Raw genomic sequence first — 52468 nt, forward strand, 5'->3', positions numbered from 1 at the left:
GGAGAACGGTTCAATCCAAGTGAACTCGAAGGTCAACCTGTGGTCATCAACCTGTGGGCGACGTGGTGCCCGCCCTGCCGCCGTGAAATGCCGATGATGGCGGACGTTGCCGCAAATACGGACGCTGCCGAACTTGTCTTCGTCAACCAAGGTGAAGGCCAGGAGATCATTCAGCGCTACCTCACAGCCGAGAATCTTGAGCTTGAGCATGTGGTGCTCGACGGACTCGGTGAGTTCGGTCGTCATTACGAGGTACCGGGCCTGCCGGCTACGTTGTTCCTCAAGAGCGACGGGACGCTGCAATCGGTACACATGGGCGAGATCTCAAGAGAAGCCCTCGTGAGCGGCATTCAAGGTCTCGAATAGCCGCCGCAGGTCCGGCACGGCTGGCTTTTGCTGACGACCGTGACGAAGCTGCGACCATCCTCATGATGTTTTGTCATGCAATCCTCATTGAGCCTGCCATTCTCGGACGCTATTGGGCAAGGCAACAGGTCTTAGGGCCTTTGATCGAGACGAGCCTTAATTGTCTCCATCTGCTCGATCTCGCTGCGCTGGGCTGCGATGATTTCTTCGCAAAGCGTCAGCAATTCAGCATCGCGCAGGTCTGCTTCCCGGCACATGAGGATCGCGCCCGAGTGGTGCGGGATCATCGAATCGATGAACTGCCCGTCACCGATCAGGGTTTGGCTTCGTGTGGCTGCGAATGAGGCGATCGTCAAGACGAGGAAGACGGCGTAGAGGGTGATATTGAGCCCTTTTCGCGGAAACATGCCGGGCATCGTTGCCAGCATGAAGATGCCCATCGGCGCCCACATGGTCACGGCCATGTAGAACATGTTGAGATTGTTTCGGAAATCTTGAAATCCGTCGATCATCGAGAACATGACGACGTACATGACGATCAGGCCGAGCGCCATGTTGATCCAGAACATCAGGTAGGGACGTCCTTCGCCGTGATCGGCGTGTTCGTGCTTGCCATTATGGGACGATTGGGTCATCTCGTGGCTCCTTGGTTTTCGCTTAATGTCCGAGACCGATGCCCATGGGCTTGAGTAGCATCCAGATCGCCATTCCGACCATCATCAGGTTCTCCGTCAGCGAGACGAAGCCGAGCGGAACGTTGCTGTCACCGCCAACGCAGGCGCATTTGAGTTCGCGCTTGTCGATATAGACCGCCTTGAAGACCGATACGGCTCCGACAGTGCCGATGAAGAGGGCAACGGGGATCGACAGCCACATCAGCGCGCCGGCCATCATCAGGATGCCCGCCAGCGCTTCGGCGAACGGATAGACGTAGGAGTAGCGCACCCAGCGCTGGGCGAACAGATCGTAGTTGAGGAACATGGTAGCGAAGCTTTCCACGTCCTTGAGCTTCTGCAGGGCGAGCAGACACATGGCGATGGCAATGAACCATTCTGCCGCCGCAACGGTCGCAAGGGTACCGAACGCGGCCCAACTCGTCGCTAGCGCCATCAACGCAGCCATCGCGAACAACGCGATCACCGGCGTATAGGTGGTGGCGTCCTTGTCCTTTACCTCCTTGCCGAAGAAGGCGAGAAGATCGTCGTAGCCGCCGATGCGATTGCCGCCGATAAAGGTCTGCGGTGTGGTGTCGACGCCGTGCGTTTTCTTGAAAGCATCGATCTCGGCGCGCGACGTCAGCTCATGATCGTTGACCTCGTAGCCCTGCCGTTTCAGGAGGTCGAGCGATTTGAGACCGTAGGGACAGGTATGTTCGTGGGTCACCATCCTGTGCAGGTCGGCGCGTTTTGCGGTGGAAGTGGCCATGTCGTCAGTCCTTCGATTTCAGAGTTTTGCTTTTGCGAACACCTCGACCAACTCGCTGAATTTGCGGCGTTGCGCGTCCGCATCACCTGCCGCTATCGCTTCCTCGACACAGCAAGCGGCGTGGGTCTTGAGGATTTCGGTCTCGACCTTGGCCAGCGCCGCCTTGATGGCGTGGATCTGATGCAGGATATCGATGCAGTAACGGTCATCGGCCACCATCTGGCTGACCCCTCGCACCTGTCCTTCGATTCGCTTGAGCCTCGCGCGGAGGGCTTTGTTGTCCTTCTGGCACATGGCCGTAAAATACCCCGTATGGGTATATTTAAGGTTCGAGAGCCATCTTGGTTCCCTCCGATCAAAAAATCTCGCCGGCGCTTTCTGTCTGCTTTGCACCATTGTCGCGATCATCAGTGGGGTTGACCTTCCAATGGTTGGAACCCTCATCTTGGAGGGCCAAACGAAGGAGATGGACATGAAGATCAGAGCCGAGAATCTGATCGCCGCAGTTGGAGAGCTTCGGGTCGGGTTGCTTGCGGTCAGGGATCTGGCCGATACGCTGTTATCCCTGGTCGAGGCCCGCGGACGCATCACCATTTTCGAAACAGGGTTCCAGACGTGGTTCAGCGTCCACGCGAGCCGTTTGCCTTGACCGAAGGCGCACCGATGGGGCGCTTGTCGCCTTCGCGGTGGCAACCGTCCTCGTGCTGATGACCGGCAAAGGAAAAGGGCGGAATTGATCCGCCCTTCACCGTCTCATTGGCTGCGCTTGGCCAGCCATTCCTGCATCTGCGCGATTTCCGCCTCCTGGGCGGAGATGACCTCCTCAGCAAGTGCTCGCACCTCGGGGTCTGATCCGTGTTCGAGAACGACACGAGCCATGTCGATGGCGCCCTGGTGATGGGGGATCATGCCGCGCATGAAATCCTCATCCGCATCGCCCGTAAACTCGATCGCCATATCGGCATGCATCTTGTCGTTGACTTGCTGGTAGGCGCGAATGACAGGGTTATCCGAAGGCGCGGTGGCGCCGTGTCCGGCATGTTCGCCGTGATTCATGGTCGCTCCTTGGCCTTGCTCGTCCATCTGAGACTGTGCGTAGGCGAGTCCGCCAGCAATGACGAACGCGCCGGCAATGAAGATCGGGGTGAGCTTGTTCATGACACAGCTCCTGGTCAGTTTACAGTTGCAGGATAGCCGGCTTCTTCGAGAACCTGCTGAATAGCCCCCGCACTAGCAGTCGTCTCAACCTTGACCGCCCGCGCCTCCGGATTCGTCTCCACCCTGGCGGTGGGGTCGACTGACTGGATCGCCTTGGTGACGGATTTTGCGCAGCCACCGCAGGTCATGTTCTCGATTCTGAGTTCCATGAGAATTCTCCTTGTTTGGTCTCACGTTGCCAAATGTGGGGCTTCCAACCATGGGAAGGTCAATGGCGATTTTTCTCTGTTTGTCCTCTTGACCTTCCCATGGTTGGAAATCCCATCTTCTGTCCGAACTGGAATTTCGGGACAAAAAAGGAGGCGGCTATGAATGCCCCCGTTCGAGCAACAGACCTGTCTGGAACGATATCACTCCCCATTGAGGGGATGACCTGTGCATCCTGCGTAGGTCGTGTCGAAAGAGCCCTCAAGGCCGTGCCTGGCGTCGCCGATGCGGTCGTCAATCTGGCGACCGAAAAGGCGAGCATCACCACGAACGCTGCGGTCGATCCTGCCACTCTCGTCAAGGCCGTGGAGGATGTAGGCTATGAGGTTGCGGCAAGCTTCTCCGCGCCGACGGCAGCCTCGCTTGAAGTGGCGATCGAGGGCATGACCTGCGCATCCTGCGTGGGACGCGTCGAAAAGGCGCTCAAGGCCGTACCCGGCGTCACTAATGCCGTCGTCAACCTCGCGACCGAGAAGGCCACGATCCAGGGCAGCGCCGATGCGGCGGCTTTGGTGGCTGCCATCGAGGGCGCGGGATACGACGCCAGGGTGATCGCCACGGCGGCAGGAACCAGCCAGGGCGAGACGGATGATCGTACCGAAAAGAAGGAAGCGGAACGTCGTGAACTGACCCGCGATTTCACCATCGCGGCGGTGCTGACGGTGCCTGTCTTCATCCTGGAGATGGGCTCACACGTCATTCCGGGCATGCATGACCTGATCGCTTCAACCATCGGCATGCAGACGAACTGGTATATCCAGTTCGTGTTGACGACCATCGTCCTGTTCGTTCCGGGTATCCGCTTTTACGACAAGGGGCTGCCCGCCCTGTGGCGGCTCGCCCCCGACATGAACTCGCTGGTCGCGGTCGGCACGCTCGCCGCCTATGGCTATTCGCAGGTCGCGACCTTCGCGCCCGGTTTCCTGCCTGCCGGAACGGTGAACGTCTATTTCGAGGCTGCCGCCGTCATCGTGACGCTGATCCTGCTCGGCCGTTTGCTGGAGGCTCGTGCCAAGGGACGCACCTCCGAGGCGATCAAGCGTCTCGTCGGCCTTCAGGCCAAGATGGCGCGCGTGCGCAGGGACGGCAAGACGATCGAACTGCCGATCGACGCCGTGCTGTCGGGAGACATCGTCGAGGTTCGTCCCGGCGATCGCATCCCGGTGGATGGCGAGGTCATCGAAGGCCAGAGCTATGTCGACGAATCGATGATCACGGGCGAACCGATCCCGGTGTCCAAAACGAATGGCAGCGAGGTCGTGGCCGGAACGGTGAACCAGAAGGGCGCCTTTGCCATCCGTGCGACGGCGGTCGGCGGCAACACGGTGCTGTCGCAGATCATCCGCATGGTCGAGGAAGCGCAAGGCTCAAAGCTACCGATCCAGGCGCTGGTCGACAAGGTCACGATGTATTTTGTGCCGGCGGTGTTTGCGGTAGCGATCCTCACCTTCGCCGCATGGATGTGGTTCGGCCCGTCGCCCGCGCTGACCTTCGCTCTGGTCAATGCCGTCGCCGTCCTGATCATCGCCTGCCCCTGCGCCATGGGTCTGGCGACGCCGACCTCGATCATGGTGGGCACGGGCCGCGGTGCGGAACTGGGCGTGCTCTTCCGCAAGGGCGAAGCGTTGCAGCTGCTCAAGGACGCCAGGGTCGTCGCCGTCGACAAGACGGGCACACTGACCGAAGGCAAGCCTGCGCTCACCGATCTGGAACTGGCCATCGGATTCAACCGGGCAAATGTCCTCGGTTTGGTTGCGGCCGTCGAAGCGAAGTCGGAGCATCCGATCGCCCGTGCGATCGTGGATGCGGCCGCCGGGGAGGACATCCCGCTGCCGGCCGTGTCGGACTTCGAGTCGGTGACGGGTTTCGGCGTCAAGGCCATGGTCGGCGGCAGCCAAGTCGAGATTGGCGCTGACCGCTACATGGCAGACCTCGGCCACGACGTAGCTGCCTTCGCCAAGATTGCCGAACGTCTCGGCAATGAGGGCAAGTCACCGCTCTATGCCGCCATCGACGGCAAGCTCGCGGCGATTATCGCCGTGGCCGATCCGATCAAGGAGACGACGCCCGCAGCGATCAAGGCGCTGCACGATCTCGGCCTCAAGGTCGCGATGATCACCGGCGACAATGCCCGCACGGCAAAAGCCATCGCGGCTCGGCTGGGGATCGACGAGGTGGTGGCGGAAGTGCTGCCGGACGGCAAGGTCGACGCTGTACGCCGCCTCAAAGCCCAGCATGGCAAGGTCGCTTTCGTCGGCGATGGCATCAACGACGCTCCGGCGCTGGCCGAAGCGGATGTGGGCCTTGCCATCGGCACGGGTACGGACATTGCCATCGAGGCAGCCGACGTGGTGCTGATGTCGGGCAGCCTGCAAGGCGTGCCGAACGCGATCGCACTGTCCAAGGCGACGATCGGCAACATCCGGCAGAACCTGTTCTGGGCCTTTGCCTACAACACGGCTCTGATCCCCGTTGCCGCCGGTCTGCTCTATCCGGCCTACGGCATCCTGCTGTCGCCGGTCTTTGCCGCCGGCGCGATGGCCCTGTCGAGCGTCTTCGTCCTCGGCAACGCGCTGAGGCTCAAGACCTTCCGCGCGCCCGCGCAGGCGGAAAGCGGCGCAGTCCGGCCCCGTCAGCCTGAACTTGCGCCTGCGGAATGAGAAACAGGCGAGCCTGCTTCGGCAGGCTCGCCACATGTAAAGGAATGAAGCGATGACCAATACGGGAACTCCGTCAGTGGTGCTGTATACCACGCCAACCTGCCCCGATTGCCATGCCGTCAAGCGATGGCTTGCTGACCAGGGTGTCCCATTCGAAGAGCGTGACCTGTCAGATCCGCAGATCGCCGAAGAGGCGAAAGCGCGGACCGGCGTGCGCGTTGCCCCGATCACGATTGTCAACGAACAGGTCTTCTATGGCACCTTTGCTGACCAGAAACCTCGTCTGGCGGAAGCCCTGTCATCGGGCGCCGCCTGAGGGAGATTGTCATGGGAAGACAAATCGAAATTCGGCAGGCGGGGCGCATCATCGACGTGCCGGATGGCCGAACCATTCTGGAGAGAGCGCTAGAAGAAGGGATCGCATATCCTCATGGATGCCGTTCGGGCCGCTGCGGCTCGTGCAAGTCCCGACTGGTCAGCGGCGAGGTCGATCTTCTGCCGCACACGCGCTTTGCCCTGACGGACGATGAGCGGTCTCAGGGACTGATCCTTGCATGCCGCGCGCAGCCGCTCACGGATTGCACGGTCGCATGGCTCGATGAGGAGGAAGAACAGCTTGATCTTCCCGTCCGCACCTATCGCACGCGGGTTGTCGCGATCGATGACGCAACCCACGACATCCGGCAAATCAGGCTGGAGGTCGAAACGGGAGAGGCCGTCGCGTTCAAGGCGGGCCAGTATGCGCAGGTGACGTTCGATGGCGTTCCGGCGCGCGACTATTCGATGGCGAACCAGCCGGGTCGAGACCATCTCGAATTCCACATCAGGCATGTGCCCGGTGGAGCGACGAGCGAACACGTCGCCAGGTCACTCAAGGTCGGCGACGAGGTTTCGGTTCGCGGGCCGCTCGGCAGTTCGTTTCTGCGCGAACAGCATACGGGTCCAATTCTGGCGGTCGCCGGCGGATCGGGACTGGCGCCGATCAAGTCGATTGTCGAAACGGCGCTGGCAAGCGGCCTGCGGCAGCCGATCCATCTCTATTTCGGGGCACGGACGGAACGTGATCTCTATCTCGTCGATCATTTCAGTCTTCTGGCGAGCACCTACGACAACCTCACCTTCATGCCCGTGCTTTCGGAGGTGAGCCGATCCGATCACTTCCGAACCGGCCTGGTAACGGATGCGATCGTGAGTGACGTGCAGGACCTCAATGGCTGGAAGGCATATATGGCCGGACCGCCTGCCATGATCGATGCTTCCGGCATCATGCTTCGCGAACTGGGCTTGCGCGGCGAGGACATACATGCGGACGTGTTTTTTACGCCCGAAGAAGCGCCTACATAAGTCGAAGAAAGGAACCAGCGATGAACATCGGTAAAGCAGCGGCGGCATCAGGCGTCTCGGCGAAGATGATCCGCTACTACGAATCGATCGGATTGATCGCGGAAGCGTCGCGGACGGATAGCGGATACCGGGATTACTCCGATAAGGACGTGCATACGTTGCGTTTTATCAGGCGTGCGCGCGATCTCGGTTTCTCGGTCGAGAAAATGACGGAACTGCTTGCGCTCTGGCGAGACCGAGACCGGGCGAGCGCGGACGTCAAGCGCGTGGCGCTCGAGCATGTCGAAGAACTTGAACGGAAGGCGCGTGAACTCAGGGAGATGAGCATGACGCTCAAGCACCTTGCCGAGAACTGCCGGGGCAATGCCCGGCCGGACTGCCCGATCATCGATGAGTTGGCGACGACTGATGACCCTGAGACCAGCCCCACACACACCCGCGATCGTTCCGGCGCGACAGGGAACAGGTTCGAGCACACGAGGCCCGTCGTGTCGGCGAAGGCGGAAAGAAGCGGTCACGGTGCCAGGGAGCAATAGCCATGACGCTTGCCGGCGAAATCCTGCACCTGTTCAAACGGGCATGTTCGGACGGCGACATGGAAGTTGCCGAGAAGCTATTGCAGGCTCTTGAACTGATTGATGCGCGAGGGCTCGGCGTCGCAGCTTCGCACAAGCCGTTGTCTCAAGCTTATCTGGCTATCGGAGAACTTCCTGTGCCTCCGAAAAAATGTCAGCGGCATCACTAGGACATCATCCGTTCAATGAGGCCCAAGGATGGATGAGCCGGAAACGGGACGGGTCAATGCCGACTTCGCAGGTCAACAACTGCCCGCGTAGGCGGGACTCCGAAACTCAGCGGCGGCGGGAGACCTCCTCCTGATATCCGCGCTCTCGTTCCGGCCAAGTACTCTTAATAAAAGCGAGGACAGCCCGGATCTCGCCGTCGCTCAGGGCATCGGCAAAACCAGGCATGTCGCTCTCATAGCTCCCTCCGACGATGGCCGCTGTACCCTCCTTGACGATGCGGAACAGCATCTCATCGGCATGGTGCCAGGTGTGGCCGCTCTCGTCGTGCGGCGGTGCGGGCAGCCGACCGGAGGGAGGCGGCGAGCGCCAGTCCGGCTGCCCTTCGAGATTCGCACCGTGGCAAGACGCGCATTGATCCGCATAGACTTGTCGGCCCTGCTCGACGACCTCCGCTGATGCCGCAGCGATGGATTCGGAACGGGCGTAATGCCACCCAGCCAATGTCGCCACGATCGCACCTGCGAGGAGCGACCCTGCCCAGAATGTATTTAGGAGCTTCTTTCGCATGGCACGCATGTTCAGTAACGAGGAATTGCAACGCACGAGATGGCAAGGAGGATTTGCCAGTGGTGCGACACCATTTGCAATAGACATTCCGGTGAGTAGTACCTATCGTTCCAGTATGTTTGCGCGCGTTGTCTCCATGCTTGCCATAATCGGCGTCGCCGTCATGACGATGGCATTCTCCGCGCACGCGGCACGAATGAGCATACCGCCGGAACAGGCTGTGCATGTGGGCGAGATTACAAACTCTGCAGCCGGCATTGAGCCTGCATGCACCAGCAAACACTGCGGATCGGCAGACATGGATGCGGGAACCTGTGAACTGGTTTGTGCAGGTTTTTCAATCTTTCTCGTATCACCGAGCGGTGGTTCTGGAAACCAATACACGTCAACCGCCTATGTTCTGCCGCCTGATGCCAGCATTCCCGGTCGGGCGCTCGGACTGAACGAACGCCCTCCGAAGATCCGTCTCCTCTGATCGCGCCCGGGCATTCGGCCCGCGGCCTTCCGACAGCTTTGAGGAACGGGACTGCGGTCCCGAGGAGACGACCATGAATACCCTTTCACGACGCGGCTTTCTCGCCGCTGGCGCGGCCATGCTGGCCTACGCTCAGGTGCCCCGGATGGCGGCAGCGCAGGACGCCACGCCGCTATCGCTTCGCGCCGCCAGCCGCACGCTCGACATCGACGGACGCGCCGCCACTGTCTGGGGCCTTGCCGGGCCATCCGGACAGGGCCTGACACTCGATCCCGGCATGCCGTTCCGGGTGGATCTAACGAACGAACTCGACACCGCCACACTGATCCACTGGCACGGCCAGATCCCGCCCAATGCGCAGGATGGCGTGCCCGACATGCCCTTGCCGATGCTCGCCCCCGGCGAGACTCGCGCCTATGACTTCGCACCGCTGCCCGGCACCTATTGGATGCACGCGCATGTTCCGCTGCACGAGATGCGCCTTCTGGCCGCGCCCCTGATCGTGCGCAGCGCCGAGGATGTCGCCGCTGACCGGCAGGAGGTGGTACTGTTTCTGCATGATTTCTCATTCAAGGCACCCGAAGAGGTGATGGCGGAGATCAAGTCCGGCCATGGTGCCACGGGCAATCACGGAAGCGGCACAGGCACAGGCACGGGCGGAATGTCAGGTATGAACCACGGCGCGATGGGAAACATGCCGATGACTGGCATGGATCACGGCGCCAAGGGCGGCATGATGGGAATGGGGACCATGGACGGCATGACGATGGACCTCAACGACTACGACTGGGACGCCTATCTTGCCAATGATCGTACGCTCTCGGACCCGGAAGTGGTGCAGGTCGAGCGCGGCGGGCGTATCCGCCTGCGGGTCATCAACGCCGCTGCGGCGACGGTGTTCTGGCTCGACACCGGCGAAGCGCAGGCCCGGCTCGTCGCGGTTGATGGCCATGCCGTTCAGCCGCTCTCCGGCACGAGGTTCGGTCTGGCCATGGGCCAACGGCTCGACCTTGAGATCGACCTGCCTTCGGAGGGCGGTGCCTGGCCGATCCTCGCGCTGCGAGAAGGCGCGCGGGAGCGCACCGGTCTGATCCTTGCCACTCCGGGCGCCGAGATACGGCACATTGATGCTTTGGCAGAGACCGAAGCACCGGCCTTTGACACCGACCTTGCGCAGGAGACGCGCCTGATCGCTTCCGAATCCTTGCCGGAGCGGCCGGTGGACCGCAGCCACATGGTGATGCTGGGCGGCTCGATGCAGCCCTATGTGTGGACGATCAACGGTGCCGTCTGGGGCCAGCATCGCGCGGTTACCGCGAGGCGCGGCGAACGGATCGTGCTGTCCTTCCACAATATGTCGATGATGGGTCACCCGATGCATCTCCACGGCCATGTGTTCCAGGTCGTCGGGCTGAATGGACGTGCGGTCACGGGCGCGCAGCGGGACACGGTGTATGTGCCGCCGATGTCGATGGTCGACGTGGCACTCGATGCCGGAGAAGCCGCGCGCTGGATGCTGCATTGCCATCACATGCCGCATCTTGAAACAGGCATGATGACCGAATTCGCGGTCAGCGCATAGGCAGCGTGCTGGCAGGAGGACGCCGGCACCGGCGTCCTCCTGTGCAACAAGGAGGTGAACCCTATGTCAATGTCTCACGGCGGTCATGCCGGCCACATGCCGGCGAGTGGTGATCGCAAAGCGCTCGTCATTTCGGGCTGGCTTACCGGCCTTTACTTCATCGTGGAACTCGGGATCGGCATCTGGACGGGCTCAGTCGCCGTCATGTCGGATGCCTTCCACACCTTCTCGGCCGTGGGCGGCGTGCTCATTGCGCTGGTCGCCATGCGTCTGGGTGAGCGAAAATCCAGCCCCTCGCGCACCTTCGGCTACATTCGGGCGGAGATCCTGGGGGCCCTCTTCAACGGCCTCTTCCTCGTCGCCATGGCTCTCTACGTGCTGTGGATGGGCGCGATGCGCCTCATGGAGCCCATCGAACTGGCCACGACGCCGATGTTGATCGCCGCAGCGGGCGGCATCGCCACCGAGCTTGTCGCGCTCTGGCTCATGTACGAGCGCCAGAAGGACAACCTGAATATGCGGGGTGCGTATTGGCACATCCTGCAGACCTTCGTCGGCAGCTTCCTCATCATCGTCTCGGCGCTGGTGATCCGATTCACGGGCTTTGTGGCCATCGATCCGCTGCTTGGCATGGCCTTCGGACTGCTGCTGCTCTGGGCTTCCTGGGGTATTATGCGCGAGGCATTGCACATCCTGCTGCAAGGCACGCCCGAAGACCTCGACTTGGAGGCCGCCATCGAGGCCATACGGCAGCTAGAGGGGGTTACCGACGTGCACCACGTCCATGCCTGGAGTCTGACATCCGGGCGCAATGTATTCTCAAGCCACGTCTGCGTTGGGGACTTTCAGGAAGGCGAACGGGTGCTGCGACAAGCAAGCAATCTCCTGCGCGAGCGTTTCAACATCTACTTCTCGACGTTGCAGATCGAGGAATACTGCCTCGACGGCGAGGACTCTGCGGCCGAGATTGACATCATGCAGTCTCAGACGGGGCAAGAACGGACCAGCATCGGAAAGATCCACGACAATCACTGATTGGCAGGAACCCCGGATTCCGATCACCTCTTGACCTTCCAACGGTTGGAAGGCGCAGAATAGGCGAAGAGCAAGCTTAGGATAAGACGCCGAGGAGGCGTGAAAATGGCCAGCAAGACCGAACACGATCACCAGAATCAGAGTCACGCTCATTCCGCCCAAGGTCATGCGCATGATCACGGGGCCGTCGCGCAGGACGACACGCACAAGGTCAAGGACCCGGTCTGCGGCATGATTGTCGATCCCCACACGGCCCAGCACAAGGCCGAGCATGCGGGCCGGCCCTATTATTTCTGCTCGGCCGGGTGCCGCGCGAAGTTCCTGGCCGAGCCCGAAAGCTATCTCGATCCGGCGGCGGCGGAGGTAGTACCGATTCTCGAGGGGACGGTCTATACCTGCCCGATGCATCCTGAGATCCGGCAGGACGGCCCCGGATCATGCCCGATCTGCGGCATGGCGCTGGAGCCGGTACTGGTCAGCCTTGAGGCCGAGCCCAATGTCGAACTGATCGACATGACACGCCGCTTCTGGATCGGCCTCGTTCTGGCGATCCCGGTGTTCATTCTCGAGATGGGCGGGCATCTGTTCGGGCTGACTCATGCCATCGGGCAGCAGGTCTCGAACTGGCTGCAACTGATCCTCGCAACGCCGGTCGTTCTCTGGGCGGGCTGGCCGTTCTTCCAGCGTGGCTGGCAGTCGCTCGTCAACCGCAGCCTCAACATGTTTACACTGATCGCCATGGGCACGGGAACGGCGTGGATATACAGCGTCGTCGCCACGCTGGCGCCGGGCATCTTCCCAGATGCATTCCGCCAGCATGACGGCTCGGTCGCGGTCTATTTCGAGGCGGCCGCGGTCATCACTGTGCTCGTGCTGCTCGGGCAGGTGTTGGAATTGCGGGCGCGCGAGAGCACCAGCGGCGCGATCCGGGCGCTGCTCGACCTCGCCCCCAAGACCGCCCGGATCATTCGTGACGACGGCACCGAGGAGGAGGTTCAACTCGACACCGTTCGGGTCGGCGACCGCCTGCGGGTGCGTCCCGGCGAGAAGGTGCCGGTCGATGGCGAAGTTCTGGAAGGACGCAGCGCCGTCGATGAATCGATGGTGACTGGCGAGTCGATGCCGGTCACCAAGGAGGTCGGCGCCACCGCCATCGGCGGCACCATGAACCAGTCCGGCGCGCTGGTGATCGAGGCGAAGAAGGTCGGCCGCGACACCATGCTGTCGCAGATCGTCCAGCTCGTCGCCGAGGCGCAGCGTAGTCGCGCGCCGATCCAGCGCCTCGCCGATCAGGTGTCGGGCTGGTTCGTGCCGGCGGTGATCGTGGTCGCAATCCTTGCCTTCATAACCTGGTCGATCTGGGGTCCGGAGCCGCGCTTCTCCTTCGGTCTGATCGCGGCGGTTTCCGTGCTGATCATCGCCTGTCCCTGTGCGCTCGGGCTGGCAACGCCGATGTCGATCATGGTCGGCGTCGGGCGTGGCGCACAGGCGGGCGTGCTGATCAAGAACGCCGAGGCGCTGGAGCATATGGAGAAGGTCGATACCATCATAGTCGACAAGACCGGTACGCTGACCGAGGGACGACCCGCCGTCACCGCAATCGTGCCGGCGCCGGGGTTCACCGAGGACGAGGCTTTGCGGCTTGCCGCCAGCGTGGAGCGGGCCAGCGAGCATCCGCTGGCGCTGGCCATCGTTCGCGCTGCCGAGGAGCGGGGGATCGTGACCGCACCGGTCGCGGATTTCGACTCGCCGACCGGCAAAGGCGCCTACGGCACGGTCGAAGGCAAGCGCATTCCCCTTGGAAATGCCAAGTTCCTAGCCGAGCAAGGCGTTGATGTCGCCCCACTGGCGGATGAGGCCGACCGGCTGCGCGAGGACGGGGCAACCGCGATCTTCATGGGAGTGGACAACCGCATCGCTGCCATCTTCGCCATCGCCGATCCGGTCAAGCCCTCGACGCCCGAGGCGCTTGCCGCGCTGAAGGCGCAGGGAATCCGCGTTGTCATGCTTACGGGTGATAACTGGACCACGGCCAAGGCGGTCGCGCGCCGGCTCGGCATCGACGAGGTCGAGGCCGAGGTCCTGCCCGACCAGAAAAGCGCGGTCGTGCAGCGTCACAAGGCGGCAGGCGAGGTGGTGGCGATGGCAGGCGACGGCGTGAACGACGCACCGGCGCTGGCGGCGGCCGATGTGGGCATCGCCATGGGCACCGGTACCGATGTGGCAATGGAAAGCGCAGGCGTCACATTGCTCAAGGGCGATCTCACGGGCATCGTCCGCGCGCGCCGGCTCTCGGAGGCTGTCATGCGCAACATCCGCCAGAACCTATTCTTCGCCTTCATTTACAACGCGCTCGGCGTGCCGGTGGCGGCCGGGGTGCTCTACCCGTTCTTCGACATCCTGCTGTCGCCGATCATCGCGGCCGCCGCCATGGCGCTGTCGTCGGTGAGCGTCATCGCGAACGCCTCCCGGCTGCGGGTCACGAGATTGTAGGAGGCTGACGTGGGCGAAGGTCCTCCATCTGGAAAAATTGGTGACGATGGTGGCGCCAACAGCCCGGATACCGTCCCATCCTTGCGCTAAGTCAAAGTCTGCGGCGAAGGGGGCCGCTATGAGTATCTTTGCGACGGAAGGGCAGAACAGGCCATGATGCAATGTCATGATGTCGGGCGGGATGATGTGGGGCATCGTTCTTCTGGTGCTCGTGCTCCTTACCGCCGCCGCTTTGATCAAATACGTATTTTTCCGGTGATCCAGCTTTGACGAAGTTGCGGCCCAGATGGAGGAACTGAGATGCAAACCATCCATATGATCAGCAGGCGCTCCTTCCTCGCCAGCGCCACCGCGTTCCCCCTCCTGCTCTCAACGGCGGGAACGGTTCGCTCGGCAGGACTGCCTCTGGTGACCGTCACCAAGGATACGAATTGCGGGTGCTGCGGCGCATGGGTCGAGCATATCGAGGCGGCCGGCTTCCCGGTGAGCGTCGTGGAATCGAGCGAGGTCGAAAGCCTCAAGCAGCGGCTCGGCGTCCCGGCGGCGTTGTACTCCTGCCATACGGCCGAAGTGGACGGCTATGTCATCGAAGGACATGTGCCGGCCGCCGCGCTTCGCCGCCTCCTGGCCGCGCGCCCGCTCGCGACAGGGCTTGCGGTTCCCGGAATGCCCGCCGGCTCCCCCGGCATGGACTTTCCCGGCGTGGTCCCCGAGCCATACGAGGTGTTCCTGTTCGGCCCTTCCGTCCAGAAAACCTTCGGGCGTTTCCGCGGCGCGCGGGAGATCTGAGTGGAACGGTGCTCATGATCCATCCGGTCGCCATCAGTCCGATCCAGAACCGGGCCTGCGGGGCAGACCCTGCCTTTGTCAGGAGCTCTGGTTGCCTGGGCTCGGATACTGACGGCCGCAAGGATGTCATCTGGTGCGTGGCAACTCTCCATCCCGACCTCGACAAAGAAGCCAAGCCATGAGCAGGAGCTCGACTGCGGCTTTCGGATCGAAAGGCGACTGGCTCCGCCAGTTCCTGACAGGCCTGCTGCTGCTTGCGTTCAGCGCTTTTGTTTTCCTGGCAGCGGCGCATGCCAGCCCGGGCACACACGGCTCGTATCAGGATCAGACCGTTGCGGGTGCACAGCATGAGGCCCATTCGAATTACTCCGACGACCGAAGCAAGGCTGCGGACGAACGATGCTGTCACACTGAAACGGCGCCGGACCGCGATTGCGGCCAGCTCTGCACCATTGTTGCCCTGCTACCCGAGGCGCCGCCTGTGATGCCATCCTCGGACGGCGAGCCATTGCTCGGTTTCCAGGCCAGCGATCTGGGCCGAAATCCTTCAGTCCTCCTGACACCACCGCGTCTGACCGCCCCTGCGTAGTGAACGCATCGGCCGGGAGGTGTTCTTCTCGGCACTCAAGCAGCAAACAGTCAGACGAAGCCACGGTAGGCGCGCGTCCAGAAATTAGACGCGGCTCTCCGGTGCCAAAGGATGAACCATGACGTACCGAACAATAGTTGCCCTTTCTGCCAGTCTCTTGATGGGAGTCTCCGGCGCTGCTCTGGCGCAGCAGGCAGAGCATGACGCCCATCACCCTCAGACGCCGCAGGCCCAGGAGGAACGGGCCCCTGCCTCCATGTCCCCTTCAGGACAGATGCCTTCGATGCAGGACATGCCGAAGGAATGCCGGGCCATGATGGAGACCATGCCCCAAGCGTGCATGGACGCCATGCAGCAGATGATGCAGGGCGGCATGATGCACGGTGGGATGGCCGCTCCCCAAGGCGGAGAGTCGGCTCCAGCCGACGCCGATGTCGCCGACTTCACCAAGGCCTATGTCGATGCGATGGAGGAGATGCACGGTCCGATGATGGAGGGCGTCATGGCCGAGGACCCGGACGTCGCTTTCATCCGGGGCATGATCCCGCACCATCAGGGTGCGGTCGACATGGCGAAGATCGTGCAGCGATACGGAGATGACCCGCAGACAAGAGAGTGGGCGTCTCAGATCATTGAAGCACAGGAACGTGAGATCGCCGAAATGCAGGCGTGGCTGGACAGGAATGCCGGCCAGCAGCCTGCCGGCTTGGTCGAGACAGGCGGAACCGTGTACTCCGCCAACGAGGGCGACAATTCGATCAGCGCCATCGAACTCGGCACGGGTTCGGTCGAGACGGTGCAGATCGGAGTCTCACCGCACAATGTCGATCGGACACCGGACGGGAGGCTGTTGCTCGCCGTCGGGAGCGCTGCCTCCGATCACGCTCACGGATCGGATGACCAGGGACATGCCGATGCCGGCAACGGGCTTCTGGTGGTGCTCGATCCGCAGCAGCTGTCACAACCCGTCGGCACTGTAGAAGTCGGTGCGCATCCGGCGCATGTCGTCGCCGATCGTAGCGGCCGCGCCTATGTTTCGCTGTCCGGCGGGAACGAGATTGCGGTCGTTGATCTCGCAGCGGCTTCGGTGATCGAGCACATCACGACCGGAGCCTATCCGCACGGGCTGCGCCTCAACCCGGATGAGAGCGAGCTCTATGTGGCCAATGTCGAGGACGGCTCGGTCTCCGTCATCGACACGCAGGAGCTGACCGAGGTTGCGCGCATTCCGGTGGGCGCAGCGCCTGTTCAGGTCGGGTTCACGCCCTCGGGCGATCAGGTCTACGTCTCTCTTCGAGACGAGAACCGGGTGGCCGTCATCGACACCGCATCCCGCGAGGTGACGAACAGGATCGACGTCGGGCCGAACCCGATCCAGATGTTCGCCACCCCGGATGGAGCCTACGTCTATGTGGCCAATCAGGGCACCGAGGCGGAACCGAACGACACGGTCTCCGTGATCGAGATTGAGTCCGGAAACGTGATCGAGACGATCACCACCGGGAGCGGCGCCCACGGCGTCTCGGCATCGGCTGACGGGGCATTCGTGTTCGTAACGAACATTGCCGATGACAGCGTTTCGATCATCGACGTGGCGAGCCAGGAAGTGCTCAAGACCGTGCCGGTCGGCGATCGCCCGAACGGCATAGTCTACGCCGGATCGAACCAGTAAGCAGCGCGGCGCCGGAGCGAAACAGCTCTGGCGCCAGACTTGAGAATTGAGAATAGCTATTGGCGTCGATGAGCAGAGCCGGCGTGCATGACGAACTTCGAGGCAGCACGGCATTGGTTGCAGACATCGGAACTGATCTTGTCGCATATGCCGCCCTTTTCGTAAGCGCGTTCACGTCGGCGACCCTCCTACCAGGGTCGTCCGAGGCAGCGCTCCTGACTCTTCTAACAATGGGACAGGCCAACCTCGTCACCCTAGTGGGCGTCGCAACGGCAGGAAATGTGCTCGGCTCCTTGGTGAACTGGGCGCTGGGCAGGTTCCTCTCAGGGTTTCGAGACCATCGCTGGTTTCCGATTGACGACAGGTCATTTAGCCGTGCATCAGATTGGTACGGACGTTATGGCGTGTGGTCTCTACTCTTGTCCTGGCTGCCGATTATCGGCGATCCGCTGACAGTTGTGGCAGGAGCACTGCGAGTTGACCTTTCTCGTTTTCTCATATTCGTGTCGATCGGCAAAGCGGCACGCTATCTCTTTGTCGCCGGCGCATTTCTCTGGTGGAGCGGTTCTTGAGTGTACTTGCACGTCGAGTCGAGCTGTTGAGAATGGCGGAGACGAAGGGGCGCAGCCGAGCCGCCACCGCGCCCAGAAGCCTCACGCGGCCGCCGACTGGTCCTTGCGTTCGGCCGGATAGCCTGCCTCGGTTAAGGCGGCGGGGAGTACCTGCTCGTCCACCTTCGTGGTGACCGTCACTTCGCGGGTGGGTGGATTGGTGGTGACATCAGCCGCCGGATCGACGCTCAGAAGCGCGTTGTTGACCCGGCGCGCGCAGCCGCCGCAAGTCATGTCGGGAGCAGTGAATCGGAACATGCGAACTCTCCTCTGTTGGGCGTTCACGGACAAATCTGGTCCTTGCCACGTTGGCAAGGTCAAGGGTCAACGAGGAAAAATGATATCGCGGCCAAGGCGGCCTTGACCTTCCCATTGTTGGAAGCCCCATCTGGGGTGCAATGGATCAGGAAGGAAGCATGTCAAGACGAACCTTGTTCCGGCGAATTTGCTGCTAGGACCGTCTGACCGCCGCCCGTTCCTGCCGCGCCAGGCCGCTCGGCCCGTCCGTGAACGACGAATCTGGTCATGTCATGGCCAGCTAGACCACTGATCGCCATTGCCTGATCGGCGCTTCTCGCATGCAAAATGTGGGCGATGTGCAGCTCATCGGCTTATAGATCAAGTTTCAGCGGATTTGGGAAGCAATTTGTTCTTGACCTTCCAGCCGTTGGAAGGATTAGGGGTCTGCGACATCTGAACGCCCCATGAAAAATAACAGGAACTCCGGATGTCTACGCTCTCCCCCCAAACGCCGAAGCCTCCGGTGGCTTCGTCACCTGCAAGCACGACATTGCCGCTGGCCGTCATTGCGACGGCTCAGCTCATGGTGGTGCTTGACGATACCATCGCGAACATCGCCCTGCCGACACTCCAGAACGAACTCGGAATGTCGGCTGCGAGCCTGCCTTGGGTGATCAACGCCTACGTTCTCGCCTTTGGTGGACTGCTGCTGTTCGGCGGCAGGTTGGGCGATATCTATGGCCGGCGGCGCATGCTGCAGGCGGGCATGGCGATCTTCACCATTGCTTCCCTGTTCGTCGGGCTTGCCCAGGACAGCATGAGCATAATCGCGTCACGCGGTCTACAGGGCGTGGGTGCGGCGCTGACGGCCCCCAATGCTCTTGCCTTGATCGCGACGACCTTCCCCGAAGGCAAGGCGCGCAACGGAGCGATGGCCGTTTACGGAGCAATGTCCGGCCTTGGTATCATCGCCGGGCTGATCCTCGGCGGGCTGCTGACGGGGCTGCTGGGCTGGCGCTGGGCCTTCTTCATCAACATTCCCATCGGCCTGGCTGTGCTGGCGGGGTCAAGAACGCTTGTCGAGGCGGAACTGCACAAAGGCCGCCCGGACTTCACCGGCGCGCTCACCAGCATTGTGGGCATGGCCGCGCTCGTCTATGGGATCACCCGTGGCGGCGAACATGGCTGGACGGACAGCATCACGCTCGCCTCGTTCGCTACCGCCGCGATCCTGCTGCCGCTGTTCCTGATCTTGCAGTCGCGCAGCAAAGACCCGCTTCTGCCGCCACGTCTGTTCAAGGAGCGCAACCGGGCGGGTTCCTACCTCGCCATGCTGCTGCTGGGCTTCGGTCCGATGGGGATGATCTATCTGCTGACGCTCTATTTGCAGCACATCCTCGGCTACAGCCCGATCATGACCGCGCTGGCGTTCCTGCCATTCGGTGCGGGTATTATCGTTGGGGCCATTGTCAGTTCCAAGCTTGTCACGCGGTTTGCGCCGCGCGAGGTGGCAGCGCCCGCCGCACTAATAGGCGGCGCTGCCTTGTTCTGGCTCGCCAATATCGGACAGGAACTCAACTATATGTGGCACTTCATGCCCGCGGCCTTCCTCACCGCTTTCGGTTTCGTGGGGGCCGTGATTGCACTGGCGCTGACCGCCGTCAAAGGCGTGCAGACACAGGAGACGGGCATCGCATCGGCGCTCTTCAACGCCTCGCAACAGATCGGCGTCGCCTTGGGGCTGGCCGTCCTTTCGACCATCGCAGTCTCTGCCACGGCTGGCAGGTTGCCGGGTGCACTCGCCGCCCTCTATCGCGGGCGGGAGACGGGTGACGCCGGGCTAGTGAGATCGGCCAGCGATGCGCTGATCCACGGTTATGGTCTTGCGCTTGCGGGAGCTGGAGCTGCCCTCGTGATTGCCGCAGTCATTGCCGCGGTTCTGGTCAACGCTAAGAGGGGACAGGTTTCTACCGGCACGATCGCTGTCCATTGACAGGATAGTCATTAAGCCTACGGCGCGGTTCCGTGGCGCGCTACCCGCCGTAGGCCTTGCGCAGACGCCTGCTTGGACGAATTGCAAGCGGAGCGGTTGACATACAACATATGAACACATATTCATGTGTTGTATGTCAACCGCATGAGCCCTGAAATGTCCCATTCACACAGCCATGGTCATTCTCATGATGACCATTCCCATGATCACTCCCATGCGCCGACCGTCACGAGCGATAATGAGCGCAAGGTCCTTCTCTCGTTCTTCCTGATCCTCACGTTCATGATCGTGGAGGTGATCGGCGGTCTGATCTCAGGATCGCTGGCGCTGCTCGCCGACGCTGGACATATGCTGAGCGACGCGGCTGCGCTGGCGCTAGCTTATGCCGCCTTTCGGTTCGGACGGCGGGCGGCAGACTCCAACCGGACCTTTGGCTATCTGCGTTTCGAGGTCCTTGCCGGTTTTATCAACGCAATCACGCTATTCGCGATCGTCGTCTGGATTGTCTATGAAGCCTGGCAGCGCTTTCAGGAACCGCATGTTATCCTCGCGGGTCCGATGCTTGGCGTCGCCATTGCGGGGCTCCTCATCAATATTCTCGTGTTCTGGATTCTGACGCGCGGAGATACCGAGCACGTGAACATCAAGGGTGCCATCCTTCATGTGTTGGGCGACCTCCTCGGCTCTGTGGCAGCGGTTTCAGCCGCCATCGTGATCATGTACACGGGTTGGACGCTGATCGATCCTATCCTCTCGGTGTTTGTCTCCCTGCTGATCCTGCGCGCCGCGTGGAATCTCCTCGGCAAGTCGATACATATCCTGCTTGAAGGTGCGCCAGATAACGCGACGCCCGAGAAGATCGAACGCCATCTTGTCGAGAACATCGCTGGCGTGGCGTCGGTGAGCCACATCCATGTCTGGTCGATCACGTCCGGGCGGACCTTGGCCACCCTACATGTGCGGCCGAAAGCCGATGTCGATGCTCGCTCGGTGATGCGCGCGGTCGAGCGTGAGTTGAAGTCACAGTTTAAGATCGAACATCCGACCATCGCCATCGACTGGAATGACGATGCGGACGCGTGCAGCCTGTCGCAAGCCTCTGCCTTGACGGGGCACGCGCATGGGGATCGACACGACCATGATGGGCATCACCACAACCATGGGCCTGAGCATGTCCACAGCAAGCAGGAGCATGAACGTTGAAGCAAGCCCCGTCCCTGTCGCAGAACGACGTAACCGTACTGGCAGAGACTTTTCGCCTGCTGGGCGATCCTACACGGCTGAGAATTCTGCTCTTTTGCCTGCCGGGTCCAAAGTCCGTCGGCGACATTGTTGAGAGCCTGGGACTGTCGCAGACACTGGTTAGCCACCATTTACGCCTGCTCAGAGGTGCACGGCTCGTCAGGGGGGAGCGTCGGTCAAAGCAGGTTTTCTACGAAGTGGCAGACAGTCACGTGAGCGACATGCTGATCGACATGGCAACCCACATCGACGAGGAGCACTTTGATGACTGACAAACAAGGCTTCTTGGCGATGTGATGCCTGTACCGCTGAAGAGCGGGCCGCTAATGCGTTCGTTGAAGCAGGCAGCAGCACTTATCGCCGACACGGCAATCTTCACGCTGCGGTTAAGACCGGGACTTAAGCAATTTCGGTCTTGACCTTCCAATGGTTGGAGGCTGCACGATCTTGCTTGATACCCGTTTCGTCAATGCAAGGCGGCAGAAATGAAGGACCAAGCGAAGAACCGTTCGTCCGTCGACAAATTATTCGGCTCGCTGATCGCGGAAGGGTACGTTTATGCAGATGATGCCGCGGACCTCGATGATGGTGCCGACATACGGATTCGTTTGGGCTTTCTCCAGACATTGATGTTGGCGACCAGAAGCAAGGTGGCCGCATAATGCGGAAAGGGGTCAAGTGTTCGGATAAAGTCGAGCTTCGCCATCTCCGCTATTTCGTGGCTGTGGTCGAGCATGGCAGCTTTCGCAAAGCAGGAGCTGCGGTTGGACGGTCGCAAGCTGCAATCAGTCGGTCCATTGCCAAGCTGGAAGACGAGATTGGCGCCTCCTTGTTTCACCGGCATACATGGGGCGTATCGCAAACCTATGCCGGCCAGCGATTCCTCGTACACGCCCGCAGGGTCATCAGGACTGTTGGAGAAGGCGCTCGAGAGGTTGCCTCCGCAGGTCGTTCTGAAAAGGGACGTGTCCGGATCGGTATTTATTCCTCGATCGCTTCCGGCTTTTTGGCGGAGTTGCTGGAAGTTTACGGCAGGCGACATAGCGCGGTGAGAATCGAAGTGGCTGACGGGAACCCCGCAGAGCATGTCGCAGCGATCCGGCAACTCAATCTCGACGTCGCCTTCATCACTGGAACACGAGACTGGCCGGATTGCGAACGCGTCCTCTTGTGGTCGGAGCGTGTGTTCGTGGTCTTGCCTGACCATCATGCCTTAGCCAACAGGGAGGAAGTCGTATGGCGCGATCTGGCCGACGAGTCCTTTATCGTCAGCGAGACTGCTCCGGGACAGGAAATTTACGATCATCTGGTGCGGCGGCTGGCGGATCTCGGCAGGCATCCCGAGATCCAGGTGCAATATGTCGGTCGGGATAATCTGGTGCCGCTTGTCGCCCTCGGCCGAGGGCTGACTTTGGTGAGCGAAGCCATCACCGTCGCACAATTTCCGGGTGTGGTTTACCGACCGATCCTCGGCGAGGTTCTGCCCTTTTCGGCCGTCTGGTCGGCGAGCAACGACAATCCCGCCTTCCGTCGCTTTCTCAGTCTGGCGAAAGCAATGGCCGTCAGACCTGCGACTTCGGAGACAGGACGGAGCGCCGTGCTTTCGTGAACCCCCTGTCAGTGGCGATAAAGCGCTCCAACATTGGCACGATCAGCCTGACAGGATCAGCGGCGGGTTGGCCGGTCTCGCGGGCCAGCACCTCGGCATAGGTCGCAAGATCGCGATGAAGCGGCCCCGGCAGCTCTACCGTAACCTTGACGGGCTTGTCCTCGACGATGGGACCGAGTTTCAGTTTTGTCATGCTCAACCTCCTGCGGGCTCGAATACCAGGTCGCGGGTCACAATAATCCTGACCGGAAAGCCGGGCCGGATGGTGAGCGTCGGCGCGACCTGCAATTGGCGCTGGACGATCTGCTGCCCGGCCTGATTGACGGTATCCTGTGCGCCGTCGCGAATGGCGCGGATCAACCGGTCCTCGTCGCTGGTCGCCAGCTCTGTACCGACCGCGAGCAGTGTGGAAAGCCCTGCCGCTTTCATCAGATCCCACCAGTGATAATCGACGCCATCCTCAAGCCCGGCGTAACCGGAAGCGTCCGCGCCCGGCAGGCGCTCCAGAACGATGGAGCGGCCGCCCGGCAGGATCAGGCGATTCCACACCAGCAGGACGCGGCGCTGGCCGAAGGTCACGCCGTCATCATATTGGCCGATGATGCGCGTTCCCTGCGGGATCAGAAGCAGCGAGCCGGTCGGGCTGTCATAGACGTTTTCGGTGACCTGCGCGGTGATCTGGCCCGGCAGATCGGAGCGGATTCCGGTGATGAGTGCGGCCGGAATGACGGCTCCAGCCTGAAGGATGTAGGGCGATGCCGGCGGCGTGACGCGATCTGGCGCAACCGTCTGTCGGTCGACCGGGCTATTGAGGAAAGCCGCGTGCCTGTTCTGCCCTGTGCCGTCCGGCTGCAAGCCTATCCCGGCTATTCCTGGCATGGCCGTTCCCGCTGTCCCGCCAGAACGCGACCCGGACTGGAAGAACACGTTGCTCAAGCGCGCGGCCTCTTCCTCGGCGCGGCGGCGCTCCTCTTCGGGATCGACGGCTGGTGTGGTGATTGCCGGAGGCGCGACTGGCTGCCCCCGGTTCTGCGCGTCGAGGATCGGACGGCCAAGGTCGCCCGGCAATGCCGGTCCCAGGACGGGGCCGGTATAGTCGCGCGGCAGACCGGCGAGGCCGTCAGCCGTGGGTCGGTTTTCGGTCGAATAGAGTTCGCCGCCACCCGGCCCCGCATCGCGGGTCTGGAGCGCATAGATCAAGGTTCCGGCGATGCCGAGAAGCGCGACCGCGCCAACGCTTGCCAGCAACTTTCGGGACAGGCGGGTGACACGAGGCGGCTCGGCGCGCAGGCGCATGGGGGCGGCGGTATCGGTATCGCTCATGACGACGATCCTCCCGTGGTCGTGCTGGCTGGTTCTGCTGCGGCCTGCGTCGGGTTGATGCGGACGATCCTGACCACTTGCTGCCGATCGCCGCTGCCAAGGCGCAGTTCGGCCGCACCGAACAGGCGGTCCACGATCAGGACATTCTGGTGGACACGGCTGTTGACGATCTGCGTTTCTCCGTCCGACCCGATGACGAACAAAGGCGGCATTTCGCCCTGCACGATGCCGCGCGAGAAAATGACATAGACGCGGCGGCCATCGTCGAAGACGGAGAGCGGCCGCCATGGCGGGCTGTCGCCCCGCACCTGCAATCCGTAGCGATAGTTCCGCGCCGCCTCGGCGGGGATGATGGGCGCGGCGGGCGTGGTGGCACGGCTTCCCGCCGGCGCCGCGGGATAGGCCCATGCGACGGAAGGCATGTAGAGCGATTCCCGCGCGCGCAGCTCGATCATGTAGGTGCGCCGGTCGGTGGTCACGACAAGGTTGGTGGAAATGTCCGGGCGTGTCGGCTTCACGAGGATGTGGACGCGGCGGTTCGCGCCCGAACCGGATTCGGTGTCGCCAATGATCCATCGTGTCGTATCCCCGGCCGCAATAGGTCCCGCGCCGGTCAGGCTTTCGCCCGGCGCCAGCGCGATATTTGTGATCTGGCCGGGGGCCGCATAGACCTGATAGAGCGCGCCTTCGCTCCACGGATAAATCTGGATGGCGTTGTAATAGCCCTCACGGCGAGGTTCGACACGGGCGGCGGCATTGGCGTTTTCGACACGGCCGTCCGGAGTGCTGGCAGCAGGTCCGCCCCGCGCGACCGTCCAGGCCGGCGGCGTGTGAAGCGGCCGGGGCCGGTCGTCGGTGGCGACCGTCTGCACGGTGGGCAGCGGCGGCACGTCGGCGTCATAGTTGAATTGCGGCGTCCGGTTGGTCGCGCAGCCGGCCAACATGGTCGCGGAAAGCAGCAAAGCCGCGAAAGCGGGTTTACGGAAAACCGGAAAACCGGCTCTACGGAAAGTCGTGCGGGTCATTGGCTCATCTCCCGCGACCATGAAATTGCGTTGATGTAGATTCCCAGCGGATTGGCGCGTAATCGTTCGGCATCGCGCGGGGGCTGGATCACGACAGTCAGGATCGCGGTCCATCGCTCGGTCGTGGAAAGCTGGCCGTTCTCGAAATGGCGTTCGGTCCAGGCGACGCGGAAACTGTCCGGCGAAGCCCGGATGACGCTCGACACCTCGACGGCGATCTGCTGGCGGCCGACCTTGGTGAAGGGATCGTTGGCCCGCGCATAATCGTTCAAGGCCGCCGCGCCCCGGTCGGTGGTGAACTCGTAAGCCCGAAGCCAGTTCTGCCGGACGATGATCGCGTCCGCCGGGATCGCGCGGACCTGCTCGATGAAGCGGCCGAGATGGAAGGCGATCTGCGGATCGGTCGGGCGATAATCGGCGTTCGCGGGCGCGACAGCCTGCGCCTGACCGAGATTGTCCACCTGCACCACCCAGGGCACGACGGTTCCACGCGCCGATTGCCAGACGAGCGCGGCGGCAAAGCCGGCCGAGAGGATCAGACAGCCGAACGCCATATAGCGCCAGTTCTTCGCCTGCACGCGGGCCGAGCCGATGCGTTCGTCCCAGACCTGTGCGGCTTTTTGATAGGGAGTCTCGGGTTCCGGCACCTTGCCGTAATGGGTCGTCGGTCGTTTGAAGATGTTCATGTGCGGTCACTTTCGGAAAGGCTGACGGAGGAGCCGCCGCCGTGGCTGTCGCCGGATCGGACAGCATGAGCAGCAGCCGTGACGCCGTGGCTCATGGCCCGGCCACGCCGCATCTGCTGCGCCCAGGCCGGCGGCCCATCAGGGGTTGAGGGGGTTGACGGCGCAGGCGACGAATCTCTGCCGACGGTGCCCATGGTCGACGTGCCGCCGGATGCCGCGAATCCGGCTTTCGCACCATCGGAATAGCTGGATTTCAGGCTGTCGCTGGCGCGGGAGGCGGCGCGCTTGAGTGGTGAAACGGCGGCGGAGGCTCCGGCGCGCGCCACACCGCCAAGGCCGGAGGCGACCCCGGCCGTGCCGGACCCGCCCAAGGAGCCGAGGGTATAGGCGGACGAAGCCGCACCGGCGGCCGAGGCACCGCCGCGGGCAAGTGCTGCCCCGCCCGAGAGTGCGGCTGCGCCACCCCGCGCCGCGAGCATGGTCGCGCCACCGGCTGCGATCGCAGCGCCGCCAACCGCAAGGCCAGTCCCGACGGCGGCGCCGGCACTGAGTTGCGGGCCTCCGGAGACGAGGCCGGTGGCGATGCCGGGGCCGAAGATGCCGAGGCCGAGAAGGGAAAGGGCTGCCAGCACGATCGCCATGGCGTCGTCGATTGTCGGGGTCGCACCGCCGAAGCCTGCGGTAAACTGGCCGAAGAGCGTGGAGCCGATGCCGATGATGACGGCGAGGACCAGCACCTTGATACCGCTGGAGATCACATTGCCCAGCACCCGCTCGGCCATGAAGGCGGTCTTGCCGAACAGGCCGAATGGAATCAGCACGAAGCCGGCCAGCGTGGTCAGCTTGAACTCGATCAGCGTGACGAAAAGCTGGATTGCCAGGATGAAAAAGGCCAGCACCACCAGCGCCCAGGCGAACAACAGGCACGCGATCTGGATGAAGTTCTCGAAGAAGGCGATCCAGCCCATCAGGTCCGAAATAGATTCCAGCAGCGGGCGACCGGCGTCCAGCCCGGTTTGGGCAACGCGGCCGGGGCGCAGCAGATCGGCAACCGAGAAGCCAGTGCCGGACGCCATGAGCCCGAGCCCGGCGAAGCTCTCGAAGACGATCCGTGCGAGATTGTTCCAGTTGCTGATGAGATAGGCGAAGACGCCGACGAACAGCGTCTTTTTCACCAACCGCGCAATGATGTCGCCGTCGGCGCCCCAGGCCCAGAACAGTGCGGCGAGCGTCACGTCGATGACGATCAGCGTCGTGGCGATAAACGCCACCTCGCCGCCGAGCAGGCCGAAGCCGGAGTCGATATAGCTGGTGAAGATGCCGAGAAAATTATCGATGACCCCCGTTCCGCCCATGGCTCACGGTCTCCCGTTCTGTGCGGGGGTCGCTGGCGCGGGTGTCTTGCCGAGGAAGCGATCGCGGGTCTCGGCCCAGGTTCGGAGGCAGTCGGCATCATTGGCCGCCGCCTCGCCCAATGCCTGGCAACGCCGCTGTTCCAGACGCAGCGGATCGGTGGCGGGCTGAAGCGCTGGGACGGAAGGTGCTGGCGCGGGGCCTTCCTCACGCGACATCTCGATGATCGCCGCCGTGATGGCCACGGCCACGAACACAATGGCCGCGATCCGGGCCAGCACCTTCCCCTCCATACTCCGCCTCCTTTCCTCAGTTGAACATTCGCGCGTTGCCGGGCTGATAGCCTGACCCCGGCGTCAGGAAACGCTCGCGCTGAATGCGTCCCTGTTCGGCTGCCGTGGCGCGTTCGGCCTCGGTCAAGGCATTCGCCCGGCCATTGGCCGAGATGACAGCGATCAGGTCCGAAAGCTGCTGCGACTGGAGGGCGAGAAGCTGGTTGCCAGCCTGGGTCGCCTGAAGCGCGCCGGTCGCCCCCTGGCTTTGGCCGACAAGCTCCGACATTTGCGTGCGATTGCTGTCGATATTGCCGACGACGCCGGCCTGGACGCGCATGGCGTCCTGCAGGCCGCCGACGGTGTTTTCCCAGCGCGAGCGCGCATCGGCGATCATCTGGGTGTCGGTCGCGGTCAAAGACAGCTTGCCGTAGTCCTGCTGGAACATCTGATCGATGTTCTGAACGTCGAACGCAATGTTCTGGGCCTGCCCGAGAAGCTGCTGGGTCCGCTGGACGTTCTGCTGAAGCGCCTGAAGCGAGCTGTGAGGCAGGCTCGCGAGATTGCGGGCCTGGTTGATCAGCATCTGCGCCTCGTTCTGAAGCGAGGTGATCTGGTTGTTGATCTGCTCCAGCGTACGGGCGGCGGTCAGCAGATTCTCCGCGTGGTTGGTCGGATCATAGACGATCCGGCCGAACCCGCCGAAGAAGGCATGGGCCGGGGTGATGAAGTCCGGCGCGAGCGCCAGCGGCGCGGCAAGCGAAAGGGCGAGCGCCGAAGCGCTGGCCATGCGGGAAATCCGGGTCTTTGTGCGCGTCATGGGGTACTTTCCTCTTCTTCCAGGGTGAGCTCGAACGCGTCCTCATCGAAAATGACGGACGGCAGATCCTCGCTTTCGGTCGCGAGATTGCTGAGGTCCGGGATCAGTTCTGCGGCCCATTCGACGCCACGCGCCTTGAGCCAGGCGGCGAGGAACCCGTCGCGGCCATGCTCGGTGAGGATTTCGCTGATCAGGGCCTGATCGGATTTGGCCGATGCGGCGCAAAGCGCCAGCCCGACTTCCGACAATCCGAGGTCAAACAGGCGGTTGCCGCGCCGCGACTGGCAGTAGTAGTCCCGCTTGGGCGTGGCCCGTGCGAGGATCTCGATCTGCCTGTCATTGAGGCCGAAACGGCGATAGATCGCGGTGATCTGGGGTTCGATGGCGCGCTCGTTGGGCAGCAACAGCCGCGTTGGGCAGCTTTCGATGATCGCCGGCGCGATGGCTGAATTGTCGATGTCGGACAGTGACTGCGTGGCGAAGATGACGCTGGCGTTCTTCTTTCGCAGGGTTTTGAGCCATTCCCTGAGTTGGTCCGCGAAGCCTTCGTCGTCGAGCGCCAGCCAGCCCTCGTCGATGATCAGCAGCGTGGGCCACCCGTCTAGCCGGTCGCCGATGCGGTGGAAGAGATAAGAGAGGACCGCGGGCGCCGCGCCGGTCCCGACAAGGCCCTCGATTTCGAATGCCTGCACGTCTGCTGAACCAAGATGTTCGGTCTCCGCATCGAGCAGCCGGCCATAGGGACCACCGACGCAATAGGCGCGGAGCGCCTGTTTCAGATCATTCGACTGGAGCAGCACGGCGAGGCCGGTGATGGTGCGTTCCCCGACCGGGGCGGAGGCGAGCGAGGTCAGGGCCGTCCAGATGTGCTCCTTCACCTCCGGGGTGATCTGGATGTTCTCGCGCGTCAGGATCGCCACGATCCAGTCGGCGGCCCAGGCGCGTTCGGCCGTCTCGTGAATGCGCGCCAGAGGTTGCAGCGAGACGGATGTTTCGGAAGCGTCGGTCAGCTCGCCACCAAGATCGTGCCAGTCACCTTGCATCGCGAGGGCGCAGGCCCGGATCGAGCCGCCGAAATCGAAGGCAAAGACCTGTGAGCGCGCGTAGCGCCGGAACTGCAAGGCCATTAGCGCCAGCAGCACCGATTTGCCGGCACCCGTCGGCCCGACGACAAGCGTATGGCCGACATCGCCGACATGGAGGGAAAACCGGAACGGGGTCGATCCTTCGGTCCTGCCATACAGCAGCGGGGGCGCGCCGAAGTGATCGTCCCGTTCCGGTCCCGCCCACACGGCGGACGAAGGGACCATGTGGGCAAGGTTGAGCGTCGAGACCGGCGGTTGCCGGACATTCGCATAGGCATGTCCGGGCAAGCTGCCGAGCCAGGCGTCGACGGCGTTGACCGTTTCGACCATGACGCTGAAATCGCGGGACTGGATGATCTTCTCGACCAGCCGCAGCTTTTCGTCGGCGCGGCGGGCGTCCTCGTCCCAAACGGTGACGGTCGCCGTGACATAGGCCATGCCCGCCATGTCGGCGCCAAGTTCCTGCAGGGCCATGTCGGCATCGGCCGCCTTGTTGGCGGCGTCGGTGTCGACGAGCGCGGATTGCTCGTTGGTCATCACCTCTTTCAGGATGGCGGCAATCGACTTGCGCTTGGCGAACCACTGGCGCCTGATCTTCGTCAGCAGCCGGGTCGCATCGGTCTTGTCCATGAGGATGGCGCGGGTCGACCAGCGATAGGGAAAGGCCAACCGGTTCATTTCGTCGAGCAGGCCGGGGGTGGTGGTTGCCGGAAAGCCGGTGATCGTCAGCACCCGGAGATGCTGATTGCCCAGGCGCGGCTCCAGCCCGCCGGTCAGCGGCTGATCGGCCAGCAGCGCATCGAGATAGGTCGGGGTTTCGGGCACGCGGACGCGATGCCGGTTGATCGAAATCGTCGAATGCAGGTAAGTCAGCGTCCCGGCGTCATCGAGCCAGCGGCATTCCGGCATAAAACCGTCGAGCAGCGCCAGCACGCGGTCGGTGCGGTCGGCAAAGCCGCGCACCAGTTCCCAAGGGTTCACGCTCGACGTTTCGCGGCCCTCGTAAAGCCAGGACTCGGAGCGGGCGGCATCCTCGGCGGGCGGAAGCCAGAGGAAGGTCAGGAAATAGCCAGAGACGAAATGGCTGCCTTTCTCCTCGAAATCGGCCTTGCGCTCGGCATCGACCAGCGCCGATGCGGGATCGGGGAAGCGGCTCGCCGGATAGGTGGCGGCTTCCGACCGCTGTGCTTCGACGAAGATCGCCCAGCCGGAGCCGAGGCGACGGAAGGCATTGTTAAGGCGGCCAGCGACCGCGACCAGCTCGGCCGCGACGGCGGAATCCAGATCGGGACCGCGAAACTTCGCGGTGCGCTGGAACGAGCCGTCCTTGTTGAGGACAACGCCGAAGCCGACCAGCGCTACCCAGGGAAGGTAATCGGCGAGGCGGGATGCGGTACGGCGGTATTCGGCGAGATTCATCATGGGCTTCCTCACACCGAAAGATGACCGGGGATGCGGAGGTGGCGGCGCGCGACCTCGACGAAGAGCGGATCGCGCTTGGCGGCCCAGACGGCGGCGATGTGACCGACGGCCCAGATCAGGATGCCGGCCAGCCAGAGCTGGAGGCCGAGGCCCACGGCTCCGGCCAGCGTGCCATTGAGGATCGCGACGGAGCGTGGCGCTCCGCCAAGCAGGATCGGTTCGGTCAGGGCGCGGTGAACCGGCACACTGAATCCCGGAACCGCGTCGAGCGCCTCGAAACTCACCGCCATCAGACCAGCGCTCCGCCGCCGAAGCTGAAGAACGAGAGGAAGAAGCTGGACGCCGCGAAGGCGATGGAGATACCGAAGACGATCTGGATGAGGCGACGGAAGCCGCCGCCGGTATCGCCGAATGCGAGCGTCAGGCCGGTGACGATGATGATGATCACTGCCACGATCTTGGCCACCGGGCCTTCGACGGATTCAAGGATGGATTGCAGCGGCGCTTCCCAGGGCATGGAGGAGCCAGACGCTTGGGCGGGGGCAGTCATCAGGCTCGCCCAGGTGAAGGCGGCGGCGGTCGCCAGATGATGACGGATACGAACGGCGCAACGGATCATGCAGGTTCTCCTGGAACGTGAGGGATTGAGGTGTCGGGAAAAGCGAGGGAAATCCGGTAATCGCCGTCGGGGCCGAGCCCTTCGACGCAGGCAAGTTCGGCCAGCCGGCGCGCGGAGCCGCGGCCAGCGAGGACGGCCACGAGGTCGATGGTCTCCGCGATCATCGCGCGCGGCACAGTGACGACGGCTTCCTGGATGAGTTGTTCGAGGCGGCGCAGGGCGCCGATGCCGGAACCAGCATGGATGGTGCCGATGCCGCCCGGATGGCCGGTGCCCCAGGCTTTGAGGAGATCGAGCGCCTCGGCGCCGCGCACCTCACCGATCGGAATGCGGTCCGGACGCAGGCGCAGCGAAGACCGCACCAGTTCCGACAAGGTGGCGACACCATCCTTGGTGCGCATCGCCACGAGATTCGACGCTGCGCATTGCAGTTCGCGGGTGTCCTCGATGATGACGACCCGATCCTGCGTCTTCGCCACCTCGGCGAGCAGCGCATTGGTCAGCGTCGTTTTACCGGTGGACGTGCCGCCTGCGACAAGGATGTTGGCGCGGGACGCGACGGCCGCGCGGAGCGTTTCCGCCTGATCGGCGGACATGATGCCGGCGGCCACATAGTCGTCTAGCGTGAATACTGCGACCGCGGGCTTGCGGATGGCGAAGGCGGGTGCGGACACGACCGGCGGCAGCAACCCCTCGAAGCGCTCGCCGGTTTCGGGCAGTTCGGCCGAGACGCGCGGGCTGCGCGCATGGACTTCGACGCCGACATGGTGGGCGACCAGCCGCACGATGCGCTCACCGTCAGCGGCGGACAGTATTTCGCCCGTATCGGCCAACCCTTCGGACAGCCGGTCCACCCAGATGCGTCCGTCCGGGTTCAGCATGACCTCGACGACAGACGGGTCTTGCAGCAGGGTTGAGATGGCAGGCCCGAGCGCTGTCCGGAGCATGCGCGCGCCGCGGTCCACATTTGCCTGTTTGTGGTTGATGCCTGGCATCTCGTCCCCGTTCCACCGGGGAGGCGAGAGACGATCCCCGGATGGGGATCACTAAAAGAGACACAAAACAGGTCGTTTCAACAAGTTTCGGTCGTCGTAGTAGTGTGGGATAAAATTACAGGAGAACGGCGGTGTGCCTGACCAGTCGGATGATCTGCAGGCACACCGGCATGCTCTCGACTGATTCGACCGGCCCGTGGCGTCAGGCCGCCTCGCCGGGACCGAGCCGACGTTCGCCCCAGGTGGTCCGCTCTCGGAAATCATGTCGCAAGTGGCTTAGCACTTGCGATAAAGTCTTGTGAAACGAATAGCCGCGACTTTCCGGGTGCAGCCGATCTATTGCGGGTTTCAGGAATTGCGCGAGATTGAGGCGCGCGCGCTCCATCTATAAGCAATAATTTCAACAAAACATGAAACGTTGAAATGATATGGACGAAAACGACGCGCTCGCGGGCTTCGCCGCGCTCTCTCACAAGGACCGCTTGCGGATAATCCGCATGTTGGTCGTCGCGGGGGCTGACGGCATGGCCGCTGGTGCCATCGCCGGCGCGCTCGATGATGCGCCGCCGTCGCGCGTCTCCTTCCATCTCAAGGAACTGGAGCGTGCCGGACTCGTGCAGGGGCGGCGAGATGGCAAGTCGATCATCTACAGCGCCAACTGGCCGGCGCTCTCCGATCTCGTCGCCTTCCTCATGCACGACTGCTGCCAAGGTCACTGCAAATATTGCGATCAAGCGATTGCCCTGTTCGCGAAATGCGAGGGCCGCCCAACCGGTACGATCCGCTGCGAATAGGACTGCCGATGCAGAAAGCCCTCGCCTTTGTTGAAAACAATCTCCTGCTGCTGGCCGTTGTAACGGCCGCGCTTGGCCTGCTCGTCCCTTCGCTCGGCATGGTCCTTGAAAGCGGCATAAGCCCGCTTCTGGCATTGCTGATGCTGGTCATCAGCCTGACATTCGACGCTCACGCCGTGAAGCTGGTTTTCCGGAAGCCGAGCCGGCAGCTTTGGGCGCTTGGCCTCGTCTATGGTCCCATGTCGCTCGCCGGATGGCTCACCGGGCGGCTGTTCTTCGGCTCTGGGCCGCTGGCCGCCGGTCAAACCCTTGTCGGCACTCTGCCGACTGACGTTTCCGCTCCGTTGCTGGTCCTGCTCGCACGCGGCAATGTCGCCCTCGCGGCGGTCCTCAATGCGGTCAACACAGTGCTTTCGCCCTTCATCGTGCCGATCCTGTTCCTGCTTCTCACCGGAATCGAGCTGCAAGTTCCCATCGGGGCGATCATCATGGAATTAGTGCTGATCGTGGTGCTGCCGACCGTGATCGGGGTCTACCTACGCACGCGATACCCGGAAGCGGTCGGCCGACACGATGGCCTCTATCCCTCTCTTGGTTCGGTGCTCTACCTGCTCCTGCTTCTGGCGGTCGTGGGTCCAAACGCCGAAACAATCCTCGGCTATGGCTGGTTCGCCCTCCTAATCGCGCTGGCCGCGCTCACGCTGAACCTGATCGGCTATGCGGTCGGGTCCATCGCAAAAGTCTTTGTGGCCGACCGGCAAGAGCTGATCGCCTACCTGTTCACGGTGAGCAAAAAGGAGTTCTCCATTGCGGCGGCGTTCGTAGCGGCGTCCGGGTTGCCCTCGGAAATCGCCGTGCCTGCCGCCTTCTTCGCTGTGATCCAGATGATTACGTCACCGATCGCCGCAAAGATTTTGGCATCGAGAGGCCCGGCGCTGCGGTGAGCAGTCATTAGGTTCTGGCTGGCAGCGGAGACAGGCTCTCTATTATCCTACAATCTGCGACCAGCCCGCATCCACACTGGTCTATCATCCTGTCCAGTTCCGACTTGAGCGCAGTTAGGTCTTCGATTTTTCGCTCGACTTCCTTCCGGTGCTCCTTTGCAATCGCATCAATCGCCGCGCAGGACTGCGAACGATCGTCGGCCAGCTTGAGAAACTCCCTGATCTGATCGAGCGAGAAACCAAGCTCGCGCGCACGCCTGATGAAGCTGAGGCGGTTGAGGTGGCCCGGCTCATATGCACGGTAGTTGCCATCGGTACGCGAGGGTGCGGGCAGGAGACCGTTCTTCTCGTAGAACCGGATCGTCTCGACCTTGGTCCCCGTTCGTCTAGCCAATTGGCCGATCATCAGAATTCTGTCGTTCATCTCTTGACCCTATAGTTACTACAGGGTCTATCTACAATGTCACATCGGGAAAGTCGAGGTGACATCATGGCGGCAGCGAGCCCTTACAGACTGCGTGTAGAAGGCATGGACTGCGCCTCCTGCGCGTTGAAAATTGAAACGGTGATGCAACGCCTGCCGGGCGTTAGCGACATTCATGTCAGCTACGCCAACGAGACGCTCGCATTGCAACTGGATGAGGACCGTACGGCTCTCGGCACCATTGAGCAAAAGATCCGAGCGCTCGGCTACACACCAGTGATCGAGCAGACCGAGGCAAAGGCGAGCCCACCTCGGAAACGCAGCACGGAGGCGTGGTGGAAAGGCAGCAAGGGTCGGCTTGTGCTCCTTACCGGCGCGTTGTTCATCCTTGCCTTCGCCCTCGCGCGTGTCCTGCCCGAATCGGAGCAATGGCTATACTCGGGCGCTGCATTGATCAGCATCATCCCGTTCGCGAGGCGGGCGGTCGCCGGCGCGATGTCCGGCTCCCCCTTCACCATCGAGACGCTGATGACGGTCGCGGCACTCGGCGCGGTCGCCATCGGCGAGGCCGAAGAAGCTGCTGTCGTGATCTTTCTGTTCGCAGTGGGCGAATTGCTTGAAACCGTGGCGGCCGGCCGTGCGCGCGCTGGCATTGAAGCACTGATCGATCTCGTGCCTCGGGCCGCGTTCCGCGAGCGTGATGGTGTTGTTGAGAAGGTCGCCGCAGAAGATCTGGCCGTCGGTGATGTTGTCGTTGTTCGGCCTGGTGACCGTGTGCCGTCTGACGGCACGGTGATTGACGGCGTTTCTGAGGTCGATGAGGCCCCGGTGACAGGCGAATCCGTGCCCGTGCTGAAAGAAGCCGGCGCAAACGTCTATGCCGGCAGCATCAATGCAAATGGCGAGTTGCGGGTGTCGATCAGCCATGTCGCGGCCGACAACACCATCGCCCGTATCATCCACATGGTCGAGGAAGCCCAGGAATCAAAGGCCCCGACGGCGCGTATGATCGACCGTTTCAGCCGCTGGTACACGCCGGGCGCGATGGTCGTCGCGGCTCTGATCGTTGTCGTGCCGCCGCTCGCCTTCGGCGGTGACTGGATGACATGGGTGTATCGGGGTCTCGCGACGTTGCTGATTGCTTGTCCCTGCGCGCTCGTGATTTCCACACCGGCGGCTATTGCTTCGGGTCTTGCCGCCGGTGCGCGTCAGGGACTGTTGATCAAGGGCGGCGCGACGCTGGAAACACTTGGCAAGGTCGTAACCGTTGCCTTCGACAAGACGGGAACGCTGACGCGTGGCCACCCCCAGGTGACGGACATTGTGCCGATCAATGGTGATGAGAACTCCGTCCTTGCCATCGCGGCGGCCGTCGAGCGCAGCACCAGCCATCCTCTCGGGATTGCAATCGTGGAGGCGGCAAAGGTGCGGGGGCTCGAACTGCCCGCCACCTTCGGGGGCGGCGTTGCCACACCCGGCAAAGCGGTCACAGCGCGGTTGAAGGACGGCTTCGCTTCGGTCGGGTCTCCCCGTCACGCCGCCGAACAAACGGGCCTCGAAGAGAGCATCGTTGACACGATCACCGGGCTGGAGAGCCAGGGCAAGACGGTCGTCGTGCTCATCAAGGGCAAGACCATCGAGGGATTGATCGCCTTGCGCGACGAGCCGCGCGACGACGCTATCGAAGGTGTGAAGCGGCTGACAGATCGCGGCGTGCGCCCTCTGATGCTGACCGGCGACAACAAGCGCACGGCCGACGCCATTGCGGCTCATCTCGGCCTTGAGGCGAGCGCCGAACTTCTGCCCGACGCCAAGCTCGCCGAGATCGGCCGCCTCAGGGCTGATGGACCGATTGCCATGGTGGGAGACGGTATCAACGACGCTCCGGCGCTCGCTGCTGCCTCCGTTGGCGTTGCCATGGGTGCGGGCACCGACGTCGCGCTGGAAACCGCTGATGCCGCGCTGCTCAGAAACCGGGTGACGGGTATCGCTGATCTCATCGGATTGTCGCAGGCGACGCTCGGCAATATCTGGCAGAACATCGCAATAGCGCTTGGTCTGAAGGCTGTCTTCCTCGTGACGACTCTATTCGGCATTACCACGCTCTGGATGGCCATCCTCGCCGATACGGGCGCTACTGTCCTCGTTACGGCCAATGCGCTGCGCCTGCTGACCTGGCGCGGCACCCGCGACAAATGAGCTTGAACAGTGCGCACATGCAGGTCGCGGCTTCCACTTCTCGCCAAGAAAGCCGAGGTATAATTTATGAGTAATCAGTCCCAGGGCAGTGCCAATTCATCCGAGAAGAGCGAACAATGGGCGCTCGCATGGGTACTTGCGATTAATACTGCCCAGGCAGCCATTGTGGGAGGATTAGGTTGGTGGGCTCAGTCAACAGGATTGATGGGCTCTGCACTCGATAATCTTGGCGATGCCGGTGTCTACGCCATCAGCCTTTTCGTCGTAGGTCGCGGTTTGGCGGCGAAGGTTCGCGTTGCGCGGCTGTCGGGTATGCTCCTGATAGTATTCGCCGGTTTGCTTCTGTTTGAGGTTGGCCGACGCTTCTTCACTGGCTCCGATCCGATCGGGCCGGTCATGATCGCCGTGGCAATCGCGAGCGCGCTTACGAATATGATCTGCATGTGGTTCCTGAAATCACATCGGGAAAGTGGCGTGCATCTGCAAGCCTCATGGATATTCACGACAAACGATATGCTCGTGAACTCGGCGATCGCTGTTTCTGGTCTTGCAGTAATTCTTTTCAATTCGCCTTATCCGGATCTGATCATTGGCTTGGGTGTGGTTGTAGTCGTTGTCAGAAGCGGCTTCGAAATCCTTGAGAAGGCCGGCGAAGCTGGAAAAGGAGAAAAGGAACATGACTAGTTTGCGAGCCCTATCCGCCGCCTTCCTTGCCCTTGCAGTGTCGATCTCTCCTGCTGTGGGTCACGACTTCCAAGCTGGTTCGATCACCATCAATCACCCGTGGTCACGCGCGACTCCGCCGGTCACGCCGGTAGCCGGCGGCTATCTGACGCTGACAAACGATGGCGATATGGCCGATCGCCTGGTTTCAATCTCATCACCTCTGTCAGACCGGGTGGAAATCCATGAGTCGACCGTGAGCGATGGGGTTGCCAGCATGAGGCCTGTGCAAAATGGCATCGAAATTGGAGCTGGCGAGACCGTCGAGCTTCAACCTGGCGGTATGCACATCATGTTCTTGAAGCCATCGCGCCCTTTGAAGGATGGGGAGCGGTTTGCCGCGACTCTTGTGTTCGAGCAGGCCGGTGCGATCGACGTTGAGTTCGTTGTGCAGAACATGGGCGCTCGTCCGGAATCTGCGAACGAACATGACGGACACGGAGAGGCTGTCCAATGAGCGGCGTCAAACTTTTCCGCCTTGTTGCATGGGTTGCCGTCGCCGCTGTCGGCGGGCTTTTCATCGGCCTGTCCGTATCCAAGCCTTGGCAACAGCAAACCGTGGCGGTCGCGTCCTCGACAGGCACGGCAGCCATCGGCGGCCCGTTCCAGCTCACATCCCATCGAGGCGAAACGATCGACAATGCTGCGCTGGCCGGAAAGCCTTATCTCGCCTTCTTCGGCTTCACCCATTGTCCCGATGTGTGCCCGACGACGCTCTATGAACTGAGCGATCTCATGAACGAGCTCGGGCCGGTGGCCGACCAGTTCAACGTCCTGTTCTTCACCGTCGATCCCGAACGGGACACACAAGAATTGCTGGCTCAGTACATGACAGCCTTTGATAACCGCATCCTCGCACTGCGGGGAAATCGACAGGAAACGGACGCTGTGGTGAAGGCCTTTGCGGCCTATGCGCGAAAAGTGCCTCTGGAAGGGGGCGAATACACAATGGATCATACCGCCGGCGTTTACCTGATGGATGCCGAGAGCCAATTCGTCGGCACGCTCGACATGCACGAGCCGCGTGAGATTCGATTGCAGAAGCTCCGCCGCCTGGCGGGCGAGATTGGCTGATGGAGTTCTCCAGTATCGGAATAGCGACGGCTTTCGCCGCAGGTGTCGTATCCTTCCTGTCGCCCTGCGTCCTTCCGCTGGTGCCGGGCTATATCTCCTACGTCGCAGGCCGCACGATTAGCCCGGATGGCACTGCGGCCGATGCCGAATTCAAGGCGGCAAGCCGAACTCTCGGCCTCAGCCTCTGCTTCGTGCTCGGCTTTACGACCGTGTTCGTCCTCCTTGGGGCCAGCGCAACCGTGTTGAGCCGGCTCCTGCGCATGTATCTTTTCGAAGCGAACCTGATCGGAGGCGTAATCGTCGTCCTCTTCGGTCTGTTCACGACAGGCCTCGTACCAATGCCCTGGCTCAATCGTGAAGCGCGGTTCCATGCCAATCCGGGCAGCGGAAGCGCCGGCGCGGCTTATCTCCTCGGTCTCGCTTTCGCGTTCGGCTGGACTCCCTGCATCGGACCAGTGCTGGGCGCGATTCTGACCCTGTCCGCCGCCAACGCCACGGTCGCAAGCGGAACGACGCTGCTCGCCGTCTACTCGCTCGGCCTTGGCCTCCCTTTCATCTTGGCCGCTTTGTTCATGCGCGGGTTCATGGCGCGGATGATGTCGATGCGCCGTACTGGCCGGGTGCTCAAAATCGTCGCTGGTGGGGTGATGGTGGTGATGGGCATCGCCATGATCACCGGCCATCTAACCAGCTTTGCGATATGGCTGCTCCAGACTTTCCCGGCCCTCGGCCGGATCGGCTAAGCCGGAGTTTAAAGGACATTTGGACATGCTCAGGCTCGGCCTTCCCATCGCCCTTGGCGGATTTTTCCTTGATCAGGCGACGAAGTGGTGGGTCCTGAACCATGTTATGAACCCGCCTCAGGTCATCCCCGTCACCGGCTTCTTTAATCTCGTGCTCGGCTTCAATACCGGCGTGAGCTTCGGATTGTTCGGCCAGGCGCCGGCTTGGCTCCTGATGGCGTTCACGCTCGCTATAGTCGCTGGCCTCCTTGTCTGGATCCATCGAAGCGACAGCCGCCTGACGGCATCCGCCCTCGGGCTCGTGGTTGGGGGGGCGCTCGGCAATCTGCTCGACCGGCTGCGGCAGGGTGCGGTGGCGGATTTCCTGGATTTTTACATTGGCAGCTATCATTGGCCCGCCTTCAACCTTGCCGACGTGGCGATTGTCTGTGGGGTCGGGCTTTTGCTGGTGGAGAGCGTTCTGGCACGAGGCAAAACAAAGGCTGCATGAACAGAAGTCCTCGCCAGCTATCCGAAACTATCGCCGCAAAATTCCCGGAACCTGCAACGTAGCGGGCTTTAGAAGTAGTGCGACATGGCAATGGCTCGGGCGGGCTTAGCCGCAGCAGGCAGACGCTCTCGTCTGCTGCGCGCGATGCCTCGGCTTGCAGATTGCGGGGCGCGGGCTGAGACGCACAATCGTCCGGTCTTTCTCGATCTCGATTCCGGCCCCGTCATAGACCTGCATCGGCTCACCGGGCCGGCTCACCTCCCATGTCAACCGCGCGTCCGTGTCAAGCTGGACCCTGCTGCCGACCTTTCCCAAGATTGACCGGAACTTGGCGACGGTCATCGGCATGCTGCCTTCGGTCGGGGGAATATCCTCGACCTGCAAGACCGTCTCCCGCCACGCATCGGGATTGCCGCCGCAATCGAGCGTGACGAAGGAACCGGCCTTGACCTCCGTGATGTGATAGCCGGCCTGCACCTGCTGCCCGTCGCCATAGGCGAGCACAAGAACCTTGTCGGCATGGCCCTCCAAAATATCGAGGATCGCCCCGAGCGAGGCAACATCAGGAAATTCTGTGATTAAGGGGCTGGCGTAAGCGTTCATGTCCGTGTATCCATGATTCAACTACTCTTGAGATGTTGAGGCATACATGAACGAAAAGCAAGCCCTCTCTGCCTTCGCGGCGCTCTCGCAGGAAACCCGGCTGCGCATCGTGCGCCTGCTGGTGACGGCCGGCCCGGAAGGGATGCCGGCCGGCGCGATCGGGGAAGCGATGGACGGCGCATCGTCGTCGCGCATGTCCTTCCACCTGAGCCACCTTGAACAAGCCGACCTCATCGAGTCGCGGCGCGACGGGCGCTCGATCATCTACAGCGCCTCCTATCCGGCGCTGTCCGGCCTGCTCGAATTTCTCATGCGCGATTGCTGCCAAGGCCACCCGGACGTGTGCAACCCGGCAGTCGCCGCGCTGTCCTGCTGCAAACCGACGAAAGGCGTCACCCATGCCTGAGCCTATGGCCAATCACTCCGATAGAATCTTCAACGTGCTGTTTCTTTGCACCGGAAATTCCGCCCGCTCGATCCTTGCCGAAAGCATCTTGAACAAGGATGGTGCGGGTCGCTTCCGGGCCTATTCGGCTGGAAGCCAGCCCAAAGGCGAAGTGAACCCGCTCGCCCTGAAGGTACTCGAAAGCTACGACTACCCGGCTGAAGGCTTCCGATCGAAAGGATGGGAAGAATTCTCCGGCCCCGACGCGCCGGTGATGGATTTCGTGTTCACCGTCTGCGACAACGCGGCCGGCGAAGCCTGTCCGGTCTGGCCGGGCCAGCCGATGACCGCGCATTGGGGTATCGAAGACCCCGCCACCGTCGAGGGCACCGAGATTCAGCGCATGGCGGCTTTTGTCACGGCGTTTCGCTACATGAAAACCCGGATTTCGGTCTTCGTGGCCTTGCCCGTCGCCAGCCTCGATAAATCGTCGCTCAATATGAAGCTCAACGAAATCGGTCAATCCGAAGGGGCAGCCTCGCCCCGCTCTGGCGCGGCGTGAGGCAATCCATGGATGTCATTGTCTACCACAATCCCGATTGCGGCACCTCGCGCAATACGCTCGGCCTGATCCGCAATTCCGGCGTCGAGCCGCATATCATCGAATATCTGAAAACCCCGCCCTCACGGGCGCTGCTCGCGCAACTCATCGAGCGCGCCAGCCTGACGGCCCGCTCGATCTTGCGGGAGAAAGGAACGCCCTATGCCGACCTCGGCCTTGGCGATCCAGAATTGAGCGATGACGCATTGCTCGACGCCATGATGGCGCACCCGATCCTCATCAATCGCCCCCTCGTCGTCACCCCCCAAGGGGTCAAGCTCTGCCGACCGTCCGAAGCCGTTCTTGATCTGCTGCCCCCACAACGGGGCGAGTTCGTCAAAGAGGATGGCGAGCGGATCATTGACGAACATGGACGGCGCGTTGCTTCCGCCTGACTTTCAGCCTGCGATTGGAGAATACTGATGGCTTCCCTCAAGCCAGCTTCCCGCCTTGGTTTCCTCGACCGCTATCTGACGGTGTGGATTTTCGCCGCGATGGCACTCGGCGTCGTGCTGGGCACGATATTCACCGGCTTGCCGGAAGCTCTCAACGCCATGTCGGTCGGCACCACCAACATACCGATCGCCATCGGCCTGATCCTGATGATGTATCCGCCGCTCGCCAAGGTGCGCTACGAAGAACTGCACCGGGTCTTTTCCGACAAGCGAGTGCTGATCCTTTCGCTGGTACAAAACTGGATCATCGGCCCGACGCTGATGTTCGCGCTGGCCGTGATCTTCCTGCGCGACCACCCGGAATACATGACAGGACTGATCCTGATCGGACTCGCCCGCTGCATCGCTATGGTGCTGGTCTGGAACCAACTCGCGCGCGGCGACAATCAATATGTCGCCGGTCTGGTTGCCTTCAACTCGATATTCCAGATTCTGTTCTTCTCCACCTATGCGTGGTTTTTCCTTTCCGTCTTGCCACCCCTCTTCGGCCTTGAGGGCAGCGTCATAGACGTGAGCTTCTGGACCATTACCGAAGCGGTGCTGATCTATCTCGGCATTCCCTTCCTCGCCGGGTTCCTGACGCGCCGCATCCTCATCGCTCGCAAAGGCGCGGGCTGGTATGAGCACGAATTTCTGCCGCGCATCAGCCCCATAACGCTAGCCGCGCTGCTGTTCACCATTGTCGCCATGTTCAGCCTCAAGGGCGCGGACGTGGTGTCGCTGCCTCTCGATGTCCTGCGCATAGCCATTCCCCTGGCGCTTTATTTCGTCATCCAGTTCCTCATCAGCTTCGCGATGGGCCGGCTGATCGAGGCGGATTATCCGCGCACCACGGCCATCGCCTTCACCGCTGCCGGCAATAATTTCGAGTTGGCCATCGCGGTCGCCATCGCGGCATTCGGTCTCGCATCGCCGGTGGCCTTCGCCGCCGTCATCGGCCCGCTCGTGGAAGTGCCCGCACTGATCCTGCTCGTTCATGTCGCGCTCAGGCTCGGCGCGAAGTGGTTTCCCGAGAAAGGGACGCCCGTTGCCGTTCCGGCCGAGGCCAAGCCATGACGGTTTCCGACCTTCCTAATGTGGTCCGCGCGGTGCTCGACAGCCCATCGGCTGAACGCCTACGAACGACGCCCTCTGCTCATCCGCCGCGCATTCTCCTGCTCTACGGCTCGTTGCGTGAACGCTCCTATAGCAAGCTGCTCACGCTCGAAGCCGAACGGCTCCTCAACCACTTCGGCGCGGAAACCCGTGTGTTCGATCCGCACGGCCTGCCGCTGCCTGATGGTGCGCCCGTTGATCATCCGAAGGTGCAGGAGCTTCGGAAACTTTCGGAATGGTCCGAAGGGCAGGTCTGGACCAGCCCCGAACGTCACGGTGCCATGAGCGGAGTCCTCAAGGCGCAAATCGACTGGATACCGCTCGCGGTTGGCGCAGTTCGCCCCACCCAGGGCCGCACATTGGCCGTGATGCAAGTCTCTGGCGGCTCGCAGAGTTTCAACGCCGTCAACCAACTTCGCGTCCTCGGCCGCTGGATGCGGATGATCACCATCCCCAACCAGTCCTCGGTCGCCAAGGCATATCAGGAGTTCGACGAAGCGGGTCGAATGAAGCCTTCATCCTATTACGACCGGGTGGTCGATGTGATGGAGGAACTGGTGAAGTTCACGCTTCTGACCCGCGACGTCGCTCCTTACCTCACCGACCGCTACAGCGAGCGCAAGGAAACCGCCCAAAAGCTGGAAGAGCGTATGGCGCTCAAGCGCGTCCGGTGACGACAAACCTGCCGGCTCAAACGGGCCTGTCTCCCGACGCGAGAAGGTGGCCCGTCATCTCCGCGCTCGGCATCGTACAGATATTTGCATGGGGCAGCTCCTATTACCTGCTCGCCGTTCTCGCCGCCCCGATCGCGGCCGATACGGGTTGGCCGCTTTCATGGATCGTCGGCGCTCTCTCCATTGGCCTGCTCGCGGCCGGCGTCGTTTCCCCGCGCGTGGGTGACGCCATTGGCCAGCACGGCGGGCGTCCCATCCTTGCTCTGGCTTGCCTGCTGTTCGCTGCCGGCCTCGTCATCCTTGCGGCTGCGCCGTCCCTATGGGTATTCGTCGCCGGATGGATCGTGCTCGGTATCGGCATGGGGGCCGGCCTTTATGATGCGGCATTTGCCACGCTCGGGGGCTATTATGGCCGTTCCGCGCGATCCGCCATCACTACACTGACCTTGTGGGGCGGCTTCGCAAGCACGGTCTGCTGGCCGCTCTCGGCCTTGTTTCTGGAGCATCTGGGATGGCGCGGGGCCTGCATGGCCTATGCCGGCATTCATCTCGCGATCTGCCTGCCGCTCGTGCTGCTGGTCCTTCCGAGCAACGGCAAGCCCAGGCCGATCGGTGGCAAAGACCAAGCTCCTGCGATCAAGCTGCGCGACCATGAGCGCCGGGCCTATCTGATCATGATGGCGATCGTGGTGCTGGCCGGATTGGGCGTCACCATCATATCGGTGCATCTGCTGACCCTGTTGCAGCAACGCGGGCTGTCGCTGGGCGAAGCTGTAGCCCTCGGCGCGCTGATAGGCCCGGCCCAAGTCGCCGGCCGAATTGGCGAAATGGCGAGCGGGGGGAGGCATCATCCCTTCTGGACACTCGCCGCCGCCTCCGTCCTGAGCGCGGCAGGGGTGACGATGCTCGCGGCAGGTTTTCTCATCATCGGCCTGTCGCTCATCCTCTACGGGGCCGGCAATGGCATCTTCTCGATCGCCAAGGGTGCGCTCCCGCTCGCCCTGTTCGGACCTTCCCGCTATGCGCCGATCATGGGGCGGCTTGCCCGGCCCAGTCTCGTCGCCCAAGCTGCCGGCCCAACCGTGGGTGCGATCCTGCTTTCGGTCGGGGGCACCGATCAAACTCTTGTGGCGCTGGCAGCTCTCGCCATCGCCAATCTCGCCCTCGTCGCGCTGTTATGGGGGCCGATCAAAGGAGAAGCGGGAAGCAACGATAAGTTTTGAGAAGCCGTCACGAAGATCCCTGATTTTTGTAGCAGGTCAGGCCAACGTTGAATTTTCAGGGGAATTTCTGTCGCAAATGTCGCGTGCGAAAGTCAAAATTGTGCGACTGATTTTTGCGACACGTCGCGGCCCGGAATCCGGGCCGCAATGGATTACCGCTCTTCCCGCTGCTGTGGTGCTGGACCGATTGTAGCGGGTTCCCCTTCGATGATGCGGATCGGCACGCCCAAAGCAGCCGAAAGGGATGCTTCGCTGCCACCGGCAAGCTCTGTTCCGGGGAGAACCGTAAGAACCACATATCCGGTGCGCTCATCGACATATCCGCCGTAGCCATCGGGAAGAACGCGCGTAATCATCTGGCGGTCATCCAACGCGGCGACCAGTTGATCGACGGTATGGGATGCGCCTGTCAGGACTTCGACACGCACCCGATCTTCGCCCAATTGGTACTGAAGCGTGCCCGCATCCCGGTCTCCCGTTAGCCTGACGACGACATGGAAATCGGGCTCGCGCTCGATGAAGATACCGGCGATACGGTCGCGGAAACGCTCCTGTAGGGCGGCCGAAAGCGGGCCGGTGTCCGGCTCCATCTCATGCGAGGGGATTTCAGGAACATAGTTCTCAGGCAACCCGGCCGGTCTGGCGGACGTGGGCGCCTCCGCGCCTGCCACGGATGCTGCCGCGACAAACACCGTTGCGCCAAAAGCCCCCGCCCATACCCTATTCATTTGTGGTTTTGCCGCGTGCTTCGAAGAGCGCGGCCTTGTATTCCGCGGGGCTGATGAAACCGTCGCCATCGGTGTCGATCTGGTCGAAGACTTCATCGGTCATGTTCGGATTCCCGGCTTTCGCCTCTTCCCGGCTCAGCTTGCCGTCGCCATCCGTGTCGCCCGCGTCCCATTCGGCCTGCCATGCGGCTTCGTCAAAATCTGCGGGCGGTTCCGTCTGGGCGAAGGCAGGGACGGCGAGACCGATGGCGAACAGGCTGGCAATGGCAAGTCTCAAGGCTGTTCCTCCAAAGTCGAGTGAATATACAGCCATCACCTTAGGATAATTCGCGAAAATCCCAAAGACCGCGACAGTCGCGAAGGCCGCTTCCGGCGGATCCTTGTTACTGCTCAGCCAACCGGGAGCGGGAACTCGTGTCAACGACTAAGGCGGCCAAATTCAACTCTCTGATCCGTCACATCCTCCGACACCTCCTGCCGCAGCTTCGGTCCCTGTGCGAGGCGGCGACCGAGCGCGGTGATGAACGCCTCGTATCGCTCCGCTGATTTGGCCTTCGCGGCCTTTGCCGCCGGCTCAGGCAAGGCCGGTGTGGTGTTGACCCAGAAGCGGATGAAGACCGCCAGGCTTTCGACGGCGATGCCGACGTCTCGTTCAAGCCGGTCCATGCGGCGATCGAGTCGATCGAGGCGCTTGGCGATTATCGCCTCTCGGCGTTCGGCATCGTCGGGAGACAGGAATGAGGCGATGGCCGCCTCGCCGATCATCGACTGCGACCGGTCCCGCCGCGCGGCAAACTCGGTCAGGGCTTTTTCGACATCGGGGTCCAGATAGACGGTGAGTTTTTTCTTCTTCCGGAGATTGGCCATGGCGCTACAGCTCCATGCCGTCGTTCGGGTCCATGGCAACCTGCCGGGCAATGCCCTGCACCTGGCGGATCATGCGCCGATTTTGCATGGCCTCTTCCTCAACTTCATCGGGCGGCGCGATCTCGAATTCGTTCTCGAGGGGCTTTTTCTTCTCCACGGGCTTTACGCGGCTGAGTTCAGGCTGCAATCGGCGTTCGGATTCGGTCGGATCTTCGTCATTGGTTCTCTGGTCGCCGTGATCCGTGGCGCCTTCCGGTCGCGCCGGGATCGGAAGCTTGGTCCAGTCGTCGGGCCGCGTTTCTTCGGGACCTTTCAATTCAGGCGGTGACAGAACGCGCTCGCGAAACCGGGCGTCCTCGTAATAGCGCGCCTTCGTCGCCCGGATCGGGGGGATGCCCGCCACCATGACGATCTCCTCATGTGGGGGAAGCTGCATGATCTCGCCCGGCGTCAGCAACTGGCGCGCGGTTTCCGAGCGCGAGACCATAAGGTGCCCGAGCCAGGGCGACAGGCGATGGCCGGCATAGTTCTTCATCGCCTTCATCTCGGTGGCGGTGCCGAGCGCATCCGACACCCGTTTCGCCGTGCGCTCGTCGTTGGTGGCGAAGCTGACGCGGACATGGCAGTTGTCGAGGATCGAGTTGTTCGGCCCGTAGGCTTTCTCGATCTGGTTCAGCGACTGCGCGATCAGGAATGATTTCAGACCGTAGCCGGCCATGAAAGCCAGCGCGGTCTCGAAGAAATCGAGCCTGCCCAGCGCCGGAAACTCGTCCAGCATCAGAAGGAGCCGATGCCGCCCGGCGTTCGCCTGCAGGTCTTCGGTCAGGCGACGGCCGATCTGATTGAGCAGCAATCGCATCAGCGGCTTGGTGCGGTTGATGTCGGAGGGCGGCACGACGAGGTAAAGCGTGACCGGCTGATCGCCTCCCACAATATCGCTGATGCGCCAGTCGGAGCGGCGTGTGACTTCGGCCACGACCGGATCGCGATACAGGCCGAGAAACGACATCGCCGTCGACAACACGCCGCTGCGCTCGTTCTCGGACTTGTTGCGCAGCTCGCGCGCGGCGCTGGCAACGACCGGGTGCGGCCCCGCTTCGCCCAGATGCGCGGTCTTCATCATGGCGCGCAACGTGGAATCCACCGGGCGCTTCGGATCGGACAGGAATTTGGCCACACCTGCCAGGGTCTTGTCGGGTTCGGCGTAAAGCACATGCAGGATGGCGCCCACCAGCAGCGAATGGCTGGTCTTTTCCCAATGGTTGCGCTTGTCGAGACTGCCTTCCGGATCGACGAGGATGTCGGCGATGTTCTGGACGTCGCGCACCTCCCACTCGCCGCGGCGCACTTCCAGCAGCGGATTGTAGGCCGAGGATTTCGGGTTGGTCGGGTCGAAGAGCAGCACGCGGCCGTGCTGCGAGCGGAAGCCGGAGGTGAGCTGCCAGTTCTCACCCTTGATGTCGTGGACGATGGCCGACCCCGGCCAGGTCAGCAGCGACGGGACGACGAGGCCGACGCCTTTGCCCGAACGTGTCGGGGCAAAGCACAGGACATGCTCCGGCCCGTCATGGCGTAGATAGTCCTTCTCGTAACGGCCGAGAACAACACCATCGGGATCGAGCAGGCCCGCCGCCTTGATCTCTCCTTTCCCGGCCCATCGCGCCGAGCCATAGGTGGCGACGTTTTTCGCCTCGCGCGCCCGCCAGACCGACATGCCGATGGCGACGGCAATGGCGATGAAGCCGCCCGATGCCGCGATGATCCCGCCCTTGGCGAAGATCGGCGGCGCATAGGCTTCGTAGAAATACCACCACCAGAAGATCGCGGGCGGATAATAGATCGGCACGCCGAACATCACGAACCAGGGCGGCCCGAGTTGCGCCTGATAACCGAGGCTCGAGGCGACATACTGGGTCGCGCCCCAGGTGGTGGCGAGGATGATGAGGAAGACGATGGTGATCTGTCCCCAGAGGATCTTGGTCGCGGACATTGCGATGGTCCTTTCTGGTTGAGGCTAAAGGCCGAGGGAGCGCTTGCGCCCGAAGTCCCAATCTACGCCGCCATCATCGCGGGCTACGCCGGAGACGTGACGGCCGATCTGTTTTTCGAGAGAGGGCGACCAGGGCACGAGCTGGAAGCCGAGGCCGTCGTCGATCATGGCGAAGCGGCCGGAGGCGAGCGCGAAACGCTGGCGATAGGAGCCGGCGACATATTCGCCGCTGGCTGCGCGCTCGAAGGACATGCCGGTCTCGGTTGCGAGCTTCTCGCCGAGGTTGTCGAGTTCGCGTTGGCGCAAGGTGCTGAGCAGCCGGCGCGCGAAGACGACGCGACCGCCCTGCCGCTCGGCAAAGCCCTCGCCGATCAGATGTTCAGCGCGTTCGTCCAGAGCCTGACGGACCTCAGCGCCGAAACCGCTGTCCGACAGCGCGATCGGATCGCGGGCGATGGCCTGCCGGTCGAGCCAGGTCGCGCCCGAGGCGCCGACTTGCGCACCAAGATCGAGATCGGCGCGGACGGCGAGCGCGACGCGGCGCTGCCCCTGCGGGTCCTCCCAGGATCGCAACTCGACGATGGAACCGGGCGGACTGTCGCCGGCGGCGTCGAGATGCGGCAGCTTGATGTGATGGGTCCGCCCGTCGGTGCCGTCGACCACGGCATAAGCGGTGCCCTTCAACTCGTCGTCGAGGCCGCGCTCGACCAGGCGGCCGATGACGGGAACGTCAAGGCTTTCGCCGGCGAGGACATAGCTGGCCGAGCCGCGTTCGATGCCGCGTTCGGTCAGGGCACGGTGCATGCGCTTGATGATGTCGCCGCGCTCGCCCAGTTCACGCAGGACCGCTTCGGCTTCGGGCTTGATGAACCATTGCGAGAGGCCGATCTCTTCGGCAAGCCCGCGGATTTCAAGGGTTCGCAGCCGCCCCACCTTCAGAGTATGAAACTCGTCCGGCTGGCGGTCGGGAAGCGGGGCAAGGTCGATGATGCCGGACTTGCCGGCGTCGCGCACAAGCTGCCGGTCGAGCTGCGTCCAGCGTTCCGCCTCGACCTGCCGCTCCAGATTGCGGTGGATCTCCAGATCGGTGCGGGGCCCGAGTTCCTGCGTGACCAGATCCTGCGCACGGGCGCGCATGCCCTCCTTGATGTAGTCGCGGGAAATCACCAGGTCCTGGCCATCGTCGGTGCGGCCGCGCAGGATGATATGGATATGGGGATTGTCGGTGTTCCAGTGATCGACGGCGACCCAATCGAGGCGCGTGCCGAGATCCTTCTCCATCTGCCCCATCAGCTCGCGGGCGTGATCCTTCAGATTGGCCATGTCCACCGCGTCTTCGGGCGAGACGATGAAGCGGAAATGATGCCTGTCGTCCTGGCACTTTTCCGCGAAAGCGCCGACATCCATGTCGTCCCTTTCCGGGCCGAACATCCGCGCCTTTTCCCCGTCGCGGGTCACGCCATCGCGGCGCAGATAATTAAGGTGTGCGCCGAGCGGAGCCGAGCGTGCCGTTTGGCGAACCACGCGGGTCTTGATGACGGCGATGCGCGAGCGTCCGGTGAGAAGCCGGTTGGCCTGGATGCTGGCGCGCTGACCGCGCCCGAAGCGTGAGCGGTTGCCCGAGGTGATCTTGCCGGAGCGCGAGACGCGTCCGCCGGCTTTCTGGGCGGCGGCGAGCGCCTGGGCGACAAAGGGCCTCGCCTGTTGCGCGCGGGTCGAGCGGATACGGCCCGGACGGATGCGGAACTCGTTGTCATCGGACATGGGGCGCCCCCGCACGGTGCAAATCATCAAGGAAAATCAGGAAGAGGAGCGCGCAGCGCACGGTGCGCGCCAGCGCCGCACGGTGCGGGACGCGCCGGAAACCTGAACAAAAACAACCGCCCGCCACAGCCGCACCGTGCGGCCTTTTATCTCGCCATCTTTCGGTCGTGGTGCCTGCCGCCACCCTCTGCGCCCTCCATGACACGCCAGCGCCCGATGGGATGCGAATTGCGGTGCCGCTGCTCATGGCCGGTCCCCACCGGCATCGCGGGCGACGAACAGCCCCTCCGACTGCAAGGCGGTGAGTGCGTCCGGTGCCGCCGGGACGAGCGAAGGGGCATCGTCCGGCGTGCGGTCGGGGGACGCGGGATCGGCAGCGGAAGCGCCGATTTCACGCGCGACGAAGAGCGCCGCCTCGCGCCAGTCGGGCGGCGGAGCGACCGTCGAGCCGCTGCCGGAAGGCCGCTCGCCGAGCAGGATCGGCGTCAAAGCAGCGACATAGGCGCGCGTCTCGGCAGGCAGCGGACGAGCCGTCGCGCGGTATTCATCGTAGCGACCGGGACCGGCATTGTAGGCCGCGAGCATCGCGGCAACATTGCCGTAGCGATCCCACATCTCGCGTAGGTAGGCGGTGCCCGCGAGGATGTTGTCGCGCGGCTCGAAGGGGTCGCGGCCGAGAGCATGGCGGATGCGCAGCTCCGCCCAAGTCGAGGGCATGACCTGCATCAGCCCCATCGCGCCGGCAGACGATATGGCGTGCATATTGCCCGCGCTTTCGACCTGCATCACGGCGATGATCCATGCCGCCGGGATGCCGAACCGCTGCGAAGCCTCTTCGATATGGGCGCCGTGCGGATGCACGGCGACGGCACGACCCATCACGGCGATCTGCGCCAGGCCGGGCAGCGGGGCAATGGCTGTGACGAACAGGCCGGAAAGAAGAAGGAGGAGGATGCGGCGGCGGGCGCCACATCTCCCCGAGGCGGGACGGATGCAGGACGTGACCATGATCACTCCTGCTCGTCGCGCTTCTTTTGGCGGGTCCAGTGCAAGCCCCAGTCGCGGCCGTCTTCGTCCGACTGGAACAGGCGGGCGCGGATCGGCTGCTGGAAAACTGGATCGTCGAGAAGCACGGAGACGAACGGTCCCGCGCGCTCGCCGGAATGTTTCCAGCCTGCGCCGACTTCCGGCCCATACTCATCGCCGAGATGGATGCGATAGGCAGGCGCCTTGTCGGCGTCCGCATTTTCCGACGGCGTGAAGGTCAGCTCGACGTCCAGCGAGAGCGTGCGGAGTCGCCCGGAATAGCCGGACGGGGTGCGGGTAAACTGGCCGATCTGTGCCATGGAAGGCTCCTTTCCTATGCGGTGGAGAAGACGCGGGACGGCTCAACGGCCCCGCTCTGGACGCGCTGTCACCGCATCGGCGCGCGCCAGACAAAGCGGCCCTCGCCGTCTTCGTCGGTGAAAAGCGGGATCGCGTGGCCGATCACCGCCGAGGCGGGGAACGGGCCGAAATAGCGGCCGTCGAGGCTGTCGCCGACGTCCGGGTTCATCAGGAACACTTCGCCCTCGGCGATGACGCGACAGCCCTGCCAGACCGGCAGGTCTCGGCCGAAGCTGTCGTGGTCGCGCGCCTCGCCGAGCGGAACGCCGTCGACGATAATGGCGCGGCCATCGCGGCACAGGCGCTGTCCGGGCAGGCCGAGAACGTGCTTCAGAAGCGGCACGTCGCGTGCGACGTAGCCGCGCTCGACCATAAACGAGGCGAAGGGTTCGGGTGGGATGACGGCGACCAGATCGGGCACCGCGATCCGGTCGTCGGGTGCGACAGTATAGAACCCGATCGGCACGCTGGCCGATGCGTTCCAGACCAGCCTTGGCGCAGTCGGAACGAATCCGGCAAAGGCGATCCCGAGCGTGGCAACCGTCGTCACCATGACATAGCGAAAGCGCGTCATGGGGCGATCTCCCGCCGCCAGAGCCATGCCTGATGACGCTCCGCGGTGTAGGGACGCGGCGCTTCGCCTGCGTTTATCCAGTGGGAGACGTGCCGCCAATGATCGGGATCGACTTGGGCCGGATCGACACCTATGGCCTCGATCCCGTCGACATGGCGAAGGACAGCCTCGACCTTCGGCCAGCCTTCGATCTTCAGCAGGATTTCGCCGCCTGGACGGACGAAGGGCAGCGTCTGATAGGACTGGCCCGGCGCAACCGCGCGCAGGAT

General features: G+C 62.7%; 63 protein-coding genes (2 of these 63 running past the window's edge). 34 read left to right on the forward strand and 29 right to left on the reverse strand.

Going from position 1 to position 52468, the window contains the following annotated elements; genetic code table 11:
- On the forward strand, positions 1–366 hold the 3' portion of the coding sequence (locus tag IGS74_RS00560) for a TlpA disulfide reductase family protein (RefSeq protein ID WP_012092689.1). 435 nt of this gene lie to the left of the window's left edge; the window shows 366 of its 801 coding nt (coding positions 436–801); its start codon lies beyond the left edge, outside the window; its stop codon occupies positions 364–366.
- Between the two features lie 131 nt (positions 367–497).
- Here IGS74_RS00560 and IGS74_RS00565 read toward each other — a convergent pair whose 3' ends face one another.
- From IGS74_RS00565 to IGS74_RS00575, 3 genes are read right to left on the reverse strand one after another with little or no spacing between them, the layout of a single operon-like run.
- Positions 498–1001, reverse strand: a complete 504-nt coding sequence (locus IGS74_RS00565) for a DUF305 domain-containing protein (protein ID WP_012092688.1) — start codon at positions 999–1001, stop codon at positions 498–500.
- Between the two features lie 22 nt (positions 1002–1023).
- Positions 1024–1791: a glutaredoxin family protein gene (locus IGS74_RS00570; protein WP_012092687.1), complete on the reverse strand. Its 768-nt coding sequence runs from the start codon at positions 1789–1791 to the stop codon at positions 1024–1026.
- Positions 1792–1809: 18 nt separating this feature from the next.
- A complete protein-coding gene (locus tag IGS74_RS00575; protein ID WP_028034411.1) occupies positions 1810–2085 on the reverse strand; it encodes a metal-sensitive transcriptional regulator in 276 nt (91 codons plus the stop codon).
- A gap of 178 nt (positions 2086–2263) precedes the next feature.
- Between IGS74_RS00575 and IGS74_RS00580 the strand changes: the two genes are divergently transcribed.
- Positions 2264–2440 carry a hypothetical protein gene (locus tag IGS74_RS00580; RefSeq protein ID WP_156122387.1) on the forward strand — a complete coding sequence of 59 codons (177 nt, stop codon included), beginning with the start codon at positions 2264–2266 and terminating at the stop codon, positions 2438–2440.
- A gap of 104 nt (positions 2441–2544) precedes the next feature.
- Here the strand turns inward: IGS74_RS00580 and IGS74_RS00585 are convergent, their stop codons facing one another.
- A complete protein-coding gene (locus IGS74_RS00585) occupies positions 2545–2949 on the reverse strand; it encodes a DUF305 domain-containing protein (RefSeq protein WP_012092685.1) in 405 nt (134 codons plus the stop codon).
- 14 nt (positions 2950–2963) lie between these two features.
- The gene (locus tag IGS74_RS00590; protein WP_012092684.1) at positions 2964–3158 is read right to left on the reverse strand and encodes a heavy-metal-associated domain-containing protein; all 195 of its coding nucleotides are present in this window, start codon (positions 3156–3158) and stop codon (positions 2964–2966) included.
- A gap of 159 nt (positions 3159–3317) precedes the next feature.
- Here IGS74_RS00590 and IGS74_RS00595 point away from each other — a divergent pair, with 159 nt between their 5' ends.
- From IGS74_RS00595 to IGS74_RS00615, 5 genes are read left to right on the forward strand one after another with little or no spacing between them, the layout of a single operon-like run.
- On the forward strand, positions 3318–5876 hold the full coding sequence (locus IGS74_RS00595) for a heavy metal translocating P-type ATPase (protein ID WP_192388686.1): 2559 nt from the start codon (positions 3318–3320) through the stop codon (positions 5874–5876).
- Positions 5877–5928: 52 nt separating this feature from the next.
- Positions 5929–6192 (forward strand): glutaredoxin family protein, encoded by a 264-nt coding sequence (locus tag IGS74_RS00600; RefSeq protein ID WP_012092682.1) that lies wholly within the window; start codon positions 5929–5931, stop codon positions 6190–6192.
- Positions 6193–6203: 11 nt separating this feature from the next.
- Positions 6204–7220: a 2Fe-2S iron-sulfur cluster-binding protein gene (locus IGS74_RS00605; protein ID WP_012092681.1), complete on the forward strand. Its 1017-nt coding sequence runs from the start codon at positions 6204–6206 to the stop codon at positions 7218–7220.
- 20 nt (positions 7221–7240) lie between these two features.
- Complete coding sequence (gene cueR, locus IGS74_RS00610; RefSeq protein WP_012092680.1) at positions 7241–7756, forward strand: Cu(I)-responsive transcriptional regulator; 516 nt, start codon at positions 7241–7243, stop codon at positions 7754–7756.
- A 2-nt stretch (positions 7757–7758) separates the two neighbouring features.
- Entirely contained in the window at positions 7759–7965 is a 207-nt protein-coding gene (locus IGS74_RS00615) for a hypothetical protein (RefSeq protein WP_028034408.1), read from the forward strand.
- A 106-nt stretch (positions 7966–8071) separates the two neighbouring features.
- Here the strand turns inward: IGS74_RS00615 and IGS74_RS00620 are convergent, their stop codons facing one another.
- On the reverse strand, positions 8072–8533 hold the full coding sequence (locus tag IGS74_RS00620) for a cytochrome c (RefSeq protein WP_028034407.1): 462 nt from the start codon (positions 8531–8533) through the stop codon (positions 8072–8074).
- On the opposite strand from IGS74_RS00620, the gene IGS74_RS00625 reads away from it, so the two are divergent.
- From IGS74_RS00625 to IGS74_RS00660, 8 genes are all read left to right on the forward strand, one after another.
- The gene (locus tag IGS74_RS00625; RefSeq protein ID WP_197057541.1) at positions 8532–9008 is read left to right on the forward strand and encodes a hypothetical protein; all 477 of its coding nucleotides are present in this window, start codon (positions 8532–8534) and stop codon (positions 9006–9008) included. The two genes, IGS74_RS00620 and IGS74_RS00625, sit on opposite strands and share 2 nt — an antisense overlap.
- Positions 9009–9081: 73 nt before the next feature.
- Complete coding sequence (locus IGS74_RS00630; protein WP_192388687.1) at positions 9082–10590, forward strand: multicopper oxidase domain-containing protein; 1509 nt, start codon at positions 9082–9084, stop codon at positions 10588–10590.
- A gap of 63 nt (positions 10591–10653) precedes the next feature.
- A complete protein-coding gene (locus tag IGS74_RS00635) occupies positions 10654–11625 on the forward strand; it encodes a cation diffusion facilitator family transporter (protein WP_012092677.1) in 972 nt (323 codons plus the stop codon).
- Positions 11626–11730: 105 nt separating this feature from the next.
- Positions 11731–14118, forward strand: coding sequence for a heavy metal translocating P-type ATPase (locus IGS74_RS00640; RefSeq protein ID WP_012092676.1), 2388 nt, complete (start codon positions 11731–11733; stop codon positions 14116–14118).
- Positions 14119–14418: 300 nt separating this feature from the next.
- The gene (locus IGS74_RS00645) at positions 14419–14907 is read left to right on the forward strand and encodes a DUF411 domain-containing protein (protein ID WP_012092675.1); all 489 of its coding nucleotides are present in this window, start codon (positions 14419–14421) and stop codon (positions 14905–14907) included.
- 178 nt (positions 14908–15085) lie between these two features.
- Positions 15086–15496 carry a hypothetical protein gene (locus IGS74_RS00650; protein WP_028034404.1) on the forward strand — a complete coding sequence of 137 codons (411 nt, stop codon included), beginning with the start codon at positions 15086–15088 and terminating at the stop codon, positions 15494–15496.
- Between the two features lie 313 nt (positions 15497–15809).
- Positions 15810–17168, forward strand: coding sequence for a DUF305 domain-containing protein (locus IGS74_RS00655; RefSeq protein ID WP_231771507.1), 1359 nt, complete (start codon positions 15810–15812; stop codon positions 17166–17168).
- 83 nt (positions 17169–17251) lie between these two features.
- Positions 17252–17740: a YqaA family protein gene (locus IGS74_RS00660; protein ID WP_231771508.1), complete on the forward strand. Its 489-nt coding sequence runs from the start codon at positions 17252–17254 to the stop codon at positions 17738–17740.
- A gap of 81 nt (positions 17741–17821) precedes the next feature.
- Here the strand turns inward: IGS74_RS00660 and IGS74_RS00665 are convergent, their stop codons facing one another.
- Positions 17822–18037 (reverse strand): heavy-metal-associated domain-containing protein, encoded by a 216-nt coding sequence (locus tag IGS74_RS00665; RefSeq protein WP_012092671.1) that lies wholly within the window; start codon positions 18035–18037, stop codon positions 17822–17824.
- A 469-nt stretch (positions 18038–18506) separates the two neighbouring features.
- On the opposite strand from IGS74_RS00665, the gene IGS74_RS00670 reads away from it, so the two are divergent.
- The 5 genes from IGS74_RS00670 (at position 18507) to IGS74_RS00690 (ending at position 22863) form a co-directional block, all read left to right on the forward strand.
- A complete protein-coding gene (locus IGS74_RS00670) occupies positions 18507–20012 on the forward strand; it encodes an MFS transporter (protein WP_012092670.1) in 1506 nt (501 codons plus the stop codon).
- A 156-nt stretch (positions 20013–20168) separates the two neighbouring features.
- Positions 20169–21215: a cation diffusion facilitator family transporter gene (locus tag IGS74_RS00675; protein ID WP_192388688.1), complete on the forward strand. Its 1047-nt coding sequence runs from the start codon at positions 20169–20171 to the stop codon at positions 21213–21215.
- Entirely contained in the window at positions 21212–21526 is a 315-nt protein-coding gene (locus tag IGS74_RS00680) for a metalloregulator ArsR/SmtB family transcription factor (RefSeq protein WP_012092668.1), read from the forward strand. Before IGS74_RS00675 ends, IGS74_RS00680 begins: the two co-directional genes overlap by 4 nt.
- 213 nt (positions 21527–21739) lie before the next feature.
- Positions 21740–21916: a hypothetical protein gene (locus tag IGS74_RS00685; RefSeq protein ID WP_012092667.1), complete on the forward strand. Its 177-nt coding sequence runs from the start codon at positions 21740–21742 to the stop codon at positions 21914–21916.
- A complete protein-coding gene (locus tag IGS74_RS00690) occupies positions 21916–22863 on the forward strand; it encodes a LysR family transcriptional regulator (protein WP_012092666.1) in 948 nt (315 codons plus the stop codon). The genes IGS74_RS00685 and IGS74_RS00690 overlap by 1 nt, the downstream gene beginning before the upstream one ends.
- Here IGS74_RS00690 and IGS74_RS00695 read toward each other — a convergent pair.
- The 11 genes from IGS74_RS00695 to trbB are packed head-to-tail and all read right to left on the reverse strand — an operon-like array spanning position 22817 to position 32463.
- Positions 22817–23056 carry a DUF2274 domain-containing protein gene (locus IGS74_RS00695; RefSeq protein WP_012092665.1) on the reverse strand — a complete coding sequence of 80 codons (240 nt, stop codon included), beginning with the start codon at positions 23054–23056 and terminating at the stop codon, positions 22817–22819. The genes IGS74_RS00690 and IGS74_RS00695 overlap by 47 nt on opposite strands.
- A 2-nt stretch (positions 23057–23058) precedes the next feature.
- Positions 23059–24186: a TrbI/VirB10 family protein gene (locus IGS74_RS00700; RefSeq protein WP_012092664.1), complete on the reverse strand. Its 1128-nt coding sequence runs from the start codon at positions 24184–24186 to the stop codon at positions 23059–23061.
- Positions 24183–25211, reverse strand: a complete 1029-nt coding sequence (gene trbG, locus IGS74_RS00705) for a P-type conjugative transfer protein TrbG (RefSeq protein WP_039194776.1) — start codon at positions 25209–25211, stop codon at positions 24183–24185. Before trbG ends, IGS74_RS00700 begins: the two co-directional genes overlap by 4 nt.
- Entirely contained in the window at positions 25208–25897 is a 690-nt protein-coding gene (gene trbF / locus IGS74_RS00710) for a conjugal transfer protein TrbF (RefSeq protein ID WP_012092662.1), read from the reverse strand. Before trbF ends, trbG begins: the two co-directional genes overlap by 4 nt.
- Complete coding sequence (gene trbL, locus IGS74_RS00715) at positions 25894–27252, reverse strand: P-type conjugative transfer protein TrbL (RefSeq protein WP_012092661.1); 1359 nt, start codon at positions 27250–27252, stop codon at positions 25894–25896. Before trbL ends, trbF begins: the two co-directional genes overlap by 4 nt.
- 3 nt (positions 27253–27255) lie before the next feature.
- Positions 27256–27543 (reverse strand): putative entry exclusion protein TrbK-alt, encoded by a 288-nt coding sequence (gene trbK-alt, locus IGS74_RS00720; protein WP_012092660.1) that lies wholly within the window; start codon positions 27541–27543, stop codon positions 27256–27258.
- Positions 27544–27559: 16 nt separating this feature from the next.
- Entirely contained in the window at positions 27560–28342 is a 783-nt protein-coding gene (gene trbJ / locus IGS74_RS00725) for a P-type conjugative transfer protein TrbJ (RefSeq protein WP_012092659.1), read from the reverse strand.
- Positions 28339–30849 (reverse strand): conjugal transfer protein TrbE, encoded by a 2511-nt coding sequence (trbE, locus tag IGS74_RS00730; protein WP_012092658.1) that lies wholly within the window; start codon positions 30847–30849, stop codon positions 28339–28341. The genes trbJ and trbE overlap by 4 nt, the downstream gene beginning before the upstream one ends.
- Positions 30850–30857: 8 nt before the next feature.
- Positions 30858–31139 (reverse strand): VirB3 family type IV secretion system protein, encoded by a 282-nt coding sequence (locus IGS74_RS00735; RefSeq protein WP_012092657.1) that lies wholly within the window; start codon positions 31137–31139, stop codon positions 30858–30860.
- Positions 31139–31468, reverse strand: a complete 330-nt coding sequence (locus tag IGS74_RS00740) for a TrbC/VirB2 family protein (RefSeq protein WP_012092656.1) — start codon at positions 31466–31468, stop codon at positions 31139–31141. Before IGS74_RS00740 ends, IGS74_RS00735 begins: the two co-directional genes overlap by 1 nt.
- Positions 31465–32463 (reverse strand): P-type conjugative transfer ATPase TrbB, encoded by a 999-nt coding sequence (gene trbB, locus IGS74_RS00745; protein ID WP_012092655.1) that lies wholly within the window; start codon positions 32461–32463, stop codon positions 31465–31467. The genes IGS74_RS00740 and trbB overlap by 4 nt, the downstream gene beginning before the upstream one ends.
- Positions 32464–32891: 428 nt before the next feature.
- Here trbB and IGS74_RS00750 point away from each other — a divergent pair, with 428 nt between their 5' ends.
- Together IGS74_RS00750 and IGS74_RS00755 are read left to right on the forward strand one after the other, a co-directional pair.
- Positions 32892–33257 (forward strand): metalloregulator ArsR/SmtB family transcription factor, encoded by a 366-nt coding sequence (locus IGS74_RS00750; RefSeq protein WP_012092654.1) that lies wholly within the window; start codon positions 32892–32894, stop codon positions 33255–33257.
- Between the two features lie 8 nt (positions 33258–33265).
- Entirely contained in the window at positions 33266–34201 is a 936-nt protein-coding gene (locus IGS74_RS00755; protein ID WP_012092653.1) for a bile acid:sodium symporter, read from the forward strand.
- Positions 34202–34208: 7 nt separating this feature from the next.
- Here IGS74_RS00755 and IGS74_RS00760 read toward each other — a convergent pair whose 3' ends face one another.
- Complete coding sequence (locus IGS74_RS00760; RefSeq protein WP_012092652.1) at positions 34209–34625, reverse strand: helix-turn-helix domain-containing protein; 417 nt, start codon at positions 34623–34625, stop codon at positions 34209–34211.
- Positions 34626–34691: 66 nt separating this feature from the next.
- On the opposite strand from IGS74_RS00760, the gene IGS74_RS00765 reads away from it, so the two are divergent.
- The 6 genes from IGS74_RS00765 (at position 34692) to lspA (ending at position 39854) form a co-directional block, all read left to right on the forward strand.
- Positions 34692–36824, forward strand: coding sequence for a heavy metal translocating P-type ATPase (locus IGS74_RS00765; protein ID WP_028034401.1), 2133 nt, complete (start codon positions 34692–34694; stop codon positions 36822–36824).
- A gap of 66 nt (positions 36825–36890) precedes the next feature.
- A complete protein-coding gene (locus IGS74_RS00770) occupies positions 36891–37508 on the forward strand; it encodes a cation transporter (protein WP_012092650.1) in 618 nt (205 codons plus the stop codon).
- Positions 37501–38004 (forward strand): copper chaperone PCu(A)C, encoded by a 504-nt coding sequence (locus tag IGS74_RS00775; RefSeq protein ID WP_028034400.1) that lies wholly within the window; start codon positions 37501–37503, stop codon positions 38002–38004. The genes IGS74_RS00770 and IGS74_RS00775 overlap by 8 nt, the downstream gene beginning before the upstream one ends.
- On the forward strand, positions 38001–38621 hold the full coding sequence (locus tag IGS74_RS00780) for an SCO family protein (protein ID WP_012092648.1): 621 nt from the start codon (positions 38001–38003) through the stop codon (positions 38619–38621). The genes IGS74_RS00775 and IGS74_RS00780 overlap by 4 nt, the downstream gene beginning before the upstream one ends.
- Positions 38621–39364, forward strand: a complete 744-nt coding sequence (locus IGS74_RS00785; RefSeq protein WP_012092647.1) for a cytochrome c biogenesis protein CcdA — start codon at positions 38621–38623, stop codon at positions 39362–39364. The genes IGS74_RS00780 and IGS74_RS00785 overlap by 1 nt, the downstream gene beginning before the upstream one ends.
- 25 nt (positions 39365–39389) lie before the next feature.
- The gene (gene lspA / locus IGS74_RS00790) at positions 39390–39854 is read left to right on the forward strand and encodes a signal peptidase II (protein WP_012092646.1); all 465 of its coding nucleotides are present in this window, start codon (positions 39390–39392) and stop codon (positions 39852–39854) included.
- A gap of 105 nt (positions 39855–39959) precedes the next feature.
- Here lspA and IGS74_RS00795 read toward each other — a convergent pair whose 3' ends face one another.
- On the reverse strand, positions 39960–40457 hold the full coding sequence (locus IGS74_RS00795) for a DUF6428 family protein (protein WP_012092645.1): 498 nt from the start codon (positions 40455–40457) through the stop codon (positions 39960–39962).
- 46 nt (positions 40458–40503) lie between these two features.
- Between IGS74_RS00795 and IGS74_RS00800 the strand changes: the two genes are divergently transcribed.
- Genes IGS74_RS00800 through IGS74_RS00825 form a run of 6 tightly spaced genes read left to right on the forward strand, consistent with a single transcriptional unit; the run spans position 40504 to position 44890 of the window.
- On the forward strand, positions 40504–40863 hold the full coding sequence (locus IGS74_RS00800; protein WP_012092644.1) for a metalloregulator ArsR/SmtB family transcription factor: 360 nt from the start codon (positions 40504–40506) through the stop codon (positions 40861–40863).
- A gap of 4 nt (positions 40864–40867) precedes the next feature.
- Positions 40868–41404, forward strand: coding sequence for an arsenate reductase ArsC (locus tag IGS74_RS00805; RefSeq protein ID WP_034658503.1), 537 nt, complete (start codon positions 40868–40870; stop codon positions 41402–41404).
- 8 nt (positions 41405–41412) lie between these two features.
- Positions 41413–41838, forward strand: a complete 426-nt coding sequence (gene arsC, locus IGS74_RS00810; protein ID WP_012092642.1) for an arsenate reductase (glutaredoxin) — start codon at positions 41413–41415, stop codon at positions 41836–41838.
- A gap of 27 nt (positions 41839–41865) precedes the next feature.
- Entirely contained in the window at positions 41866–42954 is a 1089-nt protein-coding gene (gene arsB, locus IGS74_RS00815; RefSeq protein ID WP_012092641.1) for an ACR3 family arsenite efflux transporter, read from the forward strand.
- Positions 42951–43667, forward strand: coding sequence for an arsenical resistance protein ArsH (gene arsH, locus IGS74_RS00820; protein ID WP_012092640.1), 717 nt, complete (start codon positions 42951–42953; stop codon positions 43665–43667). The genes arsB and arsH overlap by 4 nt, the downstream gene beginning before the upstream one ends.
- The gene (locus tag IGS74_RS00825; protein ID WP_012092639.1) at positions 43664–44890 is read left to right on the forward strand and encodes an MFS transporter; all 1227 of its coding nucleotides are present in this window, start codon (positions 43664–43666) and stop codon (positions 44888–44890) included. Before arsH ends, IGS74_RS00825 begins: the two co-directional genes overlap by 4 nt.
- 152 nt (positions 44891–45042) lie before the next feature.
- Here IGS74_RS00825 and IGS74_RS00830 read toward each other — a convergent pair whose 3' ends face one another.
- The 9 genes from IGS74_RS00830 to IGS74_RS00870 all read right to left on the reverse strand — a co-directional run.
- Entirely contained in the window at positions 45043–45618 is a 576-nt protein-coding gene (locus IGS74_RS00830; protein ID WP_028034399.1) for a hypothetical protein, read from the reverse strand.
- Positions 45611–45895 (reverse strand): EF-hand domain-containing protein, encoded by a 285-nt coding sequence (locus tag IGS74_RS00835; protein WP_192388689.1) that lies wholly within the window; start codon positions 45893–45895, stop codon positions 45611–45613. The genes IGS74_RS00830 and IGS74_RS00835 overlap by 8 nt, the downstream gene beginning before the upstream one ends.
- 140 nt (positions 45896–46035) lie before the next feature.
- Positions 46036–46485 carry a CopG family transcriptional regulator gene (locus tag IGS74_RS00840; protein ID WP_012092637.1) on the reverse strand — a complete coding sequence of 150 codons (450 nt, stop codon included), beginning with the start codon at positions 46483–46485 and terminating at the stop codon, positions 46036–46038.
- Between the two features lie 4 nt (positions 46486–46489).
- Positions 46490–48475 carry a conjugal transfer protein TraG gene (locus tag IGS74_RS00845; RefSeq protein ID WP_012092636.1) on the reverse strand — a complete coding sequence of 662 codons (1986 nt, stop codon included), beginning with the start codon at positions 48473–48475 and terminating at the stop codon, positions 46490–46492.
- Positions 48476–48499: 24 nt separating this feature from the next.
- A complete protein-coding gene (locus IGS74_RS00850) occupies positions 48500–50239 on the reverse strand; it encodes a VirD2 family relaxase/mobilization nuclease (RefSeq protein WP_037092212.1) in 1740 nt (579 codons plus the stop codon).
- Positions 50240–50482: 243 nt separating this feature from the next.
- Positions 50483–51247 (reverse strand): lytic transglycosylase domain-containing protein, encoded by a 765-nt coding sequence (locus IGS74_RS00855; RefSeq protein WP_012092634.1) that lies wholly within the window; start codon positions 51245–51247, stop codon positions 50483–50485.
- A 2-nt stretch (positions 51248–51249) separates the two neighbouring features.
- Positions 51250–51585 carry a DUF736 domain-containing protein gene (locus tag IGS74_RS00860; protein WP_012092633.1) on the reverse strand — a complete coding sequence of 112 codons (336 nt, stop codon included), beginning with the start codon at positions 51583–51585 and terminating at the stop codon, positions 51250–51252.
- Between the two features lie 68 nt (positions 51586–51653).
- Complete coding sequence (locus IGS74_RS00865) at positions 51654–52199, reverse strand: S26 family signal peptidase (RefSeq protein ID WP_012092632.1); 546 nt, start codon at positions 52197–52199, stop codon at positions 51654–51656.
- Positions 52196–52468: the 3' portion of a DUF2840 domain-containing protein gene (locus IGS74_RS00870; protein ID WP_012092631.1), read on the reverse strand. Its footprint extends 213 nt past the window's final position; only the last 273 of its 486 coding nucleotides appear in the window; the start codon falls outside the window, past its right edge — the gene reads right to left on this strand; its stop codon occupies positions 52196–52198. Before IGS74_RS00870 ends, IGS74_RS00865 begins: the two co-directional genes overlap by 4 nt.

Origin of the sequence: Aureimonas sp. OT7, assembly GCF_014844055.1 — a bacterium.
GTDB lineage: Bacteria > Pseudomonadota > Alphaproteobacteria > Rhizobiales > Rhizobiaceae > Aureimonas > Aureimonas altamirensis_A.

What these genes read in the sequence shown, in the direction of transcription:
- IGS74_RS00675 (WP_192388688.1), top strand. Translation starts at nt 20,169, where the DNA reads ATGTCCCATTCACACAGCCATGGTCATTCTCATGATGACCATTCCCAT.
- IGS74_RS00795 (WP_012092645.1), bottom strand. Translation starts at nt 40,457, where the DNA reads ATGAACGCTTACGCCAGCCCCTTAATCACAGAATTTCCTGATGTTGCC.
- arsC (WP_012092642.1), top strand. Translation starts at nt 41,413, where the DNA reads ATGGATGTCATTGTCTACCACAATCCCGATTGCGGCACCTCGCGCAAT.
- IGS74_RS00840 (WP_012092637.1), bottom strand. Translation starts at nt 46,485, where the DNA reads ATGGCCAATCTCCGGAAGAAGAAAAAACTCACCGTCTATCTGGACCCC.
- IGS74_RS00755 (WP_012092653.1), top strand. Translation starts at nt 33,266, where the DNA reads ATGCAGAAAGCCCTCGCCTTTGTTGAAAACAATCTCCTGCTGCTGGCC.
- IGS74_RS00740 (WP_012092656.1), bottom strand. Translation starts at nt 31,468, where the DNA reads ATGATCCGTTGCGCCGTTCGTATCCGTCATCATCTGGCGACCGCCGCC.
- IGS74_RS00620 (WP_028034407.1), bottom strand. Translation starts at nt 8,533, where the DNA reads ATGCGAAAGAAGCTCCTAAATACATTCTGGGCAGGGTCGCTCCTCGCA.
- IGS74_RS00670 (WP_012092670.1), top strand. Translation starts at nt 18,507, where the DNA reads ATGTCTACGCTCTCCCCCCAAACGCCGAAGCCTCCGGTGGCTTCGTCA.
- IGS74_RS00570 (WP_012092687.1), bottom strand. Translation starts at nt 1,791, where the DNA reads ATGGCCACTTCCACCGCAAAACGCGCCGACCTGCACAGGATGGTGACC.
- IGS74_RS00645 (WP_012092675.1), top strand. Translation starts at nt 14,419, where the DNA reads ATGCAAACCATCCATATGATCAGCAGGCGCTCCTTCCTCGCCAGCGCC.
- trbK-alt (WP_012092660.1), bottom strand. Translation starts at nt 27,543, where the DNA reads ATGGAGGGGAAGGTGCTGGCCCGGATCGCGGCCATTGTGTTCGTGGCC.
- IGS74_RS00595 (WP_192388686.1), top strand. Translation starts at nt 3,318, where the DNA reads ATGAATGCCCCCGTTCGAGCAACAGACCTGTCTGGAACGATATCACTC.
- IGS74_RS00630 (WP_192388687.1), top strand. Translation starts at nt 9,082, where the DNA reads ATGAATACCCTTTCACGACGCGGCTTTCTCGCCGCTGGCGCGGCCATG.
- IGS74_RS00785 (WP_012092647.1), top strand. Translation starts at nt 38,621, where the DNA reads ATGGAGTTCTCCAGTATCGGAATAGCGACGGCTTTCGCCGCAGGTGTC.
- IGS74_RS00565 (WP_012092688.1), bottom strand. Translation starts at nt 1,001, where the DNA reads ATGACCCAATCGTCCCATAATGGCAAGCACGAACACGCCGATCACGGC.
- IGS74_RS00865 (WP_012092632.1), bottom strand. Translation starts at nt 52,199, where the DNA reads ATGACGCGCTTTCGCTATGTCATGGTGACGACGGTTGCCACGCTCGGG.
- arsH (WP_012092640.1), top strand. Translation starts at nt 42,951, where the DNA reads ATGACGGTTTCCGACCTTCCTAATGTGGTCCGCGCGGTGCTCGACAGC.
- IGS74_RS00695 (WP_012092665.1), bottom strand. Translation starts at nt 23,056, where the DNA reads ATGACAAAACTGAAACTCGGTCCCATCGTCGAGGACAAGCCCGTCAAG.
- IGS74_RS00765 (WP_028034401.1), top strand. Translation starts at nt 34,692, where the DNA reads ATGGCGGCAGCGAGCCCTTACAGACTGCGTGTAGAAGGCATGGACTGC.
- lspA (WP_012092646.1), top strand. Translation starts at nt 39,390, where the DNA reads ATGCTCAGGCTCGGCCTTCCCATCGCCCTTGGCGGATTTTTCCTTGAT.
- IGS74_RS00585 (WP_012092685.1), bottom strand. Translation starts at nt 2,949, where the DNA reads ATGAACAAGCTCACCCCGATCTTCATTGCCGGCGCGTTCGTCATTGCT.
- IGS74_RS00830 (WP_028034399.1), bottom strand. Translation starts at nt 45,618, where the DNA reads ATGAATAGGGTATGGGCGGGGGCTTTTGGCGCAACGGTGTTTGTCGCG.
- IGS74_RS00605 (WP_012092681.1), top strand. Translation starts at nt 6,204, where the DNA reads ATGGGAAGACAAATCGAAATTCGGCAGGCGGGGCGCATCATCGACGTG.
- IGS74_RS00735 (WP_012092657.1), bottom strand. Translation starts at nt 31,139, where the DNA reads ATGGCGGTGAGTTTCGAGGCGCTCGACGCGGTTCCGGGATTCAGTGTG.
- IGS74_RS00855 (WP_012092634.1), bottom strand. Translation starts at nt 51,247, where the DNA reads ATGGTCACGTCCTGCATCCGTCCCGCCTCGGGGAGATGTGGCGCCCGC.
- IGS74_RS00860 (WP_012092633.1), bottom strand. Translation starts at nt 51,585, where the DNA reads ATGGCACAGATCGGCCAGTTTACCCGCACCCCGTCCGGCTATTCCGGG.
- trbJ (WP_012092659.1), bottom strand. Translation starts at nt 28,342, where the DNA reads ATGACGCGCACAAAGACCCGGATTTCCCGCATGGCCAGCGCTTCGGCG.
- IGS74_RS00770 (WP_012092650.1), top strand. Translation starts at nt 36,891, where the DNA reads ATGAGTAATCAGTCCCAGGGCAGTGCCAATTCATCCGAGAAGAGCGAA.
- IGS74_RS00635 (WP_012092677.1), top strand. Translation starts at nt 10,654, where the DNA reads ATGTCAATGTCTCACGGCGGTCATGCCGGCCACATGCCGGCGAGTGGT.
- IGS74_RS00590 (WP_012092684.1), bottom strand. Translation starts at nt 3,158, where the DNA reads ATGGAACTCAGAATCGAGAACATGACCTGCGGTGGCTGCGCAAAATCC.
- trbE (WP_012092658.1), bottom strand. Translation starts at nt 30,849, where the DNA reads ATGATGAATCTCGCCGAATACCGCCGTACCGCATCCCGCCTCGCCGAT.
- IGS74_RS00750 (WP_012092654.1), top strand. Translation starts at nt 32,892, where the DNA reads ATGGACGAAAACGACGCGCTCGCGGGCTTCGCCGCGCTCTCTCACAAG.
- IGS74_RS00700 (WP_012092664.1), bottom strand. Translation starts at nt 24,186, where the DNA reads ATGAGCGATACCGATACCGCCGCCCCCATGCGCCTGCGCGCCGAGCCG.
- IGS74_RS00690 (WP_012092666.1), top strand. Translation starts at nt 21,916, where the DNA reads ATGCGGAAAGGGGTCAAGTGTTCGGATAAAGTCGAGCTTCGCCATCTC.
- IGS74_RS00850 (WP_037092212.1), bottom strand. Translation starts at nt 50,239, where the DNA reads ATGTCCGATGACAACGAGTTCCGCATCCGTCCGGGCCGTATCCGCTCG.
- cueR (WP_012092680.1), top strand. Translation starts at nt 7,241, where the DNA reads ATGAACATCGGTAAAGCAGCGGCGGCATCAGGCGTCTCGGCGAAGATG.
- IGS74_RS00685 (WP_012092667.1), top strand. Translation starts at nt 21,740, where the DNA reads ATGAAGGACCAAGCGAAGAACCGTTCGTCCGTCGACAAATTATTCGGC.
- trbG (WP_039194776.1), bottom strand. Translation starts at nt 25,211, where the DNA reads ATGACCCGCACGACTTTCCGTAGAGCCGGTTTTCCGGTTTTCCGTAAA.
- IGS74_RS00780 (WP_012092648.1), top strand. Translation starts at nt 38,001, where the DNA reads ATGAGCGGCGTCAAACTTTTCCGCCTTGTTGCATGGGTTGCCGTCGCC.
- IGS74_RS00640 (WP_012092676.1), top strand. Translation starts at nt 11,731, where the DNA reads ATGGCCAGCAAGACCGAACACGATCACCAGAATCAGAGTCACGCTCAT.
- IGS74_RS00650 (WP_028034404.1), top strand. Translation starts at nt 15,086, where the DNA reads ATGAGCAGGAGCTCGACTGCGGCTTTCGGATCGAAAGGCGACTGGCTC.
- IGS74_RS00615 (WP_028034408.1), top strand. Translation starts at nt 7,759, where the DNA reads ATGACGCTTGCCGGCGAAATCCTGCACCTGTTCAAACGGGCATGTTCG.
- IGS74_RS00655 (WP_231771507.1), top strand. Translation starts at nt 15,810, where the DNA reads ATGATGGAGACCATGCCCCAAGCGTGCATGGACGCCATGCAGCAGATG.
- IGS74_RS00760 (WP_012092652.1), bottom strand. Translation starts at nt 34,625, where the DNA reads ATGAACGACAGAATTCTGATGATCGGCCAATTGGCTAGACGAACGGGG.
- IGS74_RS00775 (WP_028034400.1), top strand. Translation starts at nt 37,501, where the DNA reads ATGACTAGTTTGCGAGCCCTATCCGCCGCCTTCCTTGCCCTTGCAGTG.
- IGS74_RS00665 (WP_012092671.1), bottom strand. Translation starts at nt 18,037, where the DNA reads ATGTTCCGATTCACTGCTCCCGACATGACTTGCGGCGGCTGCGCGCGC.
- IGS74_RS00800 (WP_012092644.1), top strand. Translation starts at nt 40,504, where the DNA reads ATGAACGAAAAGCAAGCCCTCTCTGCCTTCGCGGCGCTCTCGCAGGAA.
- IGS74_RS00600 (WP_012092682.1), top strand. Translation starts at nt 5,929, where the DNA reads ATGACCAATACGGGAACTCCGTCAGTGGTGCTGTATACCACGCCAACC.
- IGS74_RS00845 (WP_012092636.1), bottom strand. Translation starts at nt 48,475, where the DNA reads ATGTCCGCGACCAAGATCCTCTGGGGACAGATCACCATCGTCTTCCTC.
- arsB (WP_012092641.1), top strand. Translation starts at nt 41,866, where the DNA reads ATGGCTTCCCTCAAGCCAGCTTCCCGCCTTGGTTTCCTCGACCGCTAT.
- IGS74_RS00805 (WP_034658503.1), top strand. Translation starts at nt 40,868, where the DNA reads ATGGCCAATCACTCCGATAGAATCTTCAACGTGCTGTTTCTTTGCACC.
- IGS74_RS00625 (WP_197057541.1), top strand. Translation starts at nt 8,532, where the DNA reads ATGGCACGCATGTTCAGTAACGAGGAATTGCAACGCACGAGATGGCAA.
- IGS74_RS00580 (WP_156122387.1), top strand. Translation starts at nt 2,264, where the DNA reads ATGAAGATCAGAGCCGAGAATCTGATCGCCGCAGTTGGAGAGCTTCGG.
- IGS74_RS00575 (WP_028034411.1), bottom strand. Translation starts at nt 2,085, where the DNA reads ATGTGCCAGAAGGACAACAAAGCCCTCCGCGCGAGGCTCAAGCGAATC.
- trbL (WP_012092661.1), bottom strand. Translation starts at nt 27,252, where the DNA reads ATGGGCGGAACGGGGGTCATCGATAATTTTCTCGGCATCTTCACCAGC.
- trbF (WP_012092662.1), bottom strand. Translation starts at nt 25,897, where the DNA reads ATGAACATCTTCAAACGACCGACGACCCATTACGGCAAGGTGCCGGAA.
- trbB (WP_012092655.1), bottom strand. Translation starts at nt 32,463, where the DNA reads ATGCCAGGCATCAACCACAAACAGGCAAATGTGGACCGCGGCGCGCGC.